Below are 57,671 nucleotides of genomic sequence, written 5' to 3' on the forward strand. Positions count from 1 at the left end.
TAGGTTCTTCTGTTTTCTTTGTTCCTATTGTGGTTTAATATTTCCCGCAGATACCGCAGACACCGCAGAAATGAAAGTCCTACTGCTTTTTGCTTTTCCCAATCAATTCCTAATTGTTCACTACGATGCCTGACAAGGTTAGGCAATCGGTCGCAAATTGGCATTGATGATTTTTAATGTGGATCTTTTTAGGACCAGGATTCGGCAAGAAGCTGGAAGTGTTCATGGACAGGAAGGTCTATGTCCATGCGTATACCCTCAGGCACAGCTGAAGCTTGTGACTTACTTGTTTTTTTACCCTTCAAATGGAAAATATCAGGTTGTTTGGATCCCTGTTCTACCAGCTTTAGGAGGATCGATTTCTTTCCATCCAGAGCCAGAAGCTTTTGATTAAGCGCCCTAAACAGCTCAGGATCTATCATAGGGTCAACCTGTTCAGAGGTGAAAAGAATGTTTTCGAGCCATTGGTCGAAATCCAGTTTTTTTCCGGCTACATGAATCTTGTGGGTAATCTTTTGGTCGTGAAACAGCCCTGTGGTATTCACCTTTTTGAGCGCTTTTTCCAAATTCCTGCAGGAGTTTTGTAACTGAAAATGGTTGATCGCCCGAAGCATCATCTGTGGAGCCCACTGATTGATCAGCTCATCTTTACTGTCAAGAAAGTTTTTGAATGCAGACAGTGTAGGTCTACCATTATCTATCTCCTGTTCGATGTTTTTAATCCATTCATTCATAATGCGGCCGATTTTTTTAGGATTCATTTCTACATCCTGTCCCGTTTCCAAAGCAGATAACCTTGCCAGGCCTCTGACACGAAACTTCCACAGCCAATGCATCCATGTTTCCACAAAAGTAAGTGGCGGGTTATCCATCAGTCCTTCCTTCCACTTGCACATTTTAAAATCCAAAGATGCCTGCAAATCATACTCCGGCTGGGCGGTTAGCGCATCGGGAATGGCTATTCTGTAAGTATTTCTTTCCAATAGATTCTCAATCAATTCCCCACTGATATATACCTGAATGCCCTCCCGATTGGTACTACAAAATGCCAGATCCTTTCCCTGAAGCAAGGGGGAGCTGGCAAACAAATGTACTTCTAAGGCCTTTTTACTTGACCGCAAAACCTTGGACCATTTGAACTGTAATTTCTGTACTATATCTACCACCTTCACCTTGACCTGTGTTTGAAAATATTGCTCGTCACTGATGTCTTTCAAATAAGCATTCTCCTCATCCAGTGTATGGGGATCATACCAGGGTAATTTCGACAAGGGAATCAGGGTGTTTTTTACCCTTTCATATTCCGCTTCATCGGAGATATAGTATGCTGCTTCAATGGAATCTGGGTTTTCTTCATCAGGCCAGTTCATTACATACATTTGGTTAGGATGGTAGAGTCTAAATTGGTAGCGCATTTTATAGAGGGTTTGAATAAGAATCCTACAATAGTACGGGCAAAAGATACCTGCTCAGACAAACTGCAAGCTTGCAAATCCAATGCTGCCTTAGTGCTTGCTTTTAGATTTGTACAGAAAACACATAGGTGATATGGACAGAGAATTCTATTTTGATTTCAAAGACTTGTCTATTGATGATCAATTGTTTTTGTGCAGTTATTTTGGTGTAGAAAATATCTGGCCTGTGCTGTCAGAGATAATCGCCTGTCCCAAAGAACTAAAAAACTTACTCGATAAGGAGGAATACCGTAAAGTGGACATGCTTTCCTATCTAGCGGCATTGCTGGCACATCATGCTGCGATTGTTTTCACCTATGAATCACCCAAAAAGGGGGAAAAGGAACCTTTCAGGGAAGTTTTGCTGGACATGGAAGTACTATTCCCTTTCGAAATTCACTGGTTTGAAGGTTTGGATAATCCTCCCTCTGACGGGGTCTGCCTCATTCGTCTCATTGACCAATACGATCTCCTTAGGCTTGCCCCACTTTTTCAGCTTTATAATTTCTTCGAAGATTAAATGTTTAAAGAATATAGGCGGTTTTTTAGGGTCAAAAGACCTTTCAAAACCAAAGGTCAAAAAGCCTTGACTGCCTCATAGTTTTACTTTTTGTGGCTTGACCTGCTACGCAAAAGCAGGCTTCAATTTCTTCAAAAGAGCATGTAGGCTATAGGTTAGCACATCGGCCATTCAGCTCCAAAGCAGGCAGCACAGCCGGCTTCCAAATCTGCAAGCTTGCAAATCCACAAGCCTTGCCTCTTTCTTTTTCAACTTTGCATCCTGAAAAGACAATAGGCGTATGGACAAAACAACAGCTTTCAGATTGCCCCGATACACACTTGACAAGGACTGGGACGGTACAGGCCGATTTTATATCCTAAATGACAATTGCCTGCTGATGCTTAGGTCTGATGGTGACCCATTCCCTCCTTATCCTAAGGAAGCAGCAGAGATCCTTCTGGAGGATATCAATGAAATTCTCTCACAAAAGGTGTTTATCAATGAAGGAGAAAAACAAAGGGCACTGACACCAAAGGAAGTCAGCAGGCACGTCAAATTCAGAATAATCCGACAAGAGCAGCAGCTGATGAGTTTTTGTGTAAGGCTGGAAGAAATGATTGCCAACCCCGAGCCGGAAACGGAAAAAATCGCAGACCTCAAACTGGAGGAGCGCATACAATGGGACCTACTATACAGGATGAGCCCTGATCCACATGTCAAAATGGACCAACTCCAAGCCTGCTATGAAGCCATACATTGGCTCGGTGCAGACTGGAAAGACCTAATGGCCAACTATGCGTCTGATATGGAAGAAATGAGGGAAATGGATATCCCCTTTGTAGCAGCATCACTGACACAGAGACTACAGCAAGAGGTGGATTCCATGACCCTGCCTGAGAAATTGGCAGTGGCGTTTCTTTATGGGTTTTTTCATGGATTCAGTATTACCATTCCCATCCTTTGGGTCAGGGGCAAGATCAGTGTTGATGCTTTTGAGGATGCATGCAACTCCCTCTTGATGGAATTTTCCCAGGAAGAATTGATCAAGATGAAAAACGAGGGGGGTGATTTTGTGTCAAAAAGGCTGGCTTTCCTAAAGAGGTTTTTGGAAGAAAAGGCACATACTGAGGATTCACCCACAGGGATAGTTCCTGATTTTGACCCAAGTCACGATTGACTCGGAGAAATCTCTCACCATACAGATACTACTTGGAACCCTAAAAACCCCTCCTTCCAAGACACAGATCAGCCGGAGTCCGGTTCCAAAATTCAAGAAAACGTCAACTCTATACAGAATAACACTATGGATATCTACACCCCGCCCGGCCAAAAAGTAAGGTATATCAACAGGCACGGCCATGATTCAGAAAGGGAATTTGCCAATCTTCACCTGCAGGAAGGGGCAGTCTACACCCTCCTTCGCTCCAAGCTTTTCAAGTTCCGGACAGAAATATACCTAGAGGAATTTCCCGAAATGCCCTTCAATTCTGTGATGTTTGAAAATGTCAAATGATACCAACCTATTAATGTAAAAAGGCAATACCATGACCCGGTTTTTCTTAAACATTTCTCTCAGGTGTTTGGCCGGAAACTGAAAAAAAAGCATCTTGGTATTACTTGGCCAAGACAGTATTCCGGAAGTATAAGGCATCTTGAAACCCACCTAAGGGGAATGAAAAATCAATAACAAATGGAAACCATAACCAAACCCCAGGTCGATGTAGACCAGGAGCTTCTCGAATCTGCAAAAACCAGTGTCCAAGAAGAAAATCAGGTGATCGTCCACGTCAGTGTAAGCATCTCCTTTCCCCCCTTGGGCATGCGCATCTGGCCCTCTACCTTCCTGATTCCAAGGGATGGAAGCCCACAGGCCAAACTGCTCCATGTGGAAGGGATCAGCAAAGCCCCACAATGGACCATTGTCTCAGGCAGGAGGTATTCTTTTACCTTGATTTTTGAGGGATTGTCCAAGGATTGTCAGGTTTTTGACCTGGAAGAAGATATTCCCTCTCCCTCCAGGTTTCAGTACAATGGAATCATCCGTAACCAATCGGATGTGTACCGACTCCATCTTAGAGAATAAGCCCCTGTCACAAGCACCTTGACCAGACAGGATAGCTAAGACCAACAATACAAAAACTTAATACCCCTCCCATTCTTATGCCCACATTCAAAATCACCATGACTCCGCAAGGTGGAGACGAACCTCAGGTAAGGCTGTTCAATGCGAGAAACATGCGCTCAATGGAATTTATAGCCCCGCATCTCTATTCTGATTGTACCATAATCCAAATCGAAGAAGAACCGGATATTTTTGACAAGCAGGTCATCAGTGCGACGCTGGCCTGCGGCAGGACTGTGCATTTGCTGGGATTCCGGTTCCATCTCACCTATAGCAACCTCATCGAAGGCGAACCCGATAAGTATTGGAATGAATCGATCCTGTCCGAACTGGAACAAAAATACCGGGAGAATTATATGCCCACCCATATCCGTAGGCCTTCGGAAGACAGTATTCAATATGGCTTGCCCGTCTTTTATGGAGAAGCCGAATGGGCTTGCTACCGGGGAATGTCCGCAGCAGAAAAAAGTTCTGAATTGCGGGTGATCTGGTTTATGGATAGCATTGACCCGGGACTCACTGTCATGGCTATGCTGCTGCAATCTCTCGAGGGTCTCGATTGGGAAAAATATGCGCAGAGATATGACCCCGGTGATCTTTGATCCCATAGCTGTCCCTTTTCCATCATCTGCAAGCTTGCATTTATCCCCTGAGGGGCGGCTTTATATCTACCTTGCCTTCAATGCTAAATATTGCTCCCATGGAAATCCAATTTGACCTCACTACAGAAGATCCCGAAATCGAACTCATGCAATCCTTTCCCGGCACGTATGATTGGGACTGTGAAGAAGGACCTTTTTTTGAGGAAGTACTCGAAGAAGTCCTTGTAAGCAGGGTTCAGGCCAAACTGCAGGAAATGACTCCCCTGCTTCAGGGAGTATCCATCCAAAGCCTGTCAGTGGGGGCGGATTTGTATGGGATGCAGGGTGTATTGGCACAGTGTATCTCCGAAAAAAATGAAGATGGGAGCTATTCTGTAGGGGTAATATATGGTCCCGATGTAATTCAGGAGCTGCTCAGCGCCCATTGGGATAGCAGCTACAGCATCAATCCCTACTATGACATGACCATCGTGCACGAGCTTCTGCACCTGGCTGACCAATCCGAACTTTCCCTCAAAAATATAGGACATAATATCCCTGATCCGGTGATTCAGTTTTTTGGATGGATGCGAATGTGGCGGTCTGAAGGTCTGGCAGACCTGCCGGCCTTTAAGAGGGGACTGAGGGGGCTGCAGGATCCATTGACGGTGAAGCAGCGGATCTCGGAGGCCTTCAAAACCTTGTCTGAGGTAGATTGGAAGTCATGTAGCGGGATGGGAGATTATGAAGCGGTCTACGAGCCGCTATCCTTTATTCCCTATGAGGTAGGCCCTTATCTTCTGCATCAGGTGATCCTAGCCACTTCCGTCCCTGCGTCATCAGAAGCTGACAATCACCTTTCCGGGATGATCCCAATGCTACAATCCGGCCTGGGTATCGGTTTTGAAGCCTTTTGGCACCATATCATGAAGGATGGTCAGGGGCTTGTCGATGCCGGTCTACTGCAGGATATCCTGACGCGTCTCTTTGAGGCATCGGGGCTGCAGGCTTACCAAAGCAGTCCCGAGGATGAGGCTATGGCCGGGCCTATCCTAGAGATATATAAAAAACTCGCGGGAAGCATATATTCTGAAAAATAAAAATAGATTTTTAATAACTATTTTATACATTAGTGATCAAAGAATAGTACTATGAACATGCCATGGGAAATAATTTACAATAAAATACATTTTATTTCAGTCTAGGCAAACGAATATTCTGAAAAATACCCTGATCACGGTATTTACAAAATAAAATATTGAACTTAACTTGTGGACATCAGATATCACCTATGATTTATCCTTCCGAATTTCCATTAGATAATACCAATAGCGCTGAAAAAGCAGTGTATGATGCCTTGAAAAAAATTTCGGCAGATCAATTTGATGTGTACTTCGGAAGGAAGTTTGCTGCGATTGAAAGGGGGGAAAAAGTAGAGTATGAAATTGATTTTTTGGTTGCTGATCTTAGAGGGGACAGACTAAATGCACTGATCTGTCTCGAAGTAAAGGGAGGTCAGATTATCTATGATGGCCGTATTGACAAATGGAAACAGAATCACCACCACCTGGATGATCCCATCAAACAAGTAACAGGCAACATGCACAGTTTGGTAAAAAGATATGCGGACTTGGCATATCCGGTCCCATTTGGCTGGGGGCTTGTATTTCCTCATACGATCGTTCCTGACGCAAGCTCTTTCCCTACCGTTGCCAATCCTTTGCAGGTATTCGATACGCTTGGGGTGCAGATGATAGACAGGCAAATAGTGGATCTTTGTAACTGGATAAGAGAAAGGAACCCAAATAAAAGAGGTGCAGATAAAGGGGTCTACGAATCTTTCCAAAAATCCCTCTTCCAAAGTCTTGGAATTGTGATTCCGCTACATAAAAAATTTGACCTGCAGGAACAGCGATTTATCCAACTGACTGAAAAACAGTTGCTACTCCTTGATCTTGTAGCAGCCAATCAAAATATTTTGGTAAAAGGCCCCGCTGGTTCGGGGAAAACAGTCTTGGCAAGTACCTTGGCCAAGCGGTTTTATGAGGAAGGAAAGAAAGTACTTCTGCTCACCTTTAACCGGATTCTGGCCAATAATATCCGATACAACCTGCGACTTCCCCGGGATGAAAACCGCATCGAAGTGGCCACCTACCACAGCATCTGCAAGCGCAAGATAGATGAAGTAGACCCTGAATGGTGGGAAGCCCATTCCAAGGAAGACGACTTCTGGACTGAAGGTGCTGCATTCAAACTCGATGATGTACTATCCGGAACAGTACCGGAATTTGATGTGCTGATCATCGACGAAGGACAGGATTTTCAGGAACTTTGGTTTGAAAGTCTGGAAAGATTGCTAAAGCCAGAAGGAAGCTATTATGTTTTTATGGATGAGCATCAGAATATTTTCAATGCCTTCCGAAAAGTACCTGGGAATAGAAGTTTTTTTAATTTCCCATTGACGGAAAACTGCCGAAACACCAAAAAAATCATCGATTACCTGCAGCAAGTGGTAGAGGAGCGTACCCAGATCAATCAAAAGACGGATACCCCTGAGGGCGATGAGGTGAGGCAGGTCTTCTACAGAAATGATATAGAACAACTCAATCTGATCAAAGAAACCTGGCTGCATTTGGTGGAGCAAGAAGGCATCAGCCCTGACCGAATCGTCCTGATGTTCAATTCCCTTAAGAAAGACTCCTGCATCGGTAGTACCCGCAAGCTAGGAAAGTATCCCATCGAAGCTGTAGATAGACATGGACGGATGAATCCCAAAGCAGTGAACTACACGACCATCAATACCTTTAAAGGTTTGGAAGCTGATGTGGTCTTTATCATTGATACGGATAAAGTGGAAAACCCCGATTATAAAGTGCTCTACACGCAGGCGAGTAGGGCAAAGTATTTATTGTGTGTGTTTATTAAACCGTGATTTCCTTTAAGATTTTGTAATAGAAAATTAACAATATGAGCATCCAAAGATTAATTGAGAGTTTCAGCATTAGCCATTTGGAAGACTTCCTGAGAAGTAAGATGGATTCTTTTAGACCGGATGGTGAAGAGGATTACCTTTATTATTTCGATCAGGAGATTTTGGACAAATACAGTAAAATCGACAAAGTTGGTGAAGCTGTAGTGGGAGATGGAGACGAGTTGTTAGTGTTTGCTGCGGAGACCACAGAACCGCTGACGGAAAGAACAGGTAAAAAGAACCAATACGAAATCGCCAAGAAAATTCTCAAAACAGAGAATAAGGATGCGGCTGTTTTTGTATTTTATGATGCAATGGGCAATTTCAGGTTCAGTTTTGTCCGAGTCAATTACCAAGGCAGTAAGCGAGACTTCAGCACCTTCAAGCGATACACCTACTTTGTATCTCCACAGCTTACCAACAAGACTTTTAAGGAGCAAATCGGCAAATGTAATTTTGAATCCTTGGATGCCATTACAACTGCATTCAGTGTAGAACCGCTTAATAAGCAATTCTATCAGGCTATAAATACCGCATTTTATAAACTTATTGGAGGAGAAGTAAAAATAGGGCGCAGTACAGAAAATTATAAGGCTGTTCTAAAACTCCCTGACACGCCTTTGGTTAAGGAAAATCGTAAGTACTATCAGGAATTCGCAGTCCGATTGATCGGTAGAACTATTTTTTGTTGGTTTTTGAAGGCTAAACGATCAGCCAATAATATCCCTTTGATCCCCGATGATTGGTTAAGCTCAGAAACGGTGAAAAAAATGAAAGCTGATGGGGTAGACTATTATCATGACTTGCTTCAAAAGCTGTTTTTTGAGATTCTGAATAAGAAAAAGGAAGACCGAATGGATCATTTACCGGATGGTTCTGATATTGTTCCGTTTCTAAATGGAGGGCTCTTTGAACCGCATGAGGATGATTTCTATGAGTTAAATGCCAAAGATAAGCTTGGTATCTCCAAGTACCGTGGTACTCTTCAAGTACCAAGTGATTGGTTTACCGATTTTTTTGAAGTCTTGGAGCAGTATAATTTCACCATAGATGAGAACAGTCTCAATGACGCTGAAGTAAGTATAGACCCTGAAATGCTGGGAACGATTTTTGAAAATCTCTTGGCTGAGGTAAACCCGGAAACCGAAAAAAGTGCCAGAAAATCCACTGGTAGCTATTATACCCCAAGGGAAATCGTGGATTACATGATCGAACAATCTTTGGTGGAATATCTAAAAACTAAAATTGGAGAAGATTATTCAGGTGATCTCCAAAAGTTATTTCAAGAAGATGCCAAAGTAACATTCGACCAAGAAATCAGAGAGCAAATTTTGCAGGCACTATCTGAAGTAAAAATCCTGGATCCTGCTTGTGGCTCCGGTGCATTTCCGATGGGAGCGCTTCACAAAATCATTATTGCACTACAAAAATTGGATAAGGGTGCAGTGTGGTGGAAAGAAAAGCAATTGGAAAAAATCGATAACGCATTGCTCCGCAAGCAGCAAAAGGAAAAATTTGCTAACTCCAACAGTGACTATATCCGAAAACTAGGTATCATCCAACACTCGATCTATGGGGTAGATATTCAGTCTATAGCCACAGAAATATCCAAACTGAGGAGCTTCTTGTCCTTGGTGATTGATGAAAATATAGACGATCAGCATCCTGATGGCAATAGAGGAATTCTTCCGCTTCCCAACCTGGAATTCAAATTTGTCACCGCTAATACGCTGATAGGATTAGAGGAAAACACAGGCTTGGATTTTGGTGGTACCGAAAAGCTACAAGAAGAACTCAAAAGTATTCGAAATGAATACCTCCAAGCCTATGGAGAGGAAAAGCTAAAGCTAAAAGAAGCTTTTGAAAATCTTCAGAAACGAATAGTTCAGCAGGAAGCCAATAAAGGAGGAATCAATAATCGCTCTCAACAATTAGCGGCTTGGAAGCCTTTTGGAAATGAATCCAATGCTTGGTTTGATTCGGAGTGGATGTTTGGGTTTCAAAAATTTGATGTAATAATTGGAAACCCTCCTTACAAGGAAATATCAGAAAGAGTTCAAAAAAATTTTTTTCTAAAAAACTATCACAATGTTTTATCTGGTCATTACGATCTTTATATATTTTTCTTTAAAAAAAGTTCCGATTTGTTAAAAGAAGAAGGTGTTTTAACATTGATAACTCCTTATACTTTTACAGTCTATGACCAATATATAAATTTGAGAGATTTTCTTTTTTCAAATTTTTCGATTATTGAAATATCTGAAAAAATTAATTCTGTATTTAATTCAGCGGTTGTGGACACAAGTATTTCTGTTTTAGTAAAGGGTGCCAGTATTAATTCAACATTTTTCACTAAATATAATTTCGATAATGGAGGTTTAATTAAGGAGCATAAACAAAATTTAGATAGATCAGATTATCAAGGGATGCCTTTTAATGTCAATAATATAAAGTCTCTCAAAGCCTTAGAAAAGTTGAGTAAAAATTGTCTTTCATTAGGTGAAATAACTGAAAGTACTCAGGGGATAACTGTATATGCAAAGGTTCAAGGAGAGAAAATAAATTATTTCAACGAGAAAATCATTTCAGAATTTTCAAAACCTTGTTTAAAAGGTAGAAATATAAATAGATATGAATATAATTGGAATGATTTCTACATTGAATACGGTAATTGGTTGTGGTGTCAGAGAGATCCAGTTTTTTTCAAATCTCCAAAGATAGTTTTAAGGCAAACTTCATCAGAAATAGTTGCTACTTACATAGAAGATCCATTTTATTTTATTGATTCTGTTCATTCAATTATTCAGAAAGATTCAAATTTTGAATTAAAGTATATACTAGGGATAATAAATTCAAAACTTGGAAATTACATGTATAAATTAATAATAAATGAATCCGGAAGAGTTTTTCCACAGGTTAGATTAAGTAATCTAAGAAAAATTCCAATAAAAGTTGTTTCCAAAGAAAAACAATCATTATTAATTAGATTAGTAGATAAGGCTTTAACCTATCAAGATACGAATAAGCTTATAAAGGAAATTGATGATTATGTATTTGATTTATATGGAATTGATGATGAAAGATTAATCGATTCTATTTAATAATGGCAAATGAATAAGGGGAAATTTAAAATCAAATACATATAAATGTCAAACTTCATTACAAATAGCCAATCACAAACCTCCTTAAAAAGCAGGTTGGAGAGTTTAATTACAGCAAGTACGGAATTACGGTTTTTGGTAGGCTTCTTTTACTTTTCCGGTTGGCAGGTCATCTATCAGAAGCTTCAGGAAAATCCTGATGTTAAGCTAAGAATCCTGGTTGGTCTTCAAGTAGATAAGTACCTGTCAAGCACCATCGAAATAGCAGCTAAAGAGGCGGGACTAAGCAATGAAGAATACTTTGCCAAATTTATCAAGTCACTTGGATTTGCCTTGAACAATCCGGATTTGGATACGGAGGAGTTTTACCTACAAGTGAGTTTTTTCCTGGAGTTACTAGAGACCGGTCGCATCATCATCAAACAAACCAAAGAACCCAATCATGCCAAGCTCTATCTATTCAGCTTAAAGGAAGAATATCGGCAGTTGATGAATCTGCCGGGTACTTTTATTACCGGAAGTAGCAACCTGACTAAGGCAGGTCTTCATGGGCAGATGGAGTTCAATGTGGAGATTCGTGATTATGGATTTCAAGAAGCTGCAGATTTTTTTGAATCCCTCTGGGAAACGGCCATTCCGATCACCGCTGCGCCTAATGGAGCCAGGCAAATTGTCGAATTCATCCGCAAAAAAACCCAAGTTTCGGAAATCAGCCCTTTTGAAGCCTATGCCTTGATTCTCAAAACCTACATAGACCTTCAAGAAGCTAAGAATGTAAATCCTGCCATAGACAGACTTCTGGAAAGTAACGGCTTTGAAAAGTATGCTTACCAAATCGATGCTGTTAATCAGGCTCTAAAAGTCATTGAAAACTATAATGGGGTGATCATTGCTGATGTGGTAGGTTTGGGAAAATCTGTAATCGCTTCCTTAATCGCCAGCCAAATTGGTCAGCGAGGCTTGATTATATGTCCTCCTGGTTTGATAGGTAATAAACAGGAACAAACAGGATGGTATGAATACAAGAATAAATTTAGATTGTACGATTGGGATATAGAAAGTTCTGGTATGGTGAGGCAGCTAGCGGATGCCATGGATGCAAATGACCATGGCTATGAAGTCATCATTGTAGATGAAGCCCATAAGTTTCGAAATCAGGATACCGAAGACTATGAGGCGCTGTTGGAAATTTGCAGGGGCAAAAAAGTAATCCTGCTTTCCGCCACACCTTTTAATAATTCACCAGCTGATATTTTTGCTCTATTGAAATTGTTTATTGTTCCAGGAGCATCTCCTTTAACCTTGGATTCTGATCTTGAGGCCCGTTTTGCCAATTACAATTATAATTTCAGAAGGCTATCCGATATCATCAAGTACATCAACTCAGGCGATCCAAATAAGCGAAGGCGAATTGAAAAATACTACAAGGATATCTTTGGACAAGAACCACCAATTGAACTTGCCCGTGTGAGAAATCGAGTACAGGAGATTGCCAATGATATCAAAAATGTCATTACTCCGATCACGATCAGGAGAAACCGACTGGATCTAAAAGCAGATTTTGAGTACAAAAAAGAAATAGATAACCTTTCAGAGGTAGAGAATCCTAAAGAACTCTTTTATGAATTGTCCCACGATCAGTTAAATTTCTATAACACGCTGATTTCATCCTATTTCATCGAAGGCGGTCGATTTACAGGTGCGATCTACAAACCTTTTGAATACGAACAGGAATTGAGCAGAGAGGAAGACGAAGACCTCAATGAATCAGACAACAGAACACTGCAACAACAACGTAACTTATATGATTTCATGCGCAGATTGCTGATCAAGCGATTTGAAAGTTCGTTTGGTGCTTTTGATAAAAGTATTCAGCGATTCCTCAGTACCAATCGCATGGTACTGACCTTTGTCGAGCAATCAGGAAGATATGTGTTGGATCGAAAGGTAATTGAGGCAATCTACAATGCCGAGGAAGATGATTTTGTACTGGATGAAATTGAAAGAGCATTGGAGGAGTTTCGGCAAAATGCTGAGTCAGGAAGTAGGACACCAAAACATACTCACATTTATCAAGTCGATGAATTTGAAAGGCAGGATGATTTCATCAGAGACATTAAGAATGATATTAAGCTATTCGAGGAGATAGCTACCACGATTACTCGATTGGATTTGGTCAATAAAGATCCGAAAAGAGAGAAAGTGCTGCTGGAAATTTTGGTAGCTCTCAATCAGAAGGAAAAAGGTAACCCAAAGCGTAAGTTGATTATTTTCTCGGAATATGCAGATACGGTGAGGCACTTGGAGCAATTCTTCACTCAAAGGTTGAATGGTCGGGTGATGATCTGTGATGGAAGTATTTCCAAGAAGTTTGCCTTAGACTTAGATGCTAATTTCAATGCCAAGCATCCAAAACAAGTGGATGATTATGATGTGCTGATTACAACTGATAAGTTGGCAGAGGGTTTTAACCTTAATCGTGCCGGCTTGATTGTCAATTATGACATACCATGGAACCCCACCAAGGTGATCCAGCGTGTCGGAAGGATAAACCGGATGAGTGCCAAGGTTTTTGATAAACTATATATCTATAATTTCTTTCCCACGGAGCAAGGTGCAGAATACGTACGAAGCAGGGAAATTGCCCAGCAGAAGATGTTTTTGATTCATAATGCTCTTGGGGAAGATGCCAAAATTTTTGATCCTGAAGAAGAGCCTTCAGCCAGCGGTTTGTACGAAAAAATCAATTCAGACCCAGAGGCAGATGCAGAGTTGAGCACAGTGACCTCCATCAGAAATGCCTATAACCAAATCAAGGAACAACATCCGGAATTGATTGAGAAAATTTCCCACCTTCCGAATCGTATAAAAACTGCAAAGCTATACCATGAGAATAATGTGCTAGTACTGAAAAGGAAAGGTATGGCGCTTTTCTCCTTGTCAGGTAGATTGGAAAACGGAAAAGTTGAGGTGGATGAAATTCTTTTTGAACAATTGTTGGAAAAAGTCAAGTGTTCGGAAGAAACCGCCAGACAGCATTTAAGTACTCGTTTTTGGCAGGTTTATGATGAAATGAAGGATTTTAAGAAGACTTTCCGAAAGAGCAGATCCAAGTCAGAAATAGACCTAGATGTAAAGGCTTCCAATTCCCTCAAATCGCTACTGAGAGATCATGAAATCCAGATTACGCAGGACTTAAAAGACTTTATTAATACCATTATTACTGACCTAAGAAAGTACAAAACCTTTTCCAAGTTTGGACTACGTCAATTCATCTTGGAATCAAGTAATCCAAGGAAGAAAGACAAAGAAGCAGTACTAGAGGCGGTGAAAATTGTTCGAAGAAAGCGAGGTTCAGATTATTTGGATATTGTGATGGAGCGCACCCAACATTTGGAAGATGCGGTAGTGATAGCGGTGGAGAATATTGGTGGATCTGATGGTACTGATAAATGAGTAAATACTATCCAAAACCCGACTATTTATCAGCTGTGTACAGGTGGAGTTTGCCTTGGAGAGGCAGTTTTTACATGCCCTGTGGTATGATCCTGAAAATGATGTAATTAGGCGTATTGGGATGTTTAAGGAGCAGAGTCCCGATATTTAAGGTGATATTGGAGAGTTGAGAAAAAGCTTTCAAAGAATCTTGAGTTTTTGGTTTTTTACAGTATTTATAATTAAAAGATATGATAAAATTGATTTTAGAAAGATTGATCCATGAAGATGCAGGGAGCCCAAGATTAGCAAATGGAATTGAATTCGAATGCTGATTACCAAAAGCTAAATGACATTGGAAAAACTACAGCGACTGAAGAGTTAAGCAAATTGATAGAATTAGGAGTGTTGACCGCTCCAACTGCCAAAGGACGTGGAGCAAAATATACCCTGAATTAATTGGCCGCTAATTGGCCGAATGGGTCGGTGATTGGCCGCTAATTGACCAAAAGGAGAATCGCATGAGTAAACTAAGCAATAAAATAGAAGCACACGACCGCTCCATTACAGAAGTTTTGGACGATAAAAAGTACACCGTAGATTACTTTCAACGGGAATACAAATGGGAAGAACGCCATATTGAGCAGTTGGTTTCTGACTTTACCTTATCTTTTGTAAATAAATGTAATCTGAATCTACTCACATTACCATTGCAACGCTAAGAAGTCTAAAGAAGGCAAGGTTCGTTATGGAGACGTTGAACTAAAAATGATATTCTACAATATTTACACTAATTATACATGTAACTCAAAAATAATATGAATTGGATTTTTGCAAAACATACGGATTACTTAGATAATCATGGGTTTAAAGACAATGAAATAGTAAAGTTTGGCCGGGACACTGCCAAATCCCTTGTTAGGGAAGCGATTCAAAATTCTTGTGATGCCTTGGATGTCGAGAAGCATTCAACAGTAAAGGTGGTTATCAAGCAAGGGAGGATAAGTAAGGGTCAACTCCTGAATTTTTCACAAATTGAAGATCATATCAAAAACTGTCTACATAAATCAAACGATCCCTCAGAAAATGCAGAAATCCAGAGGCATATTGATGCTTTTGAGAGGGATGGTTACCGTTATATTGAAATTTCAGATTACAATACCACCGGCATGGGTTTAAATGCTTTTGAAGGGTTTACTCAAGGCGTATACAAATCTTCTCAAAAAGTGGCCGGATCTCAGGGCAGTAAAGGTGTTGGAAAAGCCGCCTATTATGCGTCCTCTTATTTGAGAACCATGCTGATTTCAACAAAAAGTGATGAAGGTTTGAGGTTTAGAGGAATTGCCAAACTATCTAACCATAAAGACCCTGAAGATGAAAATGGCAAATTGAATTATAAAGGTTTTTATGGAGACTTGGCTACAAAGGAAGAAGATGAAATCCCCGAGGGTTTTATAAGAACAGAAAATGGAACATCCATATTTATTATTGGCTTGTGGAATTTGGATGACTTGGAGTCTGAAATTATTAAAGAGGTTCTGAGGAATTATTGGTTCGCCATTTATAAGGACCAGCTACATGTCAATGTTAATGATACAGAACTCAGGAGTCATAATTTAGGGGACTTCATCACAACATATTTCACTGATTTTAAAGATTATGTAAGAGGAGGAAATCAGAATCCTAGACCATTTTTTGAAACTGTGGAGAAAGGGAAACAATTTGAAAAGGAAATACGAAACATTGGTACTTGTCACCTTTGGCTGCATCAGGATCCTCTGTTCCAATTAGGCGCAGTTGCTAGATTTAGAAAAACCAAAATGTTAATCTATAAAGAAAAAAATCTCGATATGGGCTATGCAGGGGTGTTTTTATGTGATAATGAGGAGGGAAATATTTTTCTTAAGGAAATTGAAAATGAGGCACATGATATTTGGAATGAAAAGGAGAATCCCTTGTATACAACAAGAGCTAGGGTAACCTTACAGGAAATCAAAGAATTCATTTTACAAAAATATAAGGAGTTTGCTGGCTTGAATGATTCAACGGCCTTTACAATTGATACGATCGATGATCTTTTTAATTTCTCAAGCTCCAAAGGTCAATCAATCAATAAAAAGGCTCCTATAAAACGCCCTCAACCTCTTCCCGGTGAAGAAACCAAGGAGAGGATAATTGATAAAGCTATTTTTAAAGCATTTAATGAAAATGGGAATATTTATTACCGTTTGACTTTATTTAGTAGCGTTTCTAAAAAGGGGCAAAAATTTAAAGTTTCTATGGGTACTGATTCCAGTAAAGAAGAGGTAAAAATACTAGAATCCGGTAAAGGTATACCTGCGGGGAGTTTCATTACCCTAGATATTCAAAAAGGAGAAAATGTAATTGATAAAATTAGATTAGACTCTCCTTTTTTGGTTGCTCCCTCTATCATTTCTGTCTCAAATTAATAATTATGAAACAGTCCTTCAGTTTTCCTTATAATGTTAAATTAATGCCTTGTGATTTGAAGGAATTGGATCCAACTGAGGATTCCTTCAGATATAAAGTTGATCTTCCAACAAGAATTTCAGTAGATTCAGTTTTAAGGGAATGTTTTCCCAAGTGTTCTTTAATCGCGGAGCTCAATTGTTCGGCTACAATTTACCGTAGTCTTATTGAAGGAGACGGCGTTGAAGAGTTAGTTATTGATATTCCAAAAAATAAAGTGATTGAAAATTTCACTTTGGACGTCCTGCTTGTTGTTAAAGAAAGTTTTCTTTGGGATGACCAAAATCTAGAAAAAGGAATGCCTGTCGCTCACTTGGGCTCATTTAAAATTGATTTACAAACAAGAGCCCAGGGGTTAATTTCTTTTGTTGAGCATGACAAGGATGAGTTCAAAAACTTATTTAATGATAATATGATTCAGGTTCTAATTCCCAAAAATCAATTTAAATGGTTATTATTAAAATCAAAAGATCCTTTGGTCAAAAACCTAATGAATGCGCAGTTTGCACAGTTAGCTTTAATTGAAGGTTGCCAATTGATGCAATCAGAGACATATGACCATCTCTTATGGCAGCAAGAATTAAAATCAAAATGGAGGTCTTACTCGGACCAAGAAAAAGATTATCCTGAAAGCGATGAAATATCGGGGTTCGTGAACCATATTTTGGTAAACCCCACCAAAAGCCTTTTTGAATTTTTGATTCACTCTGATAACAATAAAGAAGATGAGTAAAGTATTGACTGTGCAAGGATTAACTGAACTTAGAAGAGAGTTTAGGGAATCAGGAGATAAACTTTTTTTAAGTAAATATATAAATGATGAATTTGATATTTCAAAACTGCAATTGCTTGATGCTCCGGATTACCCAAGCATATCAGACAATGTCGTTGGTAAGTTTTATGAAGCTTTCAGCATTGATCCAAAAAATGAGTTCAAGCTAGCTAAGATATTACATGAAGGGCTACCGCTCAGTCGAGTCCAAGCTGCAAACAATTTATTTTGGGTTTATCTGAATCTTACACTTTTTTTTCAGTACATCAAAAAAAAGTGGATTAAACAAAAAGAAGATGTGCAAGAGCTTGTTGAGGCTGACATAGAGAAGTTTTTTCTTGCATTAGAACCATCTCAAAACAGCTTGATAAAATCACCTGTAGCAGGCTTGTGGTGGGCAATAGAAATGACCAAAGATGAATCATTAATTGATCCTTATTTTTATTCCGAGATTTTTTTAAGTGAAAGGAATCTTAGAAATAAAACGATTGGAGTTTATCAATTCACCAGAGATAAAAAAACGCTTTTTGCAACCCTTAATTTTTATAATACATACAAAGATGCCGAATATAATGGGAATAGAATTGGTTCAGAAGCCATTGCACAGCAAATGAGTAAAACTCTTAATCAAATTGGGGGTCTTACAATGTTAAGTTTTTTAACCCAATCAGAAATCGAACAAAAACTAGAGGATAATAAAGACTTAATTATAGAGAGGGCTAGACAAGTTCAATTGAGAAAGGTTGATTCAAGAGAAAAAATGAAAATTGAAAGTTCACAAGAACAAATTATTTCACATTATTTTGGACTAAACAAAGAAACTAGGAAGTATCAAATCCTTGAAAAGTTTTCTGAGGCATGGGATTTCTGTGTAGGGTTTGATATCAATTCCGAAAACGAATATTTCATTCATGTTTATAAGGAGGGGAAGATTAAGCAAACATCATTTGAAAAGTTAAAGTCATATCAAAGTTCCAATAGATTAATAAGAAAGTCTGCATTAAGTAATGGTTCAAACTCGAAATTGACCTTAGTCGATTTTTTTGTGATAAAATCTCCGGTCTTAATAGCTTTGGTTTACACAATAAATGGGGAGAATTACGTCAAAGTAGTTGATCAAGATACTGAAATCTTAAGAAAAGACAATTCTGACTTATCACAAGAGGGTAGAAAAGTTATTTATGACGAAAATTTCATTGATTTGAAATCTTATTTAATACCATATTCATTTAAAGTTGATTTAACAAGATTGATACGAGGAGCTCAGGCAAATGGGGTATCATTCTTAAAAAACAATTATAGGAAAGAGATCTCAATCATTAACAAATTTATTCCTAAGGAGTAGGTGAAATCGATTCAAAAACCTTGTAGCATAATTGTTTTAGTTAGATATCATTAACTCTTTGGTTAAAACCCTGTCAAAAAAGATTTTATAATAAATTTTCAATCTCTGTGTAATTATAGTCGGAACATGATAAAAATTTGTTTTTAAAAAGCAGCCTTGCAAGATTGTAGCAGGTCTGATCATGAAAATGAGGAGTTGAAGCTTATGGAAATGTTTAGAAAATGAATACTTTAGGTATTGAAGGTGATATTGGAATCGTAGCTTTATTCTTATGTAATGAAGAAAAAGAAGTTTAAAATATGGTTGAGTTCCACGGATTTATCTGACCGAGATTTTGGCCAGATCATCTCTATATTACCTTCCTATGAAGTCATTTTTAATCTACAGCTCATCAAAGATGCAGGTTCTAGTTTTAGTTTGGAAGATCATCTAAAAAAACTTGAAGAATGCCAGTTGTTTTTGGGTTTGATTAACCCAAAAATGAGTGAGAATATCTCTGGTGTGGAAAATATACCGCTGAGAGAAATTGAGCGTGCAAGGGAATTAGAAATCCCTTATTGGTATGTAGTGCATCGAGATGTCACTTTCACCAGGCATTTGCTGAATGATTTGGTTTTGAAGGGAGGAGTAGTACAATCAACTAACAAGAATGTTTTTGATATCCGAACGATTGATATTTATGATGAAATAAGAAGTAAAAGTATTGGAAAAGAGAATCATCAAAAGTTGACAGATTTTTTCCGGCTTTCAACTTTTTTGGATGAAATAAATAAGAGTCTATTAGATGGTAAAAAGTCAAAAAAAGTTCAGAAATTGATGCTGGCCTCAACAGTGTATGGTTTTGAAGATCAACTCTCGAAAATTATCATGGACCTTGGGCAGCATAATTTTGACATTCTGAATTCTTTTTATGGAAGTCTTAAAGTTAACCCTAAGCTTTCTAATTTAGAGAATTGTGTTAATTCTGTCAAGGAAGCTGATATATTTCTTGGAATTGTTCGATCTTATTATGGGACAGGAAATATCAGAAATAAGGATGCTGTTGATGTAGAGGATAAGAATATCACTTTTGAAGAAATCAGAAAAGCCATAGATCTTGAAAAACAACGGTGGTTTTATGTGCATCGGGATGTTGATTTTTGTTGGAAAGTCCTAGAGCACATTGAAGTGAAGGCAACCTTTGAAGAAAAGCAGAAAGGAAAAACCACAAATAAAAATACACTTAGACCCAATGCTTTCATCTATCCAAAAACAATTGAGCTTTACAATTTTGTGATAAAAGATCATGAAACTAATGTAGCATTGAGAAATGGTAATTGGGCACAAGAGTTTCTGGTAATGTCGGAAGCTCTAAGGTATATACAAACTCAATTAAAAGACTTGGAATTTATTGAATCACTTACAAACGGTGGGAGAAATGGAAGATAGTTTTATAATAAAGAATCTATTGGAGCAACCTGAGGGGCAGCGACTTGAATTAAAGGCAGCTATCGATTACGATTCAATCGCTAAAGTAATCACTTCGTTTATTAATACAAGAGGGGGCGATCTGATAATTGGAGTCAATGAAGACAAGTCAGTTTCTGATATAGAAATTGATGACACTACCAAAAATAGAATAAATAAATTCTTAATTAAAGAGATCAAGCCAATTGCTCCCATTTTCGTGAATATTTTTCCTTACAAGAAAAAGAATGTGCTGTTAATCTCCGTTTGGGAGGGTTCTAACAAGCCGTATCATTTTAATAATACAATTTATGTAAGGCAGGGTTCTCAAACACGAACAAGCTCAGGGAAATCAATTTCTGCACTCTTGGACCAACAGGTCGAATCAGAGCAGAGATGGGAGCGGCAGGCCGTATTGGGAGCTAGCCTTGATGATTTAGATTTGAGTGAAATTGAAAATTCAATCAAGGCTTACAAAAATTATAGTTCCAATGATAATTTCACTTCTCCAGAACAATTTTTGATAAGCCGTGGCTTAATTGTCAATGGCAATATTACCAACGCTTGTATGGTATTGTTTGGCAAAAATCCTACCCAATTTATTCCGCAATCAATTATCAAATTAGTGGTTCATCCTGGTTCAAAATCTGGTGATAGCTTTAAGGAGAATAAAATTTATAAAAGCAACCTATTCAAAAATGTAAGGGAGATTTTATCGGATTTAGAAACCCATATTGGTAAAGAAAATGTAATTGGAGGTGCTCTTAGGAAAGAAAAAAAGCTGTACCCTGAAAAAGCATTAAGAGAAGGTTTGTTGAATGCAATTGTACACAGAGAGTATGGTGCTAGCCAATCTTTTTTAGCCATAGAGTTATTTTCAGACAGATTGGTTATAAGCAACTATGGAGGGCTTCAAAATAATATGACTGTCAGTGATTTAAAATCAGATCACAATTCCATACTTCGAAACCCTGAAATTGCACAAATGTGTTTTTATAACCGCTTAATCGAAATGCTGGGAACGGGGACACTCCGTATGATTAGAAATTGCAAAGAGGAAGGTTTCAAGATTCCTAGATGGAAGAATACGAACAACATTTTAGAGTTGACTTTTCCGGATGTTAAACATCAATATGAGGGAATAACTGAGGGAATAACTGAGGGAATAACTGAGGTTATTGATGAGGTTATTGATGAGGGAATAAGTGAGGGATTAATCGAGGGAATAACCGAGGGAGTAAAGGAATCAATGATTCAAATAGTTTCATTGATTTTGACTGAAAAAAGCCTTAGAGCTTCTGAAATCGCTGAGAAGCTGGACAAGTCTTATAAAACATTAGAACGTCATATTTCACTGCTAAAACAGCTTGGAGTTATTGAGTATATAGGTTCAAAGAGAGCCGGAGGTTACAAAGTATCAGAGACATTTTTGACAAAAATAGGTGGGTAGAATCTACAGAAAAATAGAAGCTATCCAGGATATCTTTACCCATCTTAATCTGATCGAGGTGGATAGGGTCACCCATGCTGCGCTGTTACTGTTTGGCAAAGCTCCTCAGCGGTTTTTTATCAGCTCCGAAGTTCGCTGTGCCCATTTTCATGGAACCATTGTCGAGAAACCGATTCCTTCTTACAAGGTGTTCAAAGGAGATGTCTTTGAATTGGTCGATCAGGCTGAGGATTTTGTACTGTCCAAACTGGATTATTCCATAGGGACTCGAACGGAAGGTGCTTCCATTCCCGGGAAGTATGAGATTCCGAGAGAGACCATCTTGGAAGCCATTGTCAATGCCATTGCCCATCGGGATTATACCGAGAATGGGAGCGTGCAGGTAATGGTCTTCAAGGACCGGATAGAAGTACTCAATCCTGGTACCTTGCCGCTAGGATGGTCACCTGAAAAGCTGAAGCGACCCCATGCTTCTGTGCCATTCAATCCGCTATTGGCCGAACCGATGTATCTGAAAGGATACATCGAGCGATTGGGAACCGGGACTGCAGATATGGTAAGAATTGCAAAAGAGAATAAGTTGCAGGAGCCGGTCTTTGAGCAATTGGAGGATTTCAAAACCATCCTCTACCGACCAAGTACCGACCAAGCTCTTCGGGACTATTTGCATCTTTCTGTTGAAATTAAAAATCTGCTGAAGGTATTCGAAGGAGAAATGAGTAGGCAAGATATCCAAGCAATCCTTGGATTGAAACATGCTGGTAATTTCCGCGAAAACTACTTAGAACCCGCATTTGAGGATGCTTTGATTCTCATGAAGTATCCGGAAAATCCCAACCATCCCAGTCAAAAATACAGCTTGTCTAATAAGGGGCATCTGTATCGGCAACAGCTAGTAGAAGGACTGCATGAGGGAGTAAGTGAGGGAGTAAAGGTGATTATTGAGGGAGTAAATGAGGGAGTAAAAGCAGAGTTGGAGTTCCTTTACCTTACGATTTCAGAAAGTCCCGGTAAGAAAGCCAATGAATTGAAAGTACAAATCGATAAGAGCAAAGCGACCACCGAGCGACACCTTAAATTATTAAAAGAACTGGGTTTGATAGAGTATAGAGGAGCTCCAAAGACAGGCGGGTATTTTGTGAAGGATTGATGTTTTTTGAAAGTCTGAACGGAAGAGGGAGTTCTAGTAATAACTGGAAGTGTCCTTTGGGCTAAAATGCAAGCTTGCAAATGACTGATTGGTATTAAAAGATTAAAGATATTTGTAGCCTCAGTTTGATTCAAACTTGGGTTTGAATTTTCTTTTGAAGTTTATCCAAAGATGGGGATAGAGAAAGAATAAGCTACTGATTTAAGAGGCAGCCGAAAAATTACTAAAAAAAAATAAAGCATTATGGAAGAGGATTTCTTGGGCTTGGAACAGTCCATTTACGATGAAATGAAGCAAGTACGTGAAGATGACGAGCTTCTTCAAAGGTGTGTCAATGAATCTGTTGATGCCCTATTAAACCAAACTCCGGCACCGGGTCAGATGAACAAGCCCATCTGTCTATTGGGGAAGATTCAGTCCGGGAAGACAAGGGCATTTATAGGAGTAATGGCCAAAGCATTTGACATGGGGGTAAATACGATTATCGTCTTGACCAAAAATTCCACAATCCTGGGTAAACAAACTACTAGGAGAATTGCCAATGAGTTTCATCAATTGGAGTCCGGAAGGTCAATTTTGGTTGAATACATCACTGAGATCGATGATCAGGTGATTTTGGGAGAGGCCCAGCTTCTCCAAAAGAGGGTAATAGTGGGGATTAAGCACTATACTAACATTCAAAAAATCATCAACTATGCTATTCATACCAACCCTGGAATTGCAGCACAAAAGGTACTCATTATTGATGACGAAGCAGATGTAAGTGCAGTGGGCTATCGCAGAGTGATAGAAAACGTCCCATTCGAAGGTCTTCCTGAAGAAGAGCAAAATGAGATAATTGCACGTTTGGAAGGTGGGGAGGTGCCGGCTGCTGTCCGAAAAGAACGGAAAGAACTATTGATGGTCGCTGAAAAAATTAATCAATTACGATTGGGAATTCCCGATCATAGCTATTTTCAAGTGACTGCTACACCCGCCTCTATTTTTTTGCAGCCAGAGACCATCCTAATCCAGCAGTACAATAATGACTATACGATTGAGAACAGTGCGAAGGCTCCCTTGCTATCTGATAAAACTGTGATTTTACCCATTCACCCAAATTATGTTGGGGGAGAATATTTCTTTGGACAATCCTCCGACTCTCACAGTATGGCCCAGTTTGCTTACAGAAATGTGACCAAGGAGGAGTTGAGGATTATGGGGAGAAGGGATCAGCGACATATCAACAATATTTTCAGAAGTGAAAATTTTCAATCCTTAACCGAATTTGTAGATAACCTGGTATTGGCGATTGCCTCCTACACTGCCTGCATTGTGGTTGCAAATGATAACTATGCGGCACACTTTCGAATAGATCCTATCAGGGTTTTGAATGCGATCAAAAATACCCTCGGTGGGTTTTGTGCCATGATTCATACCTCAACTCAGATTGAAATTCATGAATATCAAACCGAATTGGTAGAAAGTTATATTGCCATTTGTAAAAATGTTATCACGAATAATCCTGATAATCTGAAGGAAAGGCTGAAAAGTAGAATCCAGAATTACTTTAATCATTCTATTTTGCCTTCATTTGAAATCTTTAAGCAGAAAGAGGAATGGGCTACCTCGCTGATAAAAAATCTTGATCGGGTTAAATTTGATTTTATTTTTCAGTGCTTTGGAGAGGTCCTTAAGTCTGACCATGTACGGGTATTCAAAATCAACTCTGATGCACAAATTGAAGCTAGGGTAGATCCAGGATCGGGCGAGCTCAGGAGAGAAGTATTGGCCAATATTTACATTGGAGGACAATCCTTGGATAGAGGAATCACCATTCAGGGTCTTCTTGGATTTTTTTATGGGAGAGAGCCCAAGATTGCTCAGTTGGATACTACGCTACAGCATGCACGACTGTATGGAGCCAGACCTGTCGAAGATTTGGTGTTTACCCGATTGTACTGTACTGATACAGTCCAAAATCGATTGACCGAAATCACAGAAATCGATGAGGTGCTTCGACAATCCATCATTAACAATGATGGTGATAATAGATTTGCAGCTATAGAATTGGGAGCCAATGGACAAGTAAGACCCACCAATCCTGATCGGATTATGATTTCTGATTGTATCAATTTGAAATCTCATAAGCGGTTCTTGCCGGTGTCATTCAATACCCGTGAAGGAAATGCCTGTGAAAGACCCATGCAAAAGATCGATGAGGTGATTTTGGCGCAAGTCAACCGTATTCCGGGCTACGAAAACCATGATGCCTTTTTCATTACTTGGTCTGAATTTGAACGGATATTCAAGGCCTTCATGGACGGAATGATGGATCTAGACCGCTGGGAAGTGAAACCTTTAGATAGACATTGGGACTTAGATCAATTAAAGACTTTTTATTCCATTATTCGGAGTTCTTATTTCCGGGGGGATGATCGGATCATTCTTTTGGTTAAGAGAAACAGGACTATTCGTAGAATAAAAATAGATGGTCGATATCAGGACTCCCCTGAAACCTCGCAATCTGATACTAGACAGATGAAGGAAATCATGCAAAGATTCAATCTTCCCGGGCTGTTCTTATTTGAGCAGGAGGGTCAGATCGACGAGCAGGAAGGAATAAACTATGGCTGGAAGGGTCAGCGGTTTTATTGGCCCTTGTTGATGCTTCCAAACCTACAGCGAAATATTTTGATCAGTTTGGATGCTATCAAAAAGGGAAGAGTACTGGAAGAGGTGAATTGATTTTCTGAAGTGTGTAAGGCTCTTATGTATGAAGTTTCAATTGAGATTAAATCCTGTACAAACTCTAATTTCTAAAAATTGAGTAGAATTTACTAAATCTGAAAAAATTATCTTGGGTTACTACGATCTTTTACCTGAATTGGAGCATGAGCACGGGGAAATCTTCAAGCCCGGACTTGAGTCTATAATGCTTTATCATAGTGATGAGAAAGTTTGGATTACATTGGTGTTTTCTCCTGATTCGGGTATAAAGTCGGAAGAGATTGACTTGGCTTTTGTTAATAGTGCAAATGAAATGATGTTTAAAGTTGCCTTTGATTTGGAGGCAAATGCCAGGCAGTTTTTGAATTTGGATAAGATAAGCTTGTTAATGGTGCTCTCTGAAGTGATTACGGAGGAGGGGTCGGATATATTATTGAAAGATGAGCAATAGTTTCAATCTATGGTTTGTATCCTTCTGTTCAGTTTGCTTCTATAAACTTGGCCGAAAGCTGAAGTATTTACAATAAGTTCATAAAGTCAACTTATTTTTGATCTTATCGCCCACAAATTAGACCCTCAAAAGCAATGACCTTCTTTCCTTTCCATCTAATCAGCAGCAATGCTGTCATCCAATCAGGTACTGATCGTATTTTGATCGATACCGGTGCTTATAAGACCATTCATTCCCAAGGAATGCTTTCCGTTTATGATCATGGCATCTTGCAGACACCTGTTTATGAATTTCAGAATGGCTTTGCAGGACACCTTTTTTCTTGTGTTTTGAAAATCTGTTCTCTCAGTTGACCGCCTTATTATCCATGTGTAATGGACCTGTATCATTGGATATGATTTGTTTAATCGTTTCAAGGGTTTTCTCGATATTCAAGGGATTATACTTCAGGTTTGGTAGTTCCAAAGCTAAATCTCTCAATAATTGCAAGCTTGCAATTACTAAGAGCAGTATGGGATGGCCTTATCTTTGAATTTCTTAAAATTAATTTTACCATGTCAATTACCTTCATTCATACCGCAGACTGGCAGATTGGAAAACCTTTCGCCTCGCTCACTGACGAGACCAAGCGCGCCAGACTTTCCGGTGCTCGGCTCACTGCCATCGCACAGCTCGCCACTTGTGTCACCGCACATCAGGCTGCTTTTGTGCTGGTAGCCGGAGATCTTTGGGATTCTATCACCCCCACCAAGGCCCTTGTCTCGGAGACGCTCCATGCCATCGGCCAGATCCCCGTGCCTGTCTATGTGATTCCCGGTAACCATGACCATGGTGCTATGGGAAGTATCTGGCATCAGCCTTTTTTTCTCAAAGAAAAAGAAGCCCTCTCGCCCAACCTCCAAGTACTTCTTGCCGCTGAGCCACTTGAATTGGAACAGGTGGTACTGCTTCCCTGTCCACTCCTTAGAAAACACGAAAGTACAGATCTCAGCCAATGGCTGCGTGATCCGGAGTGCTACCACAACTTGGGAAACAAACCTCGAATTGTGCTTGCACATGGCTCTGTGTCTACCTTTGGTTCGGAGCGGTTTGAGGATGATGAAGAACTGGGCTCCAGTTCGGCAAATCTCCTAGACCTGACCCGATTGCCAATGGATGAGTTGGATTATGTAGCTCTGGGAGACTGGCATGGGACTAAGCAGATCGATGCGAAATCCTGGTATGCAGGCACACCCGAGCCTGATCGATTTCCAAAGGGAGAGGCGCATGATCAGGGAAATATGCTTCTTGTCAGGGCTGAAAGAGGCAAAACACCGGAAGTAAATGTACTGAAAACAACATCAATATCCTGGCAGAGGCAATCCTTTCATTTTGCAGGAGATACTTCTTTTGATGCATTTGAAAACGCTATGGAAACATGGCTGGGAAAGCGAGTCAACCAAGATCTCCTGCAGCTCAGCTTGAGAGGAAGTCTGGGGTTGGAGGCCTTGGATCAGTTACTTACCAGGCTGGAGGTCTACGAATCTCGACTGATCAGAATCAAACTTGATAATCAGGTGCTCCCTGATCCCACCGCCGAGGAACTGGACAGTCTGGGGCAGAGCAGGCAAAACCCCCTCCTCGCCCGTGTAGCTGCACAGCTGAATATCCTGATCCAACAGGGAGGAGAGGAAGCCTTCATCGCTAGAGAAGCCTTGAAGCAATTGTACATCACCAACAAAGCCATTTAAACCATGATTATTCGTTCTGTAAAAGTCAAAAACTTCAAAAAGCACAGGGAACTTGAGTTAAACCTCGACGAAAAGCTGAACCTGATCGGTGGTCCAAATGAAGCGGGGAAAAGTACCATTGCCGAAGCGATACATGCGGGGCTATTTTTCAAACATTCCGGAAATTCCCTGCAGCTGAGGGAGTTTCAATCCCTCCATACCCAAGACGGCCCCAGTGTTGAATTGCAATTTGAGGCAGAAGGCAAGATTTATACCCTGAGAAAGTCCTTTTTGAGAGGTGCGGGCTGTACACTTTCTTCCCCTACCATGGCTACACTTTCGGGAGATAAGGCAGAAGAGATGCTTGGCCAGCTTCTCTCCTCCCAAGCAAATGAATCCACTCACAGTCAAGCAAAAGGAGAATGGGCACATCTTTGGGTTTGGCAGGGATCAGCTGGAAATAACCCAACCGGTGCTATGGCAGCACAGCAGGGAAAGATGCTGCAGCAACTGCAGGAGGCCGGGGTGATGGTGGCTCTAGCCTCTGAGAAAGATCAGAAGCTAGCCGCTGAATTCTCCACCAAAAACCTTGGCATTTTTGTAAAAGGGGGGAAATATAAGGCGGGATCTAATATCCTTATGGCGTTAGAGCAGGTGCAGAAAAATGAAAACAAACTCAAGGAAATCACCGAGCTGATTGCAGCAAGAGAAGGAGATGCTCAAAAATATGCTTCGGATTCCTCCAAGCTGGAGCAGCTGAAAGAGGATCTGAAAGAAATTGCCCTGGAGCGAGACCAGATCAGTGAAAAATTACTACGGCTCAATACGTTGGAAGGCTCTCTCCAAAAAAAGCAGGAAGACCTAATCAAAATCACAGAACAGGAAGAACTACTCCATCAAAAAATCAAAGAAATTGAGGATCAGACACAGATGGTGGCTGACTTGGAAAAAAAGTCAAATCCTCTCAAGTTGGCCTTGGATGATGAGGAAATCCTCTTGGAGAACTTGAAGGATCAGCTGGCAAAAGAGAAAGAGAGAATCAAAGTGCAGGAATCCGAAGCCCAAAAAGCGAGGGTTGCGGGAGAATTTGTGGATCTCCTTCTGGCTGTTGAACAGGCTGCCAAGGACATGGAATCCCTGCACGATAGGCTGTTGAAAATCAAAGGGCTGGAGGCAGAGAAATCTGAATTTCTTCAAGCCTTAGGCCAATTTCCGCAAATTTCCAGAAAAGAACTGGACCAGTGGACTAAGTTGGAAGGGGCTTGTGCTACAAAAAAAGGAATACTCGAATCTATCGCCACAGAGGTAGAAGTACTTTCTGGCGAGCTACAGGTTTCGATTGATGGGGAAGTGTTACAGGGGAAAAGGCTACTCACTGATGAATCTGTCTTAGACTTGGGGGGCAAGAGCTTGGTTAAGATCATGCCCGGAGGAGGGAAAGGATTACAGACAGCTACGTTGGAATATCGACAAGCGGAGCAGGCCTTGGAGGAATTTCAACGGATATTAGGTTTTCAGGAAAAGGATAAGGCTGAGCAAGTCACGATGCAGCGTGAATTGCTGGCCATCAAAATCCAAACTGCAGAAGACAAGCTTTCAGCCTTAGAGAAGTATGATGAGATAGAATCTAAGTGGCAGCAGTCCAAGTCCTTCCTGACTCAATTAGAAAATAGAAAAAACGGGATGCTACAAGTGGATCCTAATTTGGGACATTTGTTAGGAGAAGATATTTCCACCAAAGCACGAGAATTGAAACTACTCCACGGTCAGCAATACAACGATCTGCAGCAGAAAAGGAATGACATCAGCAGCAGGGAGGAGCTCATCGATAAGAAAGAACAAGAAAAGCAGGCCAAGTTTGGGAAATGGTCAGATCTCAACAGCCAGACCAGCCAGGAAAAGACCAAACTGAAACTCCTACAGGAGCAGTCAGGTAACTTGGAAGCAGGATTGAAAGATATCCAAGATCGGAAATCAGACTTGTTAAATAATTGCAATGCCCTGCAGACAGAGGTAGAGGCCTTGGAACCAGCTTCCCTGAAAATCAAAGATGAAAGAACCCAACGGGCATTGATTACAAAAACTGAGGATAATAGAAGCCTGGAGCTGACTCTGGCAGGATTAAAAGGTCAGTTGAACCAAAATGGAGATCGGGACATATATGAACAGGAGCAAGCCGAGTTTGCCCAGTTGGCCATACATAAGAGTAGGTATGAGGGACTCAAAAAAGAAGCAGAGGCTATCAAGCTTCTGGACGAACTGTTCAAGAACGAAAAAGACGAATTGACCAAGAATTATGCACAGCCATTTGCTCAAAAGGTAAGGACTTACCTGTCTTTTGTCTTTGGTCAAGATCTCGAGGTCAACCTGACGTCTAACCAAAATGGGGATTTTACCGGCATGGAGCTGTCTAGAGGTAGTTTAAAAGACTTAGGATTATTGGACTTTGAGAAGCTAAGCGGAGGAACCAGAGAGCAGGTAGCTGCTGCGGTGCGTTTGGCAATGGCCGAGATCCTGGCACCCGCCTACGGAGGCAAGTTACCTATTGTTTTCGATGATGCCTTTGCCTACTCTGATGCAGAGCGATTGAACTCCTTACAGAACATGCTTTACAGAGCCTCGGAAAATGGATTACAGATTATTTTGTTTAGCTGCAACCCCAGGGATTATGCCTCATTGGGAGCTAAGGAGATCACGCTTAGTTGAGTAGGTGACGATAACATCAGCGATTATTCTACATTTTTAACTTTTGAGAAAACTGACCTTAATTCACCTATTGTCTCGTTTGGATATGATTAAAATCAAACGATAAGTGGAATTAAAGGACAGATATATTTTTTCTGTGACAACCTTTGTCACAATTCGCCCATAAGTGAGGCATTGCTTTGGGGATTTGTTTTTAGCTTTTACTTTTGTCATCCCTTCCGGCGGCAGAAGTTTGCCGGGAGGAAGATGCAAGGTTGACAAATTTTTTATGCTTTGTCTGGGTCCCTTTTGGGTTATATCGTATTCGCTTTCTTTCACAATTCAATCCACCCTATCATGAACATCTACCTGATTTCTGACGATGCCTCTGCAGTATTGATGCAGCCTCTAGTGGCTTACATCCAGCCTTTTTTTTCCACCTCTGTCCGATTCCACATCAGGCCATATACCGGAGAGCTGAAGTCCTATTGGACTTGGGAGGAGCTTTTTGCCGTAGGACACAGGGAGAAGGTTGGCAGTTTACTCCCTCCTGGGGAGCATTATTTTTTCTTTCTTTTCCATGGATCCAATGAATTCAATTGGTTTGGAAGCTTGAATCCTGAGGAACCCAATGTTGGTTTTTTGCAGAGTAGGGGCTGGGAAAATTTTGGTTTCAGCGATCCCGTTTATCCCCTTGCCTATCACCTGATGACCCTGGTGACGGCGATGAAGTTTTTTGGGAGGGACCACAATTTGGACTTTTACCACGAAGTCAGCAGGGGCTGTATGTTTGACTTTACAGAAGTAAGGGCGGAGGTCCGCTTCAAATTGCAGTCGGCACATGTCTGCCCCGAATGCCTGTCCAAGATTGCCGGGAATACTTCTGATAGGTTGGCTACCATGGACTATGTGCAGCGGCTTTTGTCCCTGTTCAGGTCGGTGCGGGACTACATGTTTCCCATCGACTTACAGGAGTATTTTGGGGAGTTGGATTACAGGCTTGTGATAGAGCAGGACGCTGCTTTGGTCTTGCTGGTGGAAAATCACAAGATCACTTTGCCGATTTCCAACGGGAAAGAGAAGGCATTGTTTATCACCCTGCTCAAGCATGAAAACGGCCTGACCTACAAGGATTTTGAGCGGGATTCAGTCCTAAAGGAGTTTTTGCTGGTGTACTACAATTACTTTGTGAATCAGGGCTCATTTGACAGTCTGTACCGACAGGCGAAGCAGCAGATTGAGGATCGGACTTTTAGGAAGCAACTGGAACCACTGATCAGTCGCATGAGAAAAAAACTTCAGGAAACACTGGCAGCCTATCCCCATATCTCGGAGGCACTTTCTATACATTCAAGGCAAGGGACACTGCTGGTACCCCTGCAGCGTAAGCGGCTGAATGATAATTTGAATAAGTCCCAGTTGAGGGTAGGGTAAGTAAGGGATTTTGTTGGAAATAGAAGATAATAGGAATTAGGGAAGTTGAAATGTGGATTTCCAAAAAACTGTCAAATAATAACCTTATCAGAGGCAAGTAACTCATGACTTCTGATGAAGATAAAGTGCCATGGATAATCGATCTTCCATATCATTTACTTGATTTGGAAAAAAGAGTATTTAGGCTTTTCGTTTACATATAGCAGTATTTGTTAGGTTGTCATAGTTGTTGGCTTTATTTTAATTGACTAATAAAAATAAGATAGGTGTTTTATTTGAGTAGTAGAGAGTCCTTGTCTAATTCTTAGTTTAGTAAAACCACGTTTTCCTTTTGTTCTAATAGCATAAAACACATGATGCATATACATCTCATTTCTGACCGTCCTTCTCTTTCTTTTTCCCGGGGGTTGATTGAATACATAAAACCCTATTTGGGAGGAATTTCAGAATTTCATCTGCATGAATGGGAAGGCGATGCCCAACTGTATTGGACATGGGAAGAATTGTTTTTTGCCGGAAAAACATATAAGGATTACATTGAATTTTTGGGAAAGTCTTCTCAAGAAAATTATTTTATTTTCCTTTTTGAAGGATTTAATGAATTCAATTGGTTTGCTGCCCATGATCCTGAAGAGCTCAATGTGGGGTTTATTCAGTGTTCAGGCTGGGGGCAGGTAGATTTTGCACGTCCGGTTTTTCCTGTTTCGTATCACTTGGGAGCGATGCTTATTATTATGAAATTCTTTGGTAATGAAGAACCAATTGACTTCTATCATCCAATAAGTCGGGGCTGTTTGTTTGATTTTACCCAAAATAAAGAGGAGGTGAGATTTAAATTTCAGTCAGCCCATATCTGTGAATCCTGTATTTCCAAAATCTCAGAAAGGGCCACAAATAAAGCTGAAGCCATTGAATTGATCAGCGCTGTAGTGTCACTCTTTCGTTCAGTGAAAGAGAATCTGTTTCCCATCGACTTACAGGATTATTTTGGGGAGTTGGATTACCGGCTTGTGATAGGGCAGGACGCAGCTTTGGTCTTGCAGGTGGATAAGCACAAGATCACATTACCGATTTCCAATGGGAAAGAGAAGGCATTGTTTATCACCCTGCTCAAGCATGAAAACGGACTGGCCTACAAGGATTTTGAGCGGGATTCGGTCCTGAGGGAGTTTTTGCTGCTGTACTACAATTTTTTTGTCAATAAGGGATCATTTGAAAGCCTGTACCGACAGAAGAAGCAGCAGATTGAGGATCGGACTTTTAGGAATCAACTGCAACCACTGATCAGTCGAATGAGAAAAAAACTTCAGGAAACACTGGCAGCCTATCCCCATATTTCGGAGGCACTTTCTATACATTACCGGCAAGGGAAGCTGCTGATACCCTTGCAGCGTAAGCGACTGGATGACAATTTGAATAAGTCGCAGTTGTAAGTAAGATAATTGCAAGCTTGCACTTTCAAGAAGCTCATGAGACTGTTTCCTACTTTTGTATTGTCTTACTAATCCAAACAAATTATGAAAACATACAGAGTCAAGATGATACCAAAAAAAGGAGGGTCCATTATTTATGTCCTGATGCAGGCCCAGGTTGGCGGAGTACTTTACAGTATAGCGGAGGCGGCCTATCCCGGATTTAAAGTCCTTCAAGTAGAGGAAGCCAAGTAACCATCTCAGGTTTCTATTGGGTTTACACTCAAAAACCCAAAAGACAGTTGTACAGAAAAATGTTTTTTTTAAATCCTGGGTCAGCCTTTTTTAGCCTTCTCACTTTTGTGAAGATTCAGATTGTTAGGCCACATTCAGAATGGGTATCAATACCCAAACTGAAATTTTACGCGGGTCATGAGAAGGCAAAATTAAGCCCCAAGGAAATCTGTTGATTACCTTGGGGCTTTCTCATTTATTTCCTCCTTACTGCCGATGGCTTACTCTAAATTCAACGCTAAAGTCAAAGAACCAATATCCATCAATATCCAATATCAATAAATATCTGTTTTGAAGCAGTTTAGGTTTATATCTGTAGAAATAGGTCGAATTTAATTTTCCACCCTGAGAAAAAATTAATTCAAAGGAGAAAAAGGCAAAGGCTTTAAATATATCGAAGTTATCTTTTCGACTATTTTTCCGTTTTGCTCCGAAGCATCACGGACCACAATCCAAGAAGGGTCTTTGCCGAATTTTTCAAAAGACGCTTTGCCTGCTTTCTCATTTTTATGTGCCAGGAGGTAAACCAATTTGGTCTGCACAGCAGGGTCTTTTTCGACCGTGTACCAATACATCACATTGATCATGCCGTGTTTTTGGAACAGTTCACGGGTATAATCCCGGAATCTCGCATGTATTGCATCCACTTTGCCGGGCATCATGTAATATGTCCTCAATTCAAAAACCCTATTGCCTTCATTCTCATCACGGATGATTTCCGGTGTCAGGTCAGGGGCATTTTCCATAAATACCTGATCCACTTTTGCTACCAGTGGACCATTAGCTTCTGAAGCTTTGTAAGCAGCCTGCCACTCAGGGCTGTTGGCAAATTTATTCCACAATACATCCCTGGATTCTTTGTTCGGATAGGCAAGGATGAATGTCAGGGTATTGATGGTTTCGTCAGCCGGAATGAAATAGGCAATATTTTCTATTCCGTTTTTTTCAAACAACTTCAGTGTATGGTCTTGAAATCTTTTGATCAGGTCAGGTCTTTTTCCTTCATGGGCAGTGTAAGTCCGCATTTCAAAATATCGGGTATCCTGTGCCAAAATCAAGTTTGGGTATAGAAGTGCCATCGCCAAAACTATAAGAGTTATTTTTTTCATTAATAATGGGATTAAAGTGATAATGTGTATTAAGAATTTTTTTTCCAACCAAAATAGGCAGAAACAGAAAGAACAGCAGCCATAATCATCAGGCCAAACGTTTCTCTAGCTTCTTCGGATTCCTGCGTTTTCATGGTCAGGTCTTTGTTTTCCAGTTCATAATTGACCCATTCCGAAACTGAGGAGGGATAAAAATAAACTGCGCCGATGATACAAGCTACAATAATTATTCCCAAAGGAATCAAAGGATGTTTACCCCTTACTGCAAGTCCGCAAAGTATGGCGGCAAGGATGTAAACCGACACCCATATTTGAGGGTCGGGATCGTTGACCTGCCAATAGGCAAAAAGCAGGAATCCAATGGTCCAGAAAATGAAGAAGTACTTCGGGAAATTTTTCATGGTAGGATGGGTTTTGTTGACAATTTAGGAATTTAAAGTTTTCCTTTCACATACTTTTTCAACCAAAGTGATATGTTGATGGGAAGAAAATTCACAACCTGAAAACTTCCTCCAAAGGAACACTAATCGGGGAATTGTCAGGATTGGAAACAGAGATATCGGCCATGTATTTCCACCATTTTTGTACCACAGGATGGTTGCCGAGTTCTTGGGAATTGCCCTTTCCGGTTATTTTTTGAAAGGCAAATAGGGTGGAGGTTTCTCTGTCCAAAAAAATGAAATATTCAGAAATTCCTGAATCCTCTAATAATTTTCTCAATTCAGGCCATAATTTATCATGTCTCCGCTTGTATTCTTCTTCCATACCGGGACGGATTGACATCTTGAAGGCAAATGTGCGCTGTTCTGTTTTCATTCTCTGGATTTCCGGATTTTTGGGTTTCGGGAAGTATTGAAAATCGCCCTTATGATAACCAATTTGTTTTTTTCATCAACAGAGTAATGAATCATGTAAGGGAATCTTTTGAGTGGAAGACAGCGGGTTTCATCATATCTTACTTGAAAAAATTGTGTGTTTTCAAGAACTTCAAAAAAATGATCCAACTCCTCCTCAAATTCAAAACCTAAACCCGTTGACTGGGAATCGTAATAGTCTATCGCTTCTTGAATGTCCTGTAAGGCCGGAGGTTCAATTACAACTTCAAATCCCATCGGAATCAGCGATGTGATCAAGCATTTTTTTTGCTTTCTTCCAAGGGATTAAGTTTTCCGGCTTGGAATTCCTAATCCGCTCTCTTACGATCTCTTTGTGTTCCTCTGGAATGTCATATTCTATCTCAGCTTCCAAACCCAATTGTTCAAAAAGCTCCATATAGAACTCAAACTTTTCTTCCGGGATTTTTAATGTGACCTCTCTCATTTTTAACAATTTTATAAGTACTAAGATAAGAAAAACAAAAGATTTTGGATCAGGATTTAATTCAAGCAAGCAAAGTTCCTAGGCTTCCAAAAATCTCTTTCATTTAGAATCAAACTGGGATTGATTTCAGAATTCGGCCCTACTACACCCAAAAGTGTACCCTCACAATTATATGCTCGCACAACTGTATTGCAGCTAGCACAACAAACTCCATCTAAAAAAATCGTTTCTTCGTTATATTCTGCAAGTCTAATGAAAGCAGGACTACTACTTCCAGTTGATTCTATTGACGCTGTTTTTTCAGCCAGCCATGTCAATTCTTTTACAGGATTTTGTACACCGCAGGCTTCTAAAATGGGTTCTTCGGCTTTTTCTTGGCATGAAAATCCTACAAAGAGGATTAGCATCATGAGGTAGGAAAGTTTTTTCATTTTTTCTTTAATTTAGGACGGGAATGAAATTTAAAATCAAGGCGCTAAAAATCTTTAACTGCTTTTTCCTTTACGTTAATTCTATTTTTAAGTTTTATCTCCGGTACATTTATGGCACTAGTCTCATTTCTCGCTTCTAAACTCTCGCTTCTAAACCAACACCACTCTCAGACTCTTTGCGCCATGGGCGCCGATGACGAGTGATTTTTTTGTATTTCTTTATATGGGTAATTTTGACTTTTTAATGTATGTGTTAAGATATTAAATAGAAAGTTAGTTTTTTATACTTTTTTTAATATTTTTGGACAGTTTAAAATAATATTTTGTAATTAAACTGGTATTAATTTAATCCTATGGAACAGAATCAAATGCTTATTTCCATTTTTGTAGGTATTGGTACAGGATTAATTTCTTCTTTACTGTTTTTATGGTTTCTCACCAAATTGAGGCCTAAAATGGTCATTTCTGACCAAATTGCCTTTGACCAAATAGTAATTGAAAAAACAAACATGAGTTGCTTCCGTTTTAAAGTTATCAATAGGACTTGGTTAAGTAAAATATATGACATTGAGGCCCAATTGGTTTTAATCACTCTGATCAATGCTGATGGAGGCTTTAATATTTATATGAGTCCAATTAAATTGATTAAAGACAAAACCTGGTCACTTAACAAGGTATCGCAATCTGATAAGCATGCGGAATATGCTTTCCAGTTTATTACAACCGAAAATTTGGAGGAGTTATGGCTTGAAAATCAAAATATTGAATTAAGGATAAAGGCAAAACATGCATTCAGTGGGTTTTCGAAAACTTCGAGTAAACGATATTTTAAGCCTGTCAATTCTATTAAGAAAGGCTCCTTTAAGTTTGGAAATACTTTAGAAATCAGTTAATTTGTATCACGAAATTAAAATGGCCATGAAAAAAGATATTATTGGAATCTAATTTCTGGATATATTCAGAAATCAAACGAAGTTTACTTTGGGTCTTTATAGACCCATTTTTTATGAGAAAAATTCCTTAGCAAATTCCGGGCTGCAAGTAACAAATTCAAGGTTAAAGATTTAACAACACCACCCTCAGACTTTTTGCGCCATGGGCGCCGATGACGAGTGATTGCTCGATGTCGGCAGTCTTGGAAGGGCCGGCGATAAACAGACCAAATCCTGATTCCTGCAAGCCGATCCTGTCATAAGCCTGATGCATGTTGGCCACCAAATTTTCAGAATCCAACACAATCACCAAATGCTCAGTGATGAAGGGCAGTGCCCGCAAACCCATATCCTGATCTTCCAGCCATATTGCACCGTTTTCTGCCACCCCAAATTGTCCCCGAATAATGGCAAGATTCAGGTCATTGAGTTGGTGAGCATCTTCAGTGATTTTGATATTCGTGAAGGAAGAAAAATCTTCAATATGAGAATAGACTTTCTCGAAAACCCCAGAATCCAACAAGCTAAAAAACTCCGCTTTTGTGATGACTTCGCCTTTGTTGGCTAGAATGGACGCTATAAACCTGGCTTTCAAATCTCCCTCAAATTCGAATTCAGGGATAGTGGGAAGGTTCTTTGCTTCCAAAGGAACAGCCTTGATTTTGGACAATATCAGATCCCTGCTGCTCATTTTCGGTTCTTTTTATACCAGTCTTTGAATGATTCTTTTGGCAACTCAGGCAAGTCCCGTTGCTTTCCCCAAGTATTCAAACCTGAATAGGTAATGCTGTCAGGCAGGATTTTCAATGCCCCACGCATCATATTTCCGCTGAGGTTATAAGCAAAAGGAACAGCGAAAACCCCATTGGCAATCTTCATCGCCAGGCTTTTAGCCCTGTCAGGCTGTGCTTTGGTGATTTCCTGCCGCCACTCATAGAGTTGCTCGTGGATATTGATTTTCACAGGACAGACATCGGTGCAGCTGCCGCAAAGGGTAGAAGCGAAAGGCAGGGAACTGTGTTTTTGTAAATCGATACCGGGGGAAAGGATAGACCCAATCGGGCCGGGAACAGTGCTTTCATAGCTGAAACCGCCACTCCTTCTATAAATCGGACAGGTATTCATACAGGCTCCACAGCGGATGCATTTGAGTGAATTTTTGAATTTTGGTCTTGCCAATTGGGCAGTCCGGCCATTGTCGACCAAAACGATATGGATTTCTTTTCCAGGTGAGGGACTTCTGAAATGGGAAGTGTAATTGGTGACACTCTGTCCTGTCGCAGACCTCGCAAGCAGGCGGAGAAATACCCCCAAATGGGCCCGCTTCGGGATGATTTTTTCTATTCCCATACAGGCGATGTGTACATCGGCAAGGTGGACACCCATATCGGCATTGCCTTCATTGGTGCAGACCACAAACTCTCCTGTCTCGGCTACTCCAAAGTTCACCCCTGTAATCGCTACTTTTGCGGAAAGGAATTTTTCTCTCAAATGGATTCTTGCCGCGTGGGTGAGGTAATCCGGATCTTCGTTTCCTTTTTCGGTATGGAGTTTTTCGTGAAAAATCTCAGAAATATCCTTTTTCTTCAGGTGGATTGCCGGCAATACTATATGACTTGGGGCCTGGTTGAGGAACTGCACGATCCGCTCGCCAAGATCAGTATCCACGACTTCGACACCGTTTTTTTCCAAGTAGGGATTCAGGTGGCATTCTTCTGTCAGGATGGATTTGCTTTTGACGATGGCTTTGCAGCGCTTTTCCTGCAAGATTCCGAGGACAATCCGGTTGTGTTCTTCTGCATCTTTTGCCCAATGGACATGGATGTTGTTGGCTTTTGCATTTTTTTCAAATTCCTCCAGATATTTGCCCAGATTGGCCAATACATTGTCTTTGATCTGGGAGGCAAGATCCCGGAGGTTTTCCCATTCCGGCACGGATTTGCTGATTTTATCCCGCTTGTCCCGGACAAACCACAGGGTTTCATCATGCCATTTGGACTTGGCCTGATCCTGCAAAAATTCAGCTGCCTGTATGGGATGGCTCATGAGATGGCTTCGTTTAGGATTTCGGCGATATGCTTAAACTGGATCGGATTTCCATTTCGTTTGGCGATTCCCTGCAAATGCATGATGCAGGACATGTCGCCTCCTGTCAGGATTTCAACTTGTTGTGCTTGGTGGTCGGCCAACCTGTCTTTGCCCATTTGGATGGAAAGGGCTTCTTCGCTTACCGCAAAGGTGCCTCCAAAACCACAGCATTCATCTTTCCTTTTCAATTCCACCCATTCCAATCCTTCAAGATTAACCATCAATTGCTTCGCTTTGTTGAAAGGAGTTTGGTTTAATTCACTTGAAGCCGAAAGTCTCAAACCCCTTTGCCCATGGCAGGAGGCATGGTAGCCGACCCTGTGTGGAAAGCTGCCTTTGATGTTCTCGATTTTCAAGACATCAGTCAAAAATTCCGTCAGCTCAAAAATTTTGTCATGGAGTTCGGATTGTTCTTTTTCCATTCCTGCGATGGCAGGTGCATGTTCTTTGACATGGAGGACACAGCTACCTGATGGGGCCACGACGTAATCAAAATCTTTGAAAATCCTGATAAAATGCTTGGTAGTCGCTACCGTATCCCGTTCATACCCCGCATTGGCCATGGGCTGCCCGCAACAAGTCTGACCCATGGGATAAGTCACCTGACAACCCAATTTCTCCAGCAATTCCAAAGTCGCAATCGCCACCTTGGGATAAAACTGATCGACGTAGCAGGGTATGAAAAGGGCTATATGTTTTTTATTCTCGGGCATTTTTTCAATTCGATATTTAGGAAAGATATTTATTGATACTGGATATTGATGGATATTAACCTGATATACTCAAGCAAATTTGAGATTAAGCAATGAGGCAAATTTGCACCTCAACAATATCCAAAAATATCAACAAGTATCCACCAATATCTTTATTTTCTCAATTTCAAAAAGTATGAGGAATGAAATATCCTGTTGTGTAGGGTTTTGATATATAAGAATGGATTGAACTCGGCATTTCCTTTTCCCCTAATCGAAAAAATACGCCTAATTTTTCGATTACGATCTAAATATTAGGCCTAAAATTTCGATTACAATCGAAAAATTCAGCCTCTTGGTATATGTGGTTATTCTAAAATCCTTTGGATAATTTTTGAAGTCTTGATTAGGTGGATAAATTCCCTTTGATCTATAGAATTTATTTTTTAGGTTTAATCATCGAGCAATTGCAAAAAGTAATGTGTCGAGCAAACTTTTTGATTAACATTTAAACCTTTTCCTCTATGCGTTATCCATCTCTATTGATTCTATTCATTTTTTTTCTCTCCTGCAATTCCAAAAATCAGGATTCTGAAGTTATTGAAACTGCTTCACCTCAAAAATCAATCTCCTTGGTTAAGCTTGATAGTATTCAGATTGATTATTTGGGAAACCCCACAGTCCATGATATTGATCCAAAATCCAGAACAGTTCTGTTTATGGATCATAAAGAATTTTCAGAAGATATCTTTATCGCTGACTTTGGAGGAAATATCCTTTCATCTTTTTCCAAGTTCGGTGACATGCCTGATACGTATGGGGCTTTGATGAGCACAATTAAAATTACCGGACCTGATTCTTTTTTGGTGTATGGCTATAAGGGATTTCTAACTTATGATTTTGAAGGTAAACTTCAAACTTTGGTCAAATACGATGATTTTTATGTTCCTAGCGAATCTTGGAGAGCAATGGGGTTTGGAATGGAAAGCTTATCAAATAAATTCCTTTACATAAACCAGGAGGAAAGGCCATGGGAAGTTCATCAATATAAAGGCCATAAATTATTATCCTTGCTTGACCCCATAGATGGGAAAAGAAATTCTATCATTAGTTTCCCTGAGAAAAGTATTTTTTTAAATGGTAATTATTTCTTTTCTGCCTCATGGTTCCCTGTTTACACCATTTTTGAAGACAATATTTATGTAGTATTTGGATCTGAGCCAGTCATTTATGTTTATGAAGCTACCGAGCCCTATTCTTTAAAGTCCTCCATTCCACTTAATCTCTCGGATTACAGTTATTTCAAAGGAACTGATGATCCAAACGACATCAAGTTAATTGGAATGCCATTTATATCCGGTAAAATTGAGAACATAAAGTTTGTCAATGAACACTTTTTAATTGCCTATTTTCCAGGCTATGATGAATTAGATATTGAATCAAATTTTGAAGAAAAATCCCAGGAAGAGAGAATTATTTTTAGAGAAAGGATGGAGAAAAAGTATCCTAATCGAATGGCAATTTTAGATTCCTTAGGAAATGTAATCAATGATTTTGTTCCGGATGGTTTGTTGCCCAGATCCATGCTGCTTCGCAACGGAGAACTTTGGATGATGGAAAAACCGGACGAGGAAGAGGAAAAAGATTTTTTCAGGCTGTTCAAGGTTGGTCTGAAAACAGAGGAATGATTTCTTGGCATTTTTAGGAAATGAGAAAACGAATATTTAGAATAACAACCTAAACTTATTTTAGATCGTTATAGACCTTATCCAAACACTTTTCAACCATTTATTTTCCCAATCCCATGGCAACAATAACCCAAAAACTATCGGTGGCATTTGTGTTTACGATTTCTATGCTCTTTTTGCCAGAAGAGTCATTTTCTCAATTTCAATTAGAGAAAGTGGAAGAGTTTAAAATCAACTCCTTGCTTCCCGTTGTGATCGTAGATTATCATCCTGAGAGCAAACTTTACTTGGGATATATTTCCGATTCTAAAGGAACAAAAATCGCCCTCATTGACGAGGATGGAGATTTTGTCATCAATAAAGGTTTGGTCGGGGAAGGTCCTAATCAATCTCCCGCCCCATTTAATGCCATGGCCTTTACAAAAGAAGGTGACATTTGGCTTCAAACAGCCTATCACCTTTTTCTTTATGACCAAAAGCTAAATGTCAAAAACAAGATCCGCTATCAATCTGGAAGAAAGGTTAGTATTTATGGGAGAATGGAATTTTTCCCTTATTTCTACCAAAATGAATCGCCTTCAAGTTTCTCATTTATTACCAATCCTACAGGAACAAATTCTTTCATTCCAGATCCTGATGTAGTCAACCCCACTACTTTGATTGAAATAAATCTTGTCGAAAAAGATGAGCTGTCTAGGATGGCTCCACTCACCGATAGGGCGATGTATAAAGTTTTTGACAAATCGATGTTTGCGGATCTCTATTCGGTGAATTACACCATTGATCAAAAAGCACGCAAAATCTATTTGAGGAATAATGTGGATAGCGAAATTACAGTTTATGATTTGCTTACCATGAAGTTGGAATCAAGAATAAAGATTAATCATGGTGCGTTCAGCATGGTTAAAAAGAGCTCGATTTCAGACGATGATTTTCCGTCACATGAAAGAATCGGTTTAGCTCCTAAAAACAACAAATTATTCCAGCTTGACGGTGGAATGATTGTTCTCGATTATATCCGGGGAATAGAATATGGTACTTATGAGAGTAAGGTGGCGGACGATCCTACTTATCATCATTTTCAAGATCCTGCGTATCACAGGCTCATTTTGTTTGATGGGACCAAGCAAGTGAGCGGAGACATTCCGCTGCCAACAAATGGAAAAGTAACCATGGCTTTACCTGGCAACAGGCTTTTGATCCAATTGATCAATCCTGATGTGGAGGAGGACTTTATCAGGTATGGGATTTATAAGGTTGTTGAATCAAATAATTATTTACTAAAGCATCTGAATTTTTGAAATCGATATGGTATGTGCAGGAGCTTGTTTACTCAGTAACTACCCCTTAAAAGAAAAAGTCTCTTAAAGCTGTCGGACGGAAATTCAATCTTTTCGGCACAGCCTTAAGATTACTTTTGAATAGGTTAAAGCGATTTAATCCTATACTTAGAATGCTTAGGATAGTAGGGATTCCAAGAAACAGATCATAAGGATTTGACCATATTGGGATTCTATCAGGCATTGCATTTATAAAACCGTTTATTAAATTTGATCATGGACCTCCAAAAAGTTAAATAGCTATATCATGAAAACAAAATTATTGACAGTGGTGATTATGCTTTGCGCCAGTTTTTGGATTGGTGCTTGTAACATGAATGATGTGGACGAAGGAATATCATTGGAATGTGGAGGGGAAAATTCTGTCGATGATTTATCTTGGCTGAACCAAAAACTTGAAGATATCAAAGACCATCCTGAAAGTGGGATAATCCTATACAGGTATAATGCTAGGGAGATTGTTGAAGTACAATCCTCTTTAATGAGTTCTACCAACAATTCCCAATACTATTGTGATGGGACAAAGGTTAATTTAGAAAATCCGGAAGTATATCAAGATTTCTTAAAAAATAGAGTGGAGTTAAAAATTCTATACGGCATTGATTTATGGAAGCTTTAGCCGCTAATTGCCACTAAAGTTGTGGCAAACCACGATCCACATTAACAGTTTTGATTACAAGGAACTAAAGAAAAAACAAAAATTACAACGTCTTCCTCACCGTCATCTTAAAAGGATTCTTTGAGACTTTGTCAGTGGTTTTTCCCAAAATTAGTTCTGCGATCCTTTTTCCCATATGTTCAAAATCCGTGGAGATCGTTGTGATGCCATCTGCCAAAATCTCTTTTAGAGGCGTGTCATTGTAAGAAATCAAACCCACTGCCTTTCCCAATTCCAAACCTTGTTCCCGGCTTTTCTTGACGACATTCACCAGGTCCGTCTCCGCCAATGTGATATAGACATCGCCTTCGTACAGTGGTTCGGCATCGATACCGTCCAAGATTACATTGTCAAAATTGTAATAGAAGCAGAATTTCTTAAAGCCATCCACTATCTCCGGCGGATACATCAGTCCCCGCGGATAGACGAGTTTGAGTTTTTGGTATTTTTTCAAATGCTCGATCCCGTCTTCCAATGCATGAAAAATATCCTTTTCAAAATCCTGATACACCCCCGGAAATTCATTTTCGTGGCCTTTGACCGCCCGGTCCATGATCAGAAGTTTGTTTTCGGGAAACTGCCGTGCAATGTCATAAGAATCCATCAGGTGGGAATCTTCATCGTAGAAATGGGGAGCAAGCACATAGTAATGGTACTTGCCCATATTCCTTTCGAGCAGTTCCTGCACCATCGACTTGTTGTAATGGTGGACATGGATGTCCACGGTGGCTTTTTCACCGAGGGTTTCCAAGACCGAATAGTAGATGATTTTTTTGTAGGAACTGAGCTTATTGAAAAGCAACAGGACTTTGAGTTTGTTGGAAGTATTGGTCGAACTCACGTAAAAGCCTTTCCCTTTGACCGAAGTGATGATGCCCCGGTCTTTGAGCTCGTTGTACGCTTTTTCGACTGTATCCCGCGAAAGCAAGAAATCAAAGCTCATCTCGTTGATCGAAGAGATCCGCTCTCCGATCTTCAGCCTGCCGCTTTCGATATCTTCCAAGATCAGGTTGACTACCTGCTGGTACTTCGGGGTTTTGGACCCGTTGTTGATTTTGTCCATTTTGTCGAACATCGTCATTGTGGGTTATTTTGGTTTGACTTTGAAAGAGATTTGTGGTTTCTCTCTTAAGATATTTATTGATATTGGATATTGATAGATATTGTTTCGGAATCAACCCTCAATCCCTTATTGAATGGTAATTTATTTAAATCTTGTCCTAACTATTCTATGCCCGGTACATCGGTCATCCGTCTTCCGTCTTCCGTCCCATTCGAATAAGAAATAATCATAATTCGCAAAGCAGCACTTCACTATACCTCTATTACCTCGGGAAAGAAGCCGCAAACCCTCCATCCACATTCAGCATGTTCCCGGTGGTTTTGTTAAGCATGCCACTCACAAAGACAAAAGCCGCCATGGCAATATCCTCTGTCCTCACTTCTTCTTTCAACAATGTCCTACTCGCATAGAATTTTGGCAGATCCTCCAAAGGAACCCCGTAAGCTTTTGACCTGTCTTCTGCCCATCCACTCTGCCAAATCGACGAATTTTCGATCACTGCATCGGGATTGATGGAGTTGACGCGGATTTTGTAATCACCCAATTCGGCTGCCATCAATCTGGTGAGGTGGAGTTGGGCGGCTTTGGCAGAACCATAGCCTGCGTTTTTTGGACCTGCTACCAACCCGTTTTTGCTGACAATGTTGATGATATCTCCGCCTTTGTTTTGTTTTTTCAGCACATCAAAGGCCATTTGGGAGACGATGAATTGTCCTTTGACCAAGATGTCATACAACCTGTCCCACTCCTCCAAGGAATGCTCTTCCAATGAACGGCTGATGCTGATACCGGCATTGTTGACCACAATATCCAAACCGCCATAGTTGAGGCAGATTTCCCGGATACAGGCTTTCAAAGTTTCAGGTTTGGTCACATCAAGGTACACCCCGATCACATTGTCTTTGGTAAATTTCTTCTCAAACTCAGCCACAGAAGCAGCGAGTTTGGTGCTGTCAATGTCAGTCAAAACGACACAGGCACCTTCTTTTGCATATTTTTCGGCGATGGCTTTCCCGATACCTCCTGCACTTCCGGTGACCAAAGCCACTTTTCTTGACAGTGGTTTTTCGGCAGGCATCCTTTGGAGTTTGGCTTCCTCAAGCAACCAATACTCAATATTGAACGCTTCCTGCAAAGGCAGCGACACATAAGTCGATATCGCCTCGGCGCCTTTCATGACGTTGATGGCATTGATATAAAACTCCGCCGCGACACGTGCGGTCTGCTTGTTTTTGGCAAAAGTAAACATCCCGATTCCCGGCCATATGATGACTACAGGATTGGCATCCCGAATGGCAGGGCTGTTTGGATGCTTGTGGTCTTGGTAGTATTTGGCATAATTGGCCCTATATCCTTCAAATTGGCTGTTCAGTTTTTCAAGCAAACCTTGATCGGTCAAGTCTTCTTCCGGTGCCAAATTCAAAACCAAAGGGCAGATTTTGGTACGGAGAAAATGATCCGGGCAACTTGTACCCATCGCCGCAAGTGGTTCGACATCCTCGCTGTTGATAAATTCCATCACAGCAGGGGCATCGGTAAAATGTCCGACCATCAAGCCTTCCGAAGAACAGAGACCACGGAGGGTAGGAGCAAGTTTGGCAGCCTGATCCCTTCTTTGGGTTTCGTCCAAAGCAGTTGTGGTCTTGGTTCCACCAAAAACCGGCCTGTCCTTTCCATAATTTGCGTGGAGGTATTGGCTGCAGGTTTCAATGACTTCAAGGCTGTTGATATAGGATTCGTAGCTTGTTTCACCCCAGGTAAAAAGTCCATGCTGACCGAGGACAATGCCCCGGAGGTTTGGGTTTTTGGTGATGGCTTCTTCGAGTTTCAGTCCAAGGTCAAAACCCGGTCTTTGCCAGGGAACCCAGGCGATGCTTCCGCTAAATAAGTCCTCAATGATTTTTTCACCATCCTTCGCGGCAGCGATGGCGATCAGCGCATCCGGATGCAAATGGTCAATATGGGTATAGGGCAAAAATGAATGCAGGGGCGTATCAATGGAAGGCGCTTTGGAATTCAGGTCGTAGATGCAGTGGTTGAAAAGCTCCACCATTTCATCTTCGAATTCCAGGCCTCGGTATATTTTTTTCAGGGAATGGAGTCTGTCTAAGTACAATCCAGCCAGACCGCTTTTGGTCAAAGTTCCGATATCTCCACCGGAACCTTTCACCCACATCACAGGGACGTCATTGCCGGTCAGCGGGTCTTTTTCAATGGTTTTGCAACTTGTATTTCCGCCGCCATAGTTGGTGATTCTCAGGTCAGCGCCCAATATATTGGACCTGTAGATGAGCATGGCCACTTCATCGTGCTTCAGTTGGTCTGCTTTGGCATCATCCCAGAGGTAGCTGACGTGCTCATATTTCTTGCTGTTGTTTCCCATTTTTGTTTCAATTTTGATAGGTTAAAATTGATGGTTTGGTGCTGTTAATGTGTCCTGTACTATCTTGGAATTTGTCTCTAAGGTAGGAAGAATGGCGCTATAAGCCAGTTTCGAATTCCTTGATCCGAAGAATATCCTGTTTCAATTTGCTTTGGTCCAAAGCGAGCAAAGCCCCCAATGCAGATGCCCTTGGCTGACTGCTGAGGTAGATTTTTTTGTTTGGATAAAGGAGCTGCAGGAAAGCCAAAAATATTTTGTTCTTGGTAAATCCGCCGGTGAGGATGATATCCGAGACATTATTTTTATCCAGAACCAGATCCGTGCTGCATTGCTGCCATTTGGCCAGATCGAGCATGAGTTGCAGGCAGGCTTCTTCGGCATTTGTAAATTCATCTAAAGGATTTTCACGTCCTTCCCAATTGACTTTTGGTCCTGAACCTTGGAAGCTAATAGGACGGAAGATGTCTTTTTCGCTTTCTTCGAAAAGGGAAATGATCCGTTTTTGGGAGAACTCCAGTTTTTGTAACCTTTCGACAGTATCCCCAAAATGAGAAGCAATCCTGTTGATTTGTACTTCATATTCCTTTCCAAGGAAAATCCGCGCTCCTTTTACTTTCCTTCCATCAGGCTGCAAGAAACTCAGGCAGTCGCTTTCCAATTCCTCGCCTGTCAAAGTTTGCTGATCAAAGGGATTCAGGGAAATGCTCCATGTTCCTGTTGAAATTAAGATAAAAGGCCGATCCATCAAGCGGATGTACGGAAGCAAAGCCGCCGAACTGTCATGCATCCCAAAACCTATTTTCACATGTTGGCCAAAGAGATTTTTGTCAACTCCGGTTTCGGTGGGAAATGGGGGTAGGATTTTTTCAATCTGAGTTTTCTTTAACCAATGTGCAAAATCCTTTTTTTCAAAATCCCAAAAACAGGTGTGGCAACCTACTCCGGTATAGTCATTCCATTTTTCTCTGGTCAAAAGAAAGGAAAAGTATTGGGGGAGGTGGAAACTGAAACGGATATTTTTGAAGAGTTCCGGTTTTTCATGCTTCAGCCAATAAAGCTGAAATCCGCTATTGAGCATCCTCAAAGCCGGGCTTGCGGTTTTTTGGAGGAGATTTTCTTCTTCTGCCAAGAACTTTTCCCAAAGGGATTCCGGAACAGGTTTAAGGTAATTGTAAAATGGTGTACAGACCTTTCCTTCTTCATCCACATGTACCAAACTTGCACCATAAGCCGAAAAGTTGATTCCGATGACTTGGTATTTTGGATTTTTGAGGAAATTTTCAGTTACCTCTAAAACCCAATCACTTACCTTCATCAGGTCATCGCAGGGAAAACCATCATCGTCTTGGATCTCTGCCACATGCATGCTTGACTCTTCTAGGATCTCAAAGTCCGGGTTGTAGAGGATCGCTTTTTTGTTTGTTTTCCCAATATCAAAGATCAGATAGGCTTCCATATAATTTCCGTCAGGAATGATGCTAACCTATTGAAAAAGGATCCAACAGGTTATTTTGGGTTTGAAGTTTTCGGTTAATTCAATACGTATTTTGGCAATAGTGCCAATGAAATGGAAAATCTATACTTCTTGGCAGGAGGCTGAAATGTCCGGTGCATCGGTCTTCCGACTTCGGTCTTCCGTCCTGTCTGGATAAGAATCTTGGCATACTTGCAAAGAAACTGATATCCATTTAATTTCTCCCAATATGGCAAGAAAAGGAGGTAATTTAAACCCAAATTATTCAAAATTTTGCATTTTTGTTTGGTAGGGACAGTGCAGGATAGCGACTGAATTTTAATTCTTTTACTTACTAGATTAACCCGATCTTATGAGCCCACAAACCCAAAATACCGGCCCGGCTGTCAATGAATACGAGCGAGAACCTGTGCCACCTGCCGCACAGAAAGGTTGGCGTAGTTTCTTGGGAATGTATGCCGGAGAACATACCGCCGGAACGGAATTTGTCATTGGGCCGCTCTTTGTCGCGCACGGGGTCGGTGCCTTTGATTTTTTTGCAGGATTGATTTTGGGAAATATCCTGGCAGTATTGAGTTGGGGACTGATGACTGCGCCGATAGCCACTTCCAAAAGGATGACGCTATATTACCAATTGGAGCGGATCTGTGGGTACAAGATGGTGTCGATCTACAATGTCGTCAATGCGCTGATGTTTTGCTTTTTGGCGGGATCGATGATTGCGGTTTCTGCCACAGCCGTCGGCATTCCTTTTAACCTGACCATGCCAACGCTGAATTCATGGCTTCCTACTTCTGTAGGATGGGTTTTGGCAGTTTTGGTATTCGGATTTGTAACCACTTTGGTAGCAATCAAAGGATATAATCAGGTGGCAAGATTTGCGAATGTGGCGGCACCATGGATGATTTTGATATTTATGGCAGCGGCATTGGCGATTTTACCAGAACTTGGAGTTACTCGTTTTTCAGAGTTTTGGGCGGTCGCCAATAAAGTGATCTGGACAGGAATTCCTCTGGAGGGCGTGAGCAAGTTTTCCTTTTGGCATGTGCTGTTCTTTGCCTGGTTTTGCAATATGGCGATGCACATCGGAATGTCTGACCTGACGATTCTCCGCTATGCCAAATCATGGAAATATGGATTCCATTCCTTTTCAGGGATGTTTATCGGGCATTTTATAGCGTGGATTTCTTCGGGAATATTGTATGCTGCTTTTCTTCAGAGCAGTAATTTCTCCACCGAATTTGCACCTGGACCGATAGCGTATGGTGCTGCAGGCGTGGCGGGTGCCGTTTGTGTGGTCGTTGCAGGTTGGTCGACAGCCAATCCAACTATCTATCGTGCCGGACTGGCTTTGCAGGGTGTTTTCCCAAAAATGAAAACCTGGAAAGTCACCGCATGGGTCGGTGCAGTGACAAGCATAGCCGCTTGCTTTCCGGCTTTGGTGATGAAGCTCTTGGACTTTGTAGCCTTATATGGCTTGGTATTGATGCCGATGGGAGCGGTGATATTTGCGGATTTTTACCTTTCGCCGAGATTTGGGATTACACAGGAAATGGCTTATAATCGGAACATCTCCTTTTCAAATGCCACTTTCTTTACCTGGCTGATTACTTTGGGAATCTGTCTGGGTTTGAATCTGGGATTCGGAATCGACATTTTCTTCCTTGGTTTACCCGGATGGTTTATTGCCGTGTTCACATTTTTGATTTTATCCAAAACATTATATCCAAAAGGAAAGGAGGCGCTCGTATGAAAATTCTATTGATCATCATTTCTTATATCGGTTTGGCTTTATCCATCATACCATCGGTATTGGTGTTTTTGGGTAAAATTGACATGCCGACCAATACAACCCTGATGGCGGTTGGGATGGTTTTGTGGTTTGGCACTTCACCTTTTTGGATCAACAGTAAAACGGACAAAGACAATGCAGCTGACAACTGAAAATATACAGGAATCGAATTCCAAATATGAAGCCCTTCATCAGAAGTCCTTTGCTGCTTTGGCTTCGCAATTGGAGGATGAAGGAATTCCTGTAGAAAAAATTATTTCGAAACTCCGCAGTTTTCAGATAGCTGTTCCAAGTTGGGCCTTGGGTGCCGGAGGAACGAGATTCGGGAGATTTGGAATCGGCGGCGAACCAAGGTCTTTGGAAGAGAAAATCGAAGATGTCGGCCTTTTGGCCAAACTCACCAAAAGTACGGATGCTGTTTCTCTGCATATTCCTTGGGACATTCCATCGGATTATGCCGCAATCATGCAACTTGCCAAAAGCCACAATATCGGTTTTGATGCCGTCAATTCCAACACCTTTCAGGATTATGGGCAGGAGAAAAGCTATAAATTTGGCTCCTTGAGTCATAATGATTCAAAAGTCCGAGAACAGGCAGTTGACCACAACAGACAAGTGATAGAAGTTGGGGGAAAGTTGGGAAGCAAAGGACTGACTGTTTGGTTAGCCGATGGAAGCAATTTTCCAGGTCAGCAAAGTTTCCGTAGGGCTTTGGACAATACATTTGAATCCCTGCAAAAAATCTATTCGGCGATGCCCGAAGACTGGAAACTGCTGTTGGAGTACAAGCCTTATGAACCGAATTTTTACAGTACCGTGATTCCGGATTGGGGCACCTCGCATTTGCTGTGCAGGCAATTGGGAGACCGGGCCAAAGTCCTTGTCGATCTTGGACACCACCTTCCCAATACCAATATTGAGCAGATTGTGGGGATTTTATTGGGGCAAAATCAGTTGGCGGGATTCCATTTCAACGATTCTAAGTTTGGAGACGATGACCTGACTACAGGCAGTATCAAGCCTTATCAGTTGTTTTTGATTTTCCTTGAGCTTGTGGCAGGTGCTGAAGACGGTTGTCAGACGTGGGAAAGCATCTCTTGGATGATCGATGCGAGCCACAATACAAAAGATTCCTTGGAGGACCTGATGCAGGCTTTGGAGGCGATCAAGATTGCTTATGCCAAATCCCTTTTGGTGGATCGGGCGAAACTGACCGAGCACCAACTTAATGGCGATGTGGTGATGGCACAGGAAATCCTGCAAAAAGCTTTCTTGACGGATGTAAGGCCATTGATTAAAGAAGCAAGGCTGCAATCAGGCGGGGCTTTGGAACCCATTTCCTTTTACAGACAACATGAAATCCGAAAGCAGCTGATTCAAAAAAGGGGAGAGAATACGAGGGCGACGGGGTTGTAGGTTTTTGGCGTTAAGATTTGTCAAGAAATCAAAAACCTCACCTCACTCAATTCCTTCCCGATCTGATGTACACCTTCAAGAATTCTTTTGGTTTGGCTTGCTGATGGTTTTTTGATTCCCTTGATGTATTGGGCTAATAAACTTTGGTTCATTCCGATTCTTTCTGATAAAGCTTTGGCATTGATTACATTGTAGAAATCAAAAAAACTCTCCAAATCGAATTCAAATTTTATATCTCCTATTTCATAAATAAAACCTTCCTCCTCAAAAGACAGGTTGACCACATCCAATACCATTTCCTTTAGTTCATCAAAGGTATCGCCTTGAGTAGCGATTAATTTTTCTCCAACCCGGGCAAACGCACTATAACCCAAATCCTCTTTGATTACTTTTATGTTTATTTTTGGTTTTTTCATCCCTTTTTTGTTTCGATTTTGGCCTGCTTAAGAATAGCATTCAACAATCCTTTCTTCACTTCTTTGGAAGCATGAAAAGGAACAGGAATAGTCCCATCTTTGGAAGAATGTTTCATGATCACATGACTGCCTGATTGTCGGATTTCATACCAACCGTCCTTTTTGAGAAGTCTCATGAGCTCACTGCTTTTCATCTCTGCAAAAGTAATAAAAATATTACTTCATAATGAGGATTTAATTTGGAAGTTGTCAGTGGAGACACTGACAACGGCAGTAAAAAAGATATCTCAATTGCCAAATACCGATTTCAAAATCAAATCCTGGATTTCGATGGGGGAGAGTTTTTCTTTGGAATTCAATGCCGGATCTTGGCTGATAAATAGAGGATGGTCCAAACTGTCCTTGGGAATGGCGCCATGAGAACCTTTGACGAGGGTAGCATCCAATGGAATGATGTCCATCAGGTACCGGAAGCCAAGTTTTTTCTTCAGGATTTTGAGACCGACTGTGGCTTTTAGCATTTTGATTTTTGGGTCGGCAAACATCTCCACAGGATCATACCCCGGTTTGCGGTGGATGTCCACACAGCGTGCGTAGTCCGGCGCTTTGGCATCATCCAACCAAAAATAATACGTAAACCAGGAATCCTTGTCAGCGACGGCGACCAATTCGCCTGATCTTTCATGGTCGAGGTGATAGGCTTTTTTTCCTGCCTCATCCAAGACCATTTCTATACCGGAAATACTTTCTAACAAAGATTTCACAGCCGGAATGTCCTTTTTGTCTTTGACATAAATATGCGCTAATTGGTGGTCAGACACGGCAAAAGCTTTGGATGTCCCGGCGTCCAAAGTCTCCAATCCCAATTCGTTTTTGACAGCGATGTAGCCTTTTTCTCTCAAAATCCTGTTGATGTGGATCGGATGGTTGACAGTAGTGATGCCGTATTCGGACAGCAAAATCACCTTGGCACCTTGCTTTTCATAGTACCCGATCAGGTCTTTGGCGACTTCATCTATTTCGCCCAATTCTTTTCCGATTTTGGAAAAATCAATGCCGCACTGTTGCAGCTTATAATCCAAATGGGGCAAATAGATCAGCGTCAGCGTTGGATTGTGCCATTCGTCTACTTTCTTGGAAGCTTCCGCAATCCATTTGGTTGATGTAATATTTGCATTGGGTCCCCAAAAGGAAAAAAGCGGAAATTGTCCCAATTCGTTTTGTAACCTGTCCCTCAGGTCCATGGGATGGCTGTGGCAATCAGGTAATTTTAGGCCGTTGGCCGGATAAAGCGGTCTTGGGGTAACCTGATAATCTGCGTTGGAGTACATGTTGTACCACCAAAACATGTTGGAAACCGTGAATTCAGGATTGATTTTTTTGGCAACATCCCAGATTTTTTCGGATTGGACCAAATGGTTGGACTGTCTCCAAAACTTGATTTCGCACTCATCCCTGAAATACCAACCGTTACCGACAATGCCGTTTTCGGAAGGCCATTTTCCTGTCAGGTAGACGGATTGTGCAGAACAAGTTACCGCAGGCAGGACGGGCTCGATGGTGGCGCTTTTACCTTTTGCGATCCAATCTCTCAAAAATGGGGTATGCTCGCCGATTACCCGACCGGATAAAGCGACGATATCTATGACTACTGTTTTTTTCATGGATTGCTGCTGTTTTGTATGACCCACTGCAGTTCCCGGATGATCGATCCTCCCAAATCAAGGTTGATGCTTTCCGGCAACACTTCCCAAGTGTATGTTTCCACTTCGAGGTGATTGCAGACAGGGTCTTTGGCGATATAATCTAACACATCAAGGATGTCTTGTTGCGTGGAGGAAATTTTTCCATAGTCCGCTAGGAAAACTGGGACATGGTAATGGATTCTCCATTCTTCCGAGGCTGTATTTTCCAATGTTTCCATGGCCTCCGGCAAATCATTGAAAGAAACCAAGCTGTTGTCAGAATTTCGGGCTACGACTTGGTGCAGGTATGTTGACTCTGCAAAAGGATGGAGCAATGATTCCAGTTCTTTCCTTGCAGCTTGGTCCCTGGGGATATTTACCTTCAATGCCGCACTGATCTGGATTTTTCCGATTTTGATTCCTGCTGATCGGAATGCCTGAAATATTTCAGAAGGTTTTTCATAAACTACCGCAAAATGGCAGACATCATAGCAGATCCGAATATGTTCTTTGAGACAGGATTCTGCCTCTTGGGAAGAGATTCCAAGTTTCTCGGTGAGGTATTTTCCTCCAACAGGGACTAACCAATTTTGATAGAAATCAAGCACTTCCTGAGTGTTTTCTAAGATTCCGTCCGGTTCTGGCTCGATGTCAAGGTGCAGTAGTTTGCCTGAATTTTTATGGATTAAATATAGCTTTTCAGCGATTTTGGCAAGGTTCAGCGTGGAAGTCTGAATCGCTTGATCCAATTGAAATTTGTCCTTATACCAATGTCTGTAGGATAGCGGAGAAGTGGATATGCCACCATCCATGCCTTCGGGAATGAGGGCTGCAAGGATATCGAAAAGTCTGTCCGTGTAGGACAATCTCTCCCGAGTCGTCCAATCCGGTTGATGGACTTCATCTTTGACGACCTGATTATGGAAACCTCCATATGGAAATCCATTGAAAGTAAATACGTAACAGTCGTTTGCGGCTAACCAAGATTTGAATTCCGCAAGGTTTTCGGTTTTTGCCAATTCCAGGCTAGCCTCATGGGAAGACCGGAGTCCGATTCCAAAAGGTGCGTTCGGAGAGACCTCAGCTTTTATCCTTGGGATGTATTCTTTGAGATTTTGGAAAGTTGCCTCCCAGCTTTCTCCCGGATGGATATTGGTACAATAGGTTAAATGGTGACCGTTTTTAAACATGGGTTTATAGAATTAATCAAATTAAACCCAAAAATCAGGAACGGGCAACAAGATTTTCTTGGTGAAACAATTTAAGCTGATCAATGGATTTCAAAATCAGTTCATTGTCCATTTGGTGGACTTCAACTCCTTTGCCCATAGATTCCAAGAGGGTAATGGTGAGTTCACCGCCAAGATGCTCTCTGAACTCCTCCAAGCCTTTTAGCAATGCCTGACCGGACAATTCCAGGTTGTAGATTTCAAATCCTAGGGTTTTGATCAGGTTGATGATCCGCATCAGATCGGCTTGGCTGATCATTCCTTTGAGATAAGAATAAGTACTGTCCAAAGCAATTCCAATTGCAACTGCTTCACCATGTCTGACCTGATAGTGGGTGAGGTGTTCGAGTTTATGTGCCGACCAATGTCCAAAATCCAAAGGTCTTGCCGAACCCGTTTCGAATGGATCTTTGCCTGCAATATGATCCATGTGCATTTGGGCACATCTGATAATCAGTTCCTGCATAGGTTCCATCACCCTGTTTGCGAGCTGATCGGCATGTTTTTCCAACCACTCAAAAAAGCTCAAATCTTTGATCAGAGCCACTTTGATAGCCTCTGAAATTCCCGATCTCCAATCCCGGTCGTCTAATGTAATAAGGAAATTAAAATCATTGATGACTGCAAAAGGAGGGGCAAAAGTGCCTAAGTAATTTTTCTTTCCGTAGGAATTGATGCCGTTTTTGACGCCTACTCCGGAATCATTTTGTGAAAGTACAGTGGTCGGAATCCGGATATGCCTGATTCCCCTGTGGGAAATGGCCGCTGCAAAACCCACCATATCCAACACCGCTCCTCCCCCGATTCCCACGATATAAGAATGCCTGTCAATTCCGTAAATGCTGGTGGCATCCACGATTTTCTTGAAAATGGTTTCATCGTTTTTGGATATTTCCCCACCGGGGACTACCAAAGGTTCTGAGTTTAACAAAAACTTGTTTTCGTAAGCTTTTGCGTATTCCTTGATATCGTTAAGGAGATTTGGAAAAGCATCTGCCACACCGCTGTCCACCACAAAAAAGGCTTTTGCTTTTTTTCCGTTGTCCAGAAAATCGGCAAGCACCGGGTTGTTAACATTAAAAATCCCTTCCAAAAAACAAACCTGATACCGAAACGGCACGGTGAAGGTCTGTTCAATAATCTTTTCCATTGGTATAAACTTAAATTATCAAAGTCTCTATTAAATCCTAAATATGACCTTTTTGTTTTGTTTGTGATTCAACGCAAAATAGACAAAAATCAGTTTAGGTGACGGCGAATTTTTTGGCAAGGTAAATTGAAATGGGCAATAACAATAATACAATTATACCAAATTGCCATCCGGCAAATGCCGCTGCAAGGGAAGCATTGAGGATAATCAGGGAAATTACTCCTGCCTTGACGGCCTTTCCTATCAGTTGGGGAATTTGTTCACGGATAGCTTTGATCAAAGGAGGGAATATCATGTAGGCAAATAAAGCCAAAAAAGGAAGGAGTTGTATGAAGCTTTTTCCTTCCAAAATACCCAAAATGACGATGGAAAGTATGATGGCGCCGTACATCATTCCGCCACCGATCAAGGCTTTTCTGTTTTTACCATGGACTTCCCCTCGACTTATCATGGTGATCGCAGCGACAAAAATCAGTGGAATAAATCCCAAATACCAATAGCTTTGAAGCATGACGGGGAAGGCGCTGATTCCCAAAAGCAGGTTTCCCGCACGGCAAAGGCCCATATTGATCGGTCCAAAAATAAACTGATGCTTGCCCCAATAATCATACAAGACCGCCAAAACAGCGACAGTCAAAGCAATTAGTGCGCTGAGCGTACTGACATTCCAAGCGGCAATAACTCCCATCACGAGCAACAGAAAAGCCATCAAAGCAGCTTTTCCTTTGGAAACTCTTCCGCTGGGAATCGGTCTTTCAGGTCTTTCTTTTGCATCCAATTCAGCATCAAACACATCATTGAATGCCACACCGCCGCCGTACAATCCAATGGTGGAAAGTGTCAGCCAAAGAAGGTTGTGAAAGACGGGCGAGTCTATCAACTTGGTTTGGTCGGCAAAAATAACCAAGGCTCCGCCTGCGATGGCGAAGCCTGCCCAAATATCAGCAATGGCAGTGACAATATTTGCGGGGCGGGTGAGTTGAAGGTAGGCTTTGATTTTTGACATGCTTAATTCTCCACAATGTCAGATCCTTCGACTCTTGGGGTCTGTCCGCCTCTAAGGACAGAGTTGCCAAATTGCCTTTCTCTTTGATCAATCGGTTCCGGTTTGAGCCAATCCATCTCATCCATCTGTCCACTTTGGGAATAGGCTGTCAACGCATTTTGGTAGCAAGTCATGCGGATATGTTCTTCAGGAATTCCCATTTTGCGCATCAAAGCGGCTGTTTTTGGAACCGCCAAAGGATCGCTGATGCCCCAATCTGCGGCACTGTCTACAATAATCCTTTCGG

The 57,671-nt window shown here is 41.0% G+C and carries 53 protein-coding genes (1 of these 53 running past the window's edge); 32 read left to right on the forward strand and 21 right to left on the reverse strand.

Translation table 11 applies throughout. The features are described 5' to 3' along the window. Positions 1-188: 188 nt before the first annotated feature. Positions 189-1,415 carry a hypothetical protein gene (locus tag MMU07_RS03390; RefSeq protein ID WP_241124432.1) on the reverse strand — a complete coding sequence of 409 codons (1,227 nt, stop codon included), beginning with the start codon at positions 1,413-1,415 and terminating at the stop codon, positions 189-191. A 133-nt stretch (positions 1,416-1,548) separates the two neighbouring features. On the opposite strand from MMU07_RS03390, the gene MMU07_RS03395 reads away from it, so the two are divergent. From MMU07_RS03395 to MMU07_RS03515, 25 genes are all read left to right on the forward strand, one after another. Beyond that, a complete protein-coding gene (locus MMU07_RS03395) occupies positions 1,549-1,974 on the forward strand; it encodes a hypothetical protein (RefSeq protein WP_241124433.1) in 426 nt (141 codons plus the stop codon). 280 nt (positions 1,975-2,254) lie between these two features. Continuing rightward, positions 2,255-3,133: a hypothetical protein gene (locus MMU07_RS03400; protein WP_241124434.1), complete on the forward strand. Its 879-nt coding sequence runs from the start codon at positions 2,255-2,257 to the stop codon at positions 3,131-3,133. Positions 3,134-3,259: 126 nt separating this feature from the next. After that, on the forward strand, positions 3,260-3,469 hold the full coding sequence (locus MMU07_RS03405; protein WP_241124435.1) for a hypothetical protein: 210 nt from the start codon (positions 3,260-3,262) through the stop codon (positions 3,467-3,469). Between the two features lie 177 nt (positions 3,470-3,646). Then, positions 3,647-4,039: a hypothetical protein gene (locus tag MMU07_RS03410; protein ID WP_241124436.1), complete on the forward strand. Its 393-nt coding sequence runs from the start codon at positions 3,647-3,649 to the stop codon at positions 4,037-4,039. A gap of 77 nt (positions 4,040-4,116) precedes the next feature. Next, positions 4,117-4,680, forward strand: a complete 564-nt coding sequence (locus MMU07_RS03415; RefSeq protein WP_241124437.1) for a hypothetical protein — start codon at positions 4,117-4,119, stop codon at positions 4,678-4,680. A 98-nt stretch (positions 4,681-4,778) separates the two neighbouring features. Next, positions 4,779-5,759 carry a hypothetical protein gene (locus tag MMU07_RS03420; protein ID WP_241124438.1) on the forward strand — a complete coding sequence of 327 codons (981 nt, stop codon included), beginning with the start codon at positions 4,779-4,781 and terminating at the stop codon, positions 5,757-5,759. A gap of 191 nt (positions 5,760-5,950) precedes the next feature. Next, positions 5,951-7,591: a UvrD-helicase domain-containing protein gene (locus MMU07_RS03425; RefSeq protein ID WP_241124439.1), complete on the forward strand. Its 1,641-nt coding sequence runs from the start codon at positions 5,951-5,953 to the stop codon at positions 7,589-7,591. Positions 7,592-7,752: 161 nt separating this feature from the next. Beyond that, positions 7,753-10,731 (forward strand): Eco57I restriction-modification methylase domain-containing protein, encoded by a 2,979-nt coding sequence (locus tag MMU07_RS03430; RefSeq protein WP_241124440.1) that lies wholly within the window; start codon positions 7,753-7,755, stop codon positions 10,729-10,731. Positions 10,732-10,776: 45 nt separating this feature from the next. Beyond that, complete coding sequence (locus MMU07_RS03435) at positions 10,777-14,187, forward strand: helicase-related protein (RefSeq protein ID WP_241124441.1); 3,411 nt, start codon at positions 10,777-10,779, stop codon at positions 14,185-14,187. A 291-nt stretch (positions 14,188-14,478) separates the two neighbouring features. Beyond that, on the forward strand, positions 14,479-14,625 hold the full coding sequence (locus tag MMU07_RS03440) for a hypothetical protein (RefSeq protein WP_241124442.1): 147 nt from the start codon (positions 14,479-14,481) through the stop codon (positions 14,623-14,625). 62 nt (positions 14,626-14,687) lie between these two features. Then, on the forward strand, positions 14,688-14,888 hold the full coding sequence (locus MMU07_RS03445) for a DUF262 domain-containing protein (protein WP_241124443.1): 201 nt from the start codon (positions 14,688-14,690) through the stop codon (positions 14,886-14,888). Positions 14,889-14,984: 96 nt separating this feature from the next. After that, positions 14,985-16,616 carry a hypothetical protein gene (locus tag MMU07_RS03450; RefSeq protein WP_241124444.1) on the forward strand — a complete coding sequence of 544 codons (1,632 nt, stop codon included), beginning with the start codon at positions 14,985-14,987 and terminating at the stop codon, positions 16,614-16,616. Positions 16,617-16,621: 5 nt separating this feature from the next. Next, positions 16,622-17,389, forward strand: coding sequence for a hypothetical protein (locus MMU07_RS03455; RefSeq protein ID WP_241124445.1), 768 nt, complete (start codon positions 16,622-16,624; stop codon positions 17,387-17,389). Then, a complete protein-coding gene (locus MMU07_RS03460; protein WP_241124446.1) occupies positions 17,382-18,773 on the forward strand; it encodes a DUF6339 family protein in 1,392 nt (463 codons plus the stop codon). The genes MMU07_RS03455 and MMU07_RS03460 overlap by 8 nt, the downstream gene beginning before the upstream one ends. A 276-nt stretch (positions 18,774-19,049) precedes the next feature. Further along, positions 19,050-20,201 carry a DUF4062 domain-containing protein gene (locus tag MMU07_RS03465; protein ID WP_241124447.1) on the forward strand — a complete coding sequence of 384 codons (1,152 nt, stop codon included), beginning with the start codon at positions 19,050-19,052 and terminating at the stop codon, positions 20,199-20,201. Then, entirely contained in the window at positions 20,191-21,669 is a 1,479-nt protein-coding gene (locus MMU07_RS03470) for an RNA-binding domain-containing protein (RefSeq protein ID WP_241124448.1), read from the forward strand. The genes MMU07_RS03465 and MMU07_RS03470 overlap by 11 nt, the downstream gene beginning before the upstream one ends. Then, a complete protein-coding gene (locus MMU07_RS03475) occupies positions 21,662-22,819 on the forward strand; it encodes a Fic family protein (RefSeq protein WP_241124449.1) in 1,158 nt (385 codons plus the stop codon). The genes MMU07_RS03470 and MMU07_RS03475 overlap by 8 nt, the downstream gene beginning before the upstream one ends. 243 nt (positions 22,820-23,062) lie before the next feature. Next, a complete protein-coding gene (locus MMU07_RS03480) occupies positions 23,063-25,546 on the forward strand; it encodes a Z1 domain-containing protein (protein ID WP_241124450.1) in 2,484 nt (827 codons plus the stop codon). Between the two features lie 112 nt (positions 25,547-25,658). Next, positions 25,659-25,979, forward strand: coding sequence for a hypothetical protein (locus tag MMU07_RS03485; protein ID WP_241124451.1), 321 nt, complete (start codon positions 25,659-25,661; stop codon positions 25,977-25,979). 134 nt (positions 25,980-26,113) lie between these two features. Next, a complete protein-coding gene (locus tag MMU07_RS03490; protein WP_241124452.1) occupies positions 26,114-26,332 on the forward strand; it encodes a hypothetical protein in 219 nt (72 codons plus the stop codon). A gap of 201 nt (positions 26,333-26,533) precedes the next feature. After that, positions 26,534-27,709 (forward strand): metallophosphoesterase family protein, encoded by a 1,176-nt coding sequence (locus MMU07_RS03495; RefSeq protein ID WP_241124453.1) that lies wholly within the window; start codon positions 26,534-26,536, stop codon positions 27,707-27,709. A 3-nt stretch (positions 27,710-27,712) separates the two neighbouring features. Next, complete coding sequence (locus MMU07_RS03500; RefSeq protein ID WP_241124454.1) at positions 27,713-30,394, forward strand: AAA family ATPase; 2,682 nt, start codon at positions 27,713-27,715, stop codon at positions 30,392-30,394. 336 nt (positions 30,395-30,730) lie between these two features. Continuing rightward, positions 30,731-31,807: a hypothetical protein gene (locus tag MMU07_RS03505; RefSeq protein WP_241124455.1), complete on the forward strand. Its 1,077-nt coding sequence runs from the start codon at positions 30,731-30,733 to the stop codon at positions 31,805-31,807. Positions 31,808-32,160: 353 nt separating this feature from the next. Further along, positions 32,161-33,240 (forward strand): hypothetical protein, encoded by a 1,080-nt coding sequence (locus MMU07_RS03510; protein ID WP_241124456.1) that lies wholly within the window; start codon positions 32,161-32,163, stop codon positions 33,238-33,240. 84 nt (positions 33,241-33,324) lie between these two features. Continuing rightward, complete coding sequence (locus MMU07_RS03515) at positions 33,325-33,474, forward strand: hypothetical protein (protein ID WP_241124457.1); 150 nt, start codon at positions 33,325-33,327, stop codon at positions 33,472-33,474. A 395-nt stretch (positions 33,475-33,869) separates the two neighbouring features. Here the strand turns inward: MMU07_RS03515 and MMU07_RS03520 are convergent, their stop codons facing one another. From MMU07_RS03520 to MMU07_RS03545, 6 genes are all read right to left on the reverse strand, one after another. Then, complete coding sequence (locus tag MMU07_RS03520) at positions 33,870-34,622, reverse strand: NIPSNAP family protein (protein WP_241124458.1); 753 nt, start codon at positions 34,620-34,622, stop codon at positions 33,870-33,872. A gap of 29 nt (positions 34,623-34,651) precedes the next feature. Continuing rightward, entirely contained in the window at positions 34,652-35,023 is a 372-nt protein-coding gene (locus MMU07_RS03525) for a transmembrane 220 family protein (RefSeq protein WP_241124459.1), read from the reverse strand. Positions 35,024-35,114: 91 nt separating this feature from the next. Next, positions 35,115-35,438, reverse strand: a complete 324-nt coding sequence (gene rhaM, locus MMU07_RS03530; RefSeq protein WP_241124460.1) for an L-rhamnose mutarotase — start codon at positions 35,436-35,438, stop codon at positions 35,115-35,117. Then, positions 35,435-35,755: a type II toxin-antitoxin system RelE/ParE family toxin gene (locus tag MMU07_RS03535; protein WP_241124461.1), complete on the reverse strand. Its 321-nt coding sequence runs from the start codon at positions 35,753-35,755 to the stop codon at positions 35,435-35,437. Before MMU07_RS03535 ends, rhaM begins: the two co-directional genes overlap by 4 nt. Then, entirely contained in the window at positions 35,724-35,942 is a 219-nt protein-coding gene (locus MMU07_RS03540; RefSeq protein WP_241124462.1) for a hypothetical protein, read from the reverse strand. The genes MMU07_RS03535 and MMU07_RS03540 overlap by 32 nt, the downstream gene beginning before the upstream one ends. A 56-nt stretch (positions 35,943-35,998) precedes the next feature. Beyond that, on the reverse strand, positions 35,999-36,373 hold the full coding sequence (locus MMU07_RS03545) for a hypothetical protein (protein WP_241124463.1): 375 nt from the start codon (positions 36,371-36,373) through the stop codon (positions 35,999-36,001). 353 nt (positions 36,374-36,726) lie between these two features. On the opposite strand from MMU07_RS03545, the gene MMU07_RS03550 reads away from it, so the two are divergent. After that, entirely contained in the window at positions 36,727-37,266 is a 540-nt protein-coding gene (locus MMU07_RS03550) for a hypothetical protein (protein ID WP_241124464.1), read from the forward strand. 163 nt (positions 37,267-37,429) lie between these two features. On the opposite strand, the gene MMU07_RS03555 is transcribed toward MMU07_RS03550, so the two are convergent. The 3 genes from MMU07_RS03555 to MMU07_RS03565 are packed head-to-tail and all read right to left on the reverse strand — an operon-like array spanning position 37,430 to position 40,106. After that, a complete protein-coding gene (locus tag MMU07_RS03555) occupies positions 37,430-37,996 on the reverse strand; it encodes a LutC/YkgG family protein (RefSeq protein ID WP_241124465.1) in 567 nt (188 codons plus the stop codon). Beyond that, positions 37,993-39,351, reverse strand: coding sequence for a lactate utilization protein B (locus MMU07_RS03560; protein ID WP_241124466.1), 1,359 nt, complete (start codon positions 39,349-39,351; stop codon positions 37,993-37,995). Before MMU07_RS03560 ends, MMU07_RS03555 begins: the two co-directional genes overlap by 4 nt. Continuing rightward, a complete protein-coding gene (locus MMU07_RS03565) occupies positions 39,348-40,106 on the reverse strand; it encodes a (Fe-S)-binding protein (protein ID WP_241124467.1) in 759 nt (252 codons plus the stop codon). Before MMU07_RS03565 ends, MMU07_RS03560 begins: the two co-directional genes overlap by 4 nt. Before the next feature lie 503 nt (positions 40,107-40,609). On the opposite strand from MMU07_RS03565, the gene MMU07_RS03570 reads away from it, so the two are divergent. The 3 genes from MMU07_RS03570 (at position 40,610) to MMU07_RS03580 (ending at position 43,732) form a co-directional block, all read left to right on the forward strand. Then, on the forward strand, positions 40,610-41,773 hold the full coding sequence (locus tag MMU07_RS03570; protein WP_241124468.1) for a hypothetical protein: 1,164 nt from the start codon (positions 40,610-40,612) through the stop codon (positions 41,771-41,773). Between the two features lie 116 nt (positions 41,774-41,889). After that, positions 41,890-43,074 carry a hypothetical protein gene (locus MMU07_RS03575; RefSeq protein ID WP_241124469.1) on the forward strand — a complete coding sequence of 395 codons (1,185 nt, stop codon included), beginning with the start codon at positions 41,890-41,892 and terminating at the stop codon, positions 43,072-43,074. A 286-nt stretch (positions 43,075-43,360) separates the two neighbouring features. Further along, positions 43,361-43,732: a hypothetical protein gene (locus MMU07_RS03580; RefSeq protein WP_241124470.1), complete on the forward strand. Its 372-nt coding sequence runs from the start codon at positions 43,361-43,363 to the stop codon at positions 43,730-43,732. Between the two features lie 82 nt (positions 43,733-43,814). Here the strand turns inward: MMU07_RS03580 and MMU07_RS03585 are convergent, their stop codons facing one another. The 4 genes from MMU07_RS03585 to MMU07_RS03600 form a co-directional block, all read right to left on the reverse strand. Further along, a complete protein-coding gene (locus MMU07_RS03585; RefSeq protein ID WP_241124471.1) occupies positions 43,815-44,852 on the reverse strand; it encodes a GntR family transcriptional regulator in 1,038 nt (345 codons plus the stop codon). Positions 44,853-45,096: 244 nt separating this feature from the next. Next, positions 45,097-47,217 (reverse strand): bifunctional rhamnulose-1-phosphate aldolase/short-chain dehydrogenase, encoded by a 2,121-nt coding sequence (locus MMU07_RS03590; protein ID WP_241124472.1) that lies wholly within the window; start codon positions 47,215-47,217, stop codon positions 45,097-45,099. Positions 47,218-47,314: 97 nt separating this feature from the next. Next, the gene (locus MMU07_RS03595) at positions 47,315-48,673 is read right to left on the reverse strand and encodes an FGGY-family carbohydrate kinase (RefSeq protein WP_241124473.1); all 1,359 of its coding nucleotides are present in this window, start codon (positions 48,671-48,673) and stop codon (positions 47,315-47,317) included. A 74-nt stretch (positions 48,674-48,747) separates the two neighbouring features. Then, entirely contained in the window at positions 48,748-48,960 is a 213-nt protein-coding gene (locus MMU07_RS03600; protein WP_241124474.1) for a hypothetical protein, read from the reverse strand. An 83-nt stretch (positions 48,961-49,043) separates the two neighbouring features. Between MMU07_RS03600 and MMU07_RS03605 the strand changes: the two genes are divergently transcribed. The 3 genes from MMU07_RS03605 to MMU07_RS03615 are packed head-to-tail and all read left to right on the forward strand — an operon-like array spanning position 49,044 to position 51,899. Beyond that, positions 49,044-50,444: a purine-cytosine permease family protein gene (locus MMU07_RS03605; RefSeq protein ID WP_241124475.1), complete on the forward strand. Its 1,401-nt coding sequence runs from the start codon at positions 49,044-49,046 to the stop codon at positions 50,442-50,444. Next, on the forward strand, positions 50,441-50,635 hold the full coding sequence (locus tag MMU07_RS03610) for a hypothetical protein (RefSeq protein WP_241124476.1): 195 nt from the start codon (positions 50,441-50,443) through the stop codon (positions 50,633-50,635). Before MMU07_RS03605 ends, MMU07_RS03610 begins: the two co-directional genes overlap by 4 nt. Continuing rightward, a complete protein-coding gene (locus tag MMU07_RS03615; protein WP_241124477.1) occupies positions 50,619-51,899 on the forward strand; it encodes a sugar isomerase in 1,281 nt (426 codons plus the stop codon). The genes MMU07_RS03610 and MMU07_RS03615 overlap by 17 nt, the downstream gene beginning before the upstream one ends. A 20-nt stretch (positions 51,900-51,919) precedes the next feature. On the opposite strand, the gene MMU07_RS03620 is transcribed toward MMU07_RS03615, so the two are convergent. The 7 genes from MMU07_RS03620 to MMU07_RS03650 all read right to left on the reverse strand — a co-directional run. After that, positions 51,920-52,315 (reverse strand): hypothetical protein, encoded by a 396-nt coding sequence (locus tag MMU07_RS03620; RefSeq protein WP_241124478.1) that lies wholly within the window; start codon positions 52,313-52,315, stop codon positions 51,920-51,922. Continuing rightward, complete coding sequence (locus tag MMU07_RS03625) at positions 52,312-52,491, reverse strand: type II toxin-antitoxin system HicA family toxin (RefSeq protein WP_241124479.1); 180 nt, start codon at positions 52,489-52,491, stop codon at positions 52,312-52,314. The genes MMU07_RS03620 and MMU07_RS03625 overlap by 4 nt, the downstream gene beginning before the upstream one ends. A 111-nt stretch (positions 52,492-52,602) precedes the next feature. Beyond that, entirely contained in the window at positions 52,603-53,979 is a 1,377-nt protein-coding gene (locus MMU07_RS03630) for an alkaline phosphatase family protein (protein WP_241124480.1), read from the reverse strand. Beyond that, positions 53,976-55,190: a metabolite traffic protein EboE gene (gene eboE / locus MMU07_RS03635; RefSeq protein ID WP_241124481.1), complete on the reverse strand. Its 1,215-nt coding sequence runs from the start codon at positions 55,188-55,190 to the stop codon at positions 53,976-53,978. The genes MMU07_RS03630 and eboE overlap by 4 nt, the downstream gene beginning before the upstream one ends. Before the next feature lie 34 nt (positions 55,191-55,224). Beyond that, complete coding sequence (locus tag MMU07_RS03640) at positions 55,225-56,379, reverse strand: 3-dehydroquinate synthase (RefSeq protein WP_241124482.1); 1,155 nt, start codon at positions 56,377-56,379, stop codon at positions 55,225-55,227. A 94-nt stretch (positions 56,380-56,473) separates the two neighbouring features. Then, entirely contained in the window at positions 56,474-57,385 is a 912-nt protein-coding gene (gene eboC / locus MMU07_RS03645) for a UbiA-like protein EboC (protein ID WP_241124483.1), read from the reverse strand. A gap of 2 nt (positions 57,386-57,387) precedes the next feature. Then, a protein-coding gene (locus MMU07_RS03650; protein ID WP_113925701.1) for a TatD family hydrolase crosses the window boundary here: on the reverse strand, positions 57,388-57,671 show its 3' portion. The gene runs 625 nt beyond the window's last position; 284 of the gene's 909 nt are visible here — the last part of the coding sequence; its start codon lies beyond the right edge, outside the window; its stop codon occupies positions 57,388-57,390.

It is taken from the genome of Cognataquiflexum nitidum (assembly GCF_022538055.1).
In the GTDB taxonomy this organism is placed as follows: Bacteria; Bacteroidota; Bacteroidia; order Cytophagales; family Cyclobacteriaceae; genus Cognataquiflexum; species Cognataquiflexum nitidum.

Bases quoted from the DNA above. Each gene is read 5' to 3' on its own strand.
- MMU07_RS03470 (WP_241124448.1), top strand. From the start codon at position 20,191: ATGGAAGATAGTTTTATAATAAAGAATCTATTGGAGCAACCTGAGGGG.
- MMU07_RS03620 (WP_241124478.1), bottom strand. From the start codon at position 52,315: ATGAAAAAACCAAAAATAAACATAAAAGTAATCAAAGAGGATTTGGGT.
- MMU07_RS03480 (WP_241124450.1), top strand. From the start codon at position 23,063: ATGGAAGAGGATTTCTTGGGCTTGGAACAGTCCATTTACGATGAAATG.
- MMU07_RS03390 (WP_241124432.1), bottom strand. From the start codon at position 1,415: ATGCGCTACCAATTTAGACTCTACCATCCTAACCAAATGTATGTAATG.
- MMU07_RS03490 (WP_241124452.1), top strand. From the start codon at position 26,114: ATGACCTTCTTTCCTTTCCATCTAATCAGCAGCAATGCTGTCATCCAA.
- MMU07_RS03425 (WP_241124439.1), top strand. From the start codon at position 5,951: ATGATTTATCCTTCCGAATTTCCATTAGATAATACCAATAGCGCTGAA.
- MMU07_RS03615 (WP_241124477.1), top strand. From the start codon at position 50,619: ATGCAGCTGACAACTGAAAATATACAGGAATCGAATTCCAAATATGAA.
- MMU07_RS03415 (WP_241124437.1), top strand. From the start codon at position 4,117: ATGCCCACATTCAAAATCACCATGACTCCGCAAGGTGGAGACGAACCT.
- MMU07_RS03630 (WP_241124480.1), bottom strand. From the start codon at position 53,979: ATGAAAAAAACAGTAGTCATAGATATCGTCGCTTTATCCGGTCGGGTA.
- MMU07_RS03605 (WP_241124475.1), top strand. From the start codon at position 49,044: ATGAGCCCACAAACCCAAAATACCGGCCCGGCTGTCAATGAATACGAG.
- rhaM (WP_241124460.1), bottom strand. From the start codon at position 35,438: ATGAAAACAGAACAGCGCACATTTGCCTTCAAGATGTCAATCCGTCCC.
- MMU07_RS03405 (WP_241124435.1), top strand. From the start codon at position 3,260: ATGGATATCTACACCCCGCCCGGCCAAAAAGTAAGGTATATCAACAGG.
- MMU07_RS03505 (WP_241124455.1), top strand. From the start codon at position 30,731: ATGAACATCTACCTGATTTCTGACGATGCCTCTGCAGTATTGATGCAG.
- MMU07_RS03410 (WP_241124436.1), top strand. From the start codon at position 3,647: ATGGAAACCATAACCAAACCCCAGGTCGATGTAGACCAGGAGCTTCTC.
- MMU07_RS03395 (WP_241124433.1), top strand. From the start codon at position 1,549: ATGGACAGAGAATTCTATTTTGATTTCAAAGACTTGTCTATTGATGAT.
- MMU07_RS03590 (WP_241124472.1), bottom strand. From the start codon at position 47,217: ATGGGAAACAACAGCAAGAAATATGAGCACGTCAGCTACCTCTGGGAT.
- eboC (WP_241124483.1), bottom strand. From the start codon at position 57,385: ATGTCAAAAATCAAAGCCTACCTTCAACTCACCCGCCCCGCAAATATT.
- MMU07_RS03580 (WP_241124470.1), top strand. From the start codon at position 43,361: ATGAAAACAAAATTATTGACAGTGGTGATTATGCTTTGCGCCAGTTTT.
- MMU07_RS03595 (WP_241124473.1), bottom strand. From the start codon at position 48,673: ATGGAAGCCTATCTGATCTTTGATATTGGGAAAACAAACAAAAAAGCG.
- MMU07_RS03525 (WP_241124459.1), bottom strand. From the start codon at position 35,023: ATGAAAAATTTCCCGAAGTACTTCTTCATTTTCTGGACCATTGGATTC.
- MMU07_RS03585 (WP_241124471.1), bottom strand. From the start codon at position 44,852: ATGACGATGTTCGACAAAATGGACAAAATCAACAACGGGTCCAAAACC.
- MMU07_RS03510 (WP_241124456.1), top strand. From the start codon at position 32,161: ATGATGCATATACATCTCATTTCTGACCGTCCTTCTCTTTCTTTTTCC.
- MMU07_RS03440 (WP_241124442.1), top strand. From the start codon at position 14,479: ATGGAATTGAATTCGAATGCTGATTACCAAAAGCTAAATGACATTGGA.
- MMU07_RS03515 (WP_241124457.1), top strand. From the start codon at position 33,325: ATGAAAACATACAGAGTCAAGATGATACCAAAAAAAGGAGGGTCCATT.
- MMU07_RS03500 (WP_241124454.1), top strand. From the start codon at position 27,713: ATGATTATTCGTTCTGTAAAAGTCAAAAACTTCAAAAAGCACAGGGAA.
- MMU07_RS03555 (WP_241124465.1), bottom strand. From the start codon at position 37,996: ATGAGCAGCAGGGATCTGATATTGTCCAAAATCAAGGCTGTTCCTTTG.
- MMU07_RS03400 (WP_241124434.1), top strand. From the start codon at position 2,255: ATGGACAAAACAACAGCTTTCAGATTGCCCCGATACACACTTGACAAG.
- MMU07_RS03625 (WP_241124479.1), bottom strand. From the start codon at position 52,491: ATGAGACTTCTCAAAAAGGACGGTTGGTATGAAATCCGACAATCAGGC.
- MMU07_RS03520 (WP_241124458.1), bottom strand. From the start codon at position 34,622: ATGAAAAAAATAACTCTTATAGTTTTGGCGATGGCACTTCTATACCCA.
- MMU07_RS03610 (WP_241124476.1), top strand. From the start codon at position 50,441: ATGAAAATTCTATTGATCATCATTTCTTATATCGGTTTGGCTTTATCC.
- MMU07_RS03540 (WP_241124462.1), bottom strand. From the start codon at position 35,942: ATGAGAGAGGTCACATTAAAAATCCCGGAAGAAAAGTTTGAGTTCTAT.
- MMU07_RS03565 (WP_241124467.1), bottom strand. From the start codon at position 40,106: ATGCCCGAGAATAAAAAACATATAGCCCTTTTCATACCCTGCTACGTC.
- MMU07_RS03435 (WP_241124441.1), top strand. From the start codon at position 10,777: ATGTCAAACTTCATTACAAATAGCCAATCACAAACCTCCTTAAAAAGC.
- MMU07_RS03570 (WP_241124468.1), top strand. From the start codon at position 40,610: ATGCGTTATCCATCTCTATTGATTCTATTCATTTTTTTTCTCTCCTGC.
- MMU07_RS03495 (WP_241124453.1), top strand. From the start codon at position 26,534: ATGTCAATTACCTTCATTCATACCGCAGACTGGCAGATTGGAAAACCT.
- MMU07_RS03445 (WP_241124443.1), top strand. From the start codon at position 14,688: ATGAGTAAACTAAGCAATAAAATAGAAGCACACGACCGCTCCATTACA.
- MMU07_RS03450 (WP_241124444.1), top strand. From the start codon at position 14,985: ATGAATTGGATTTTTGCAAAACATACGGATTACTTAGATAATCATGGG.
- MMU07_RS03560 (WP_241124466.1), bottom strand. From the start codon at position 39,351: ATGAGCCATCCCATACAGGCAGCTGAATTTTTGCAGGATCAGGCCAAG.
- MMU07_RS03455 (WP_241124445.1), top strand. From the start codon at position 16,622: ATGAAACAGTCCTTCAGTTTTCCTTATAATGTTAAATTAATGCCTTGT.
- MMU07_RS03460 (WP_241124446.1), top strand. From the start codon at position 17,382: ATGAGTAAAGTATTGACTGTGCAAGGATTAACTGAACTTAGAAGAGAG.
- MMU07_RS03550 (WP_241124464.1), top strand. From the start codon at position 36,727: ATGGAACAGAATCAAATGCTTATTTCCATTTTTGTAGGTATTGGTACA.
- MMU07_RS03420 (WP_241124438.1), top strand. From the start codon at position 4,779: ATGGAAATCCAATTTGACCTCACTACAGAAGATCCCGAAATCGAACTC.
- MMU07_RS03465 (WP_241124447.1), top strand. From the start codon at position 19,050: ATGAAGAAAAAGAAGTTTAAAATATGGTTGAGTTCCACGGATTTATCT.
- MMU07_RS03545 (WP_241124463.1), bottom strand. From the start codon at position 36,373: ATGAAAAAACTTTCCTACCTCATGATGCTAATCCTCTTTGTAGGATTT.
- eboE (WP_241124481.1), bottom strand. From the start codon at position 55,190: ATGTTTAAAAACGGTCACCATTTAACCTATTGTACCAATATCCATCCG.
- MMU07_RS03640 (WP_241124482.1), bottom strand. From the start codon at position 56,379: ATGGAAAAGATTATTGAACAGACCTTCACCGTGCCGTTTCGGTATCAG.
- MMU07_RS03575 (WP_241124469.1), top strand. From the start codon at position 41,890: ATGGCAACAATAACCCAAAAACTATCGGTGGCATTTGTGTTTACGATT.